44 protein-coding genes, 1 tRNA gene, 1 other RNA gene and 1 pseudogene (1 of these 47 cut by a window edge) are annotated in these 43459 nt (G+C 67.7%); 25 read left to right on the top strand and 22 right to left on the bottom strand.

The window, feature by feature from the left end; all coding sequences use genetic code 11:
- The coding region (locus ACWESM_RS04145) for an ABC transporter substrate-binding protein (protein WP_452490937.1) at positions 1–559 on the bottom strand (559 nt) is incomplete at its 3' end.
- 50 nt (positions 560–609) lie between these two features.
- A complete protein-coding gene (locus ACWESM_RS04140; RefSeq protein ID WP_412805852.1) occupies positions 610–1923 on the bottom strand; it encodes an ABC transporter substrate-binding protein in 1314 nt (437 codons plus the stop codon).
- A 331-nt stretch (positions 1924–2254) separates the two neighbouring features.
- Here ACWESM_RS04140 and ssrA point away from each other — a divergent pair.
- Positions 2255–2625: a transfer-messenger RNA gene (gene ssrA, locus ACWESM_RS04135) on the top strand.
- Positions 2626–2663: 38 nt separating this feature from the next.
- Here ssrA and ACWESM_RS04130 read toward each other — a convergent pair.
- Entirely contained in the window at positions 2664–3212 is a 549-nt protein-coding gene (locus ACWESM_RS04130; protein ID WP_452490936.1) for a tyrosine-type recombinase/integrase, read from the bottom strand.
- A 285-nt stretch (positions 3213–3497) separates the two neighbouring features.
- Here ACWESM_RS04130 and ACWESM_RS04125 point away from each other — a divergent pair, with 285 nt between their 5' ends.
- Complete coding sequence (locus ACWESM_RS04125; protein WP_364431640.1) at positions 3498–4388, top strand: phosphotransferase; 891 nt, start codon at positions 3498–3500, stop codon at positions 4386–4388.
- Positions 4389–4774: 386 nt separating this feature from the next.
- Here ACWESM_RS04125 and ACWESM_RS04120 read toward each other — a convergent pair whose 3' ends face one another.
- Entirely contained in the window at positions 4775–5527 is a 753-nt protein-coding gene (locus ACWESM_RS04120) for an SDR family oxidoreductase (protein WP_364431643.1), read from the bottom strand.
- Positions 5528–5628: 101 nt separating this feature from the next.
- Between ACWESM_RS04120 and ACWESM_RS04115 the strand changes: the two genes are divergently transcribed.
- Entirely contained in the window at positions 5629–6516 is an 888-nt protein-coding gene (locus ACWESM_RS04115) for a helix-turn-helix transcriptional regulator (RefSeq protein WP_452490935.1), read from the top strand.
- 13 nt (positions 6517–6529) lie between these two features.
- On the opposite strand, the gene ACWESM_RS04110 is transcribed toward ACWESM_RS04115, so the two are convergent.
- Positions 6530–7435: an EamA family transporter gene (locus ACWESM_RS04110; protein WP_397276865.1), complete on the bottom strand. Its 906-nt coding sequence runs from the start codon at positions 7433–7435 to the stop codon at positions 6530–6532.
- Positions 7436–7641: 206 nt separating this feature from the next.
- On the opposite strand from ACWESM_RS04110, the gene ACWESM_RS04105 reads away from it, so the two are divergent.
- The gene (locus ACWESM_RS04105) at positions 7642–8040 is read left to right on the top strand and encodes a hypothetical protein (protein ID WP_355077854.1); all 399 of its coding nucleotides are present in this window, start codon (positions 7642–7644) and stop codon (positions 8038–8040) included.
- Between the two features lie 73 nt (positions 8041–8113).
- Positions 8114–9019: a universal stress protein gene (locus ACWESM_RS04100; RefSeq protein ID WP_452490934.1), complete on the top strand. Its 906-nt coding sequence runs from the start codon at positions 8114–8116 to the stop codon at positions 9017–9019.
- A 3-nt stretch (positions 9020–9022) separates the two neighbouring features.
- Here ACWESM_RS04100 and ACWESM_RS04095 read toward each other — a convergent pair whose 3' ends face one another.
- Positions 9023–9478, bottom strand: a complete 456-nt coding sequence (locus tag ACWESM_RS04095; protein WP_356960941.1) for a hypothetical protein — start codon at positions 9476–9478, stop codon at positions 9023–9025.
- Positions 9479–9631: 153 nt separating this feature from the next.
- Between ACWESM_RS04095 and ACWESM_RS04090 the strand changes: the two genes are divergently transcribed.
- The gene (locus ACWESM_RS04090; protein ID WP_379253231.1) at positions 9632–10579 is read left to right on the top strand and encodes a GlxA family transcriptional regulator; all 948 of its coding nucleotides are present in this window, start codon (positions 9632–9634) and stop codon (positions 10577–10579) included.
- A 66-nt stretch (positions 10580–10645) separates the two neighbouring features.
- Complete coding sequence (locus ACWESM_RS04085) at positions 10646–11260, top strand: dihydrofolate reductase family protein (RefSeq protein WP_397276872.1); 615 nt, start codon at positions 10646–10648, stop codon at positions 11258–11260.
- An 86-nt stretch (positions 11261–11346) separates the two neighbouring features.
- On the opposite strand, the gene ACWESM_RS04080 is transcribed toward ACWESM_RS04085, so the two are convergent.
- On the bottom strand, positions 11347–12273 hold the full coding sequence (locus ACWESM_RS04080) for a hypothetical protein (protein ID WP_452490933.1): 927 nt from the start codon (positions 12271–12273) through the stop codon (positions 11347–11349).
- Positions 12274–12343: 70 nt separating this feature from the next.
- Positions 12344–12859 carry an ester cyclase gene (locus tag ACWESM_RS04075; protein ID WP_397276874.1) on the bottom strand — a complete coding sequence of 172 codons (516 nt, stop codon included), beginning with the start codon at positions 12857–12859 and terminating at the stop codon, positions 12344–12346.
- A gap of 300 nt (positions 12860–13159) precedes the next feature.
- On the opposite strand from ACWESM_RS04075, the gene ACWESM_RS04070 reads away from it, so the two are divergent.
- Positions 13160–13387 (top strand): hypothetical protein, encoded by a 228-nt coding sequence (locus ACWESM_RS04070; RefSeq protein ID WP_397276876.1) that lies wholly within the window; start codon positions 13160–13162, stop codon positions 13385–13387.
- Here the strand turns inward: ACWESM_RS04070 and ACWESM_RS04065 are convergent.
- The 3 genes from ACWESM_RS04065 to ACWESM_RS04055 all read right to left on the bottom strand — a co-directional run bounded on the left by ACWESM_RS04065 (position 13368) and on the right by ACWESM_RS04055 (position 16378).
- Complete coding sequence (locus ACWESM_RS04065; RefSeq protein ID WP_355077846.1) at positions 13368–13916, bottom strand: thioredoxin family protein; 549 nt, start codon at positions 13914–13916, stop codon at positions 13368–13370. The two genes, ACWESM_RS04070 and ACWESM_RS04065, sit on opposite strands and share 20 nt — an antisense overlap.
- A gap of 105 nt (positions 13917–14021) precedes the next feature.
- Complete coding sequence (locus ACWESM_RS04060; RefSeq protein WP_452490932.1) at positions 14022–14960, bottom strand: threonine/serine dehydratase; 939 nt, start codon at positions 14958–14960, stop codon at positions 14022–14024.
- A gap of 23 nt (positions 14961–14983) precedes the next feature.
- On the bottom strand, positions 14984–16378 hold the full coding sequence (locus ACWESM_RS04055) for a bifunctional lysylphosphatidylglycerol flippase/synthetase MprF (RefSeq protein WP_452490931.1): 1395 nt from the start codon (positions 16376–16378) through the stop codon (positions 14984–14986).
- Between the two features lie 702 nt (positions 16379–17080).
- Between ACWESM_RS04055 and ACWESM_RS04050 the strand changes: the two genes are divergently transcribed.
- Positions 17081–17575, top strand: coding sequence for a hypothetical protein (locus ACWESM_RS04050; protein WP_355077843.1), 495 nt, complete (start codon positions 17081–17083; stop codon positions 17573–17575).
- Between the two features lie 25 nt (positions 17576–17600).
- Here the strand turns inward: ACWESM_RS04050 and ACWESM_RS04045 are convergent, their stop codons facing one another.
- A complete protein-coding gene (locus tag ACWESM_RS04045) occupies positions 17601–18770 on the bottom strand; it encodes an FAD-dependent monooxygenase (protein WP_397276882.1) in 1170 nt (389 codons plus the stop codon).
- Between the two features lie 85 nt (positions 18771–18855).
- On the opposite strand from ACWESM_RS04045, the gene ACWESM_RS04040 reads away from it, so the two are divergent.
- A complete protein-coding gene (locus tag ACWESM_RS04040) occupies positions 18856–19557 on the top strand; it encodes a TetR family transcriptional regulator (protein WP_452490930.1) in 702 nt (233 codons plus the stop codon).
- 73 nt (positions 19558–19630) lie between these two features.
- Positions 19631–20335, top strand: coding sequence for a helix-turn-helix domain-containing protein (locus ACWESM_RS04035; RefSeq protein ID WP_397276886.1), 705 nt, complete (start codon positions 19631–19633; stop codon positions 20333–20335).
- On the opposite strand, the gene ACWESM_RS04030 is transcribed toward ACWESM_RS04035, so the two are convergent.
- The 3 genes from ACWESM_RS04030 to ACWESM_RS04020 all read right to left on the bottom strand — a co-directional run bounded on the left by ACWESM_RS04030 (position 20332) and on the right by ACWESM_RS04020 (position 22703).
- The gene (locus tag ACWESM_RS04030) at positions 20332–20721 is read right to left on the bottom strand and encodes a VOC family protein (RefSeq protein WP_355077839.1); all 390 of its coding nucleotides are present in this window, start codon (positions 20719–20721) and stop codon (positions 20332–20334) included. The genes ACWESM_RS04035 and ACWESM_RS04030 overlap by 4 nt on opposite strands.
- Before the next feature lie 54 nt (positions 20722–20775).
- Positions 20776–21189: an arsenate reductase ArsC gene (locus ACWESM_RS04025; protein WP_364431674.1), complete on the bottom strand. Its 414-nt coding sequence runs from the start codon at positions 21187–21189 to the stop codon at positions 20776–20778.
- A gap of 602 nt (positions 21190–21791) precedes the next feature.
- The gene (locus ACWESM_RS04020; protein WP_397276889.1) at positions 21792–22703 is read right to left on the bottom strand and encodes an oxygenase MpaB family protein; all 912 of its coding nucleotides are present in this window, start codon (positions 22701–22703) and stop codon (positions 21792–21794) included.
- Positions 22704–22810: 107 nt separating this feature from the next.
- Between ACWESM_RS04020 and ACWESM_RS04015 the strand changes: the two genes are divergently transcribed.
- A complete protein-coding gene (locus tag ACWESM_RS04015) occupies positions 22811–23566 on the top strand; it encodes an SIR2 family NAD-dependent protein deacylase (RefSeq protein ID WP_364431680.1) in 756 nt (251 codons plus the stop codon).
- Positions 23567–23585: 19 nt separating this feature from the next.
- On the opposite strand, the gene ACWESM_RS04010 is transcribed toward ACWESM_RS04015, so the two are convergent.
- Together ACWESM_RS04010 and ACWESM_RS04005 are read right to left on the bottom strand one after the other, a co-directional pair.
- A complete protein-coding gene (locus ACWESM_RS04010; protein WP_452490929.1) occupies positions 23586–24884 on the bottom strand; it encodes a D-arabinono-1,4-lactone oxidase in 1299 nt (432 codons plus the stop codon).
- A gap of 54 nt (positions 24885–24938) precedes the next feature.
- Complete coding sequence (locus ACWESM_RS04005) at positions 24939–25619, bottom strand: TetR/AcrR family transcriptional regulator (RefSeq protein WP_355077834.1); 681 nt, start codon at positions 25617–25619, stop codon at positions 24939–24941.
- Between the two features lie 117 nt (positions 25620–25736).
- Here ACWESM_RS04005 and ACWESM_RS04000 point away from each other — a divergent pair, with 117 nt between their 5' ends.
- The 8 genes and pseudogenes from ACWESM_RS04000 to ACWESM_RS03965 all read left to right on the top strand — a co-directional run bounded on the left by ACWESM_RS04000 (position 25737) and on the right by ACWESM_RS03965 (position 33875).
- A complete protein-coding gene (locus tag ACWESM_RS04000; protein ID WP_364431688.1) occupies positions 25737–27236 on the top strand; it encodes an MFS transporter in 1500 nt (499 codons plus the stop codon).
- A gap of 476 nt (positions 27237–27712) precedes the next feature.
- Positions 27713–27886 (top strand): hypothetical protein, encoded by a 174-nt coding sequence (locus tag ACWESM_RS03995; protein ID WP_356960966.1) that lies wholly within the window; start codon positions 27713–27715, stop codon positions 27884–27886.
- Between the two features lie 92 nt (positions 27887–27978).
- The gene (locus tag ACWESM_RS03990) at positions 27979–28341 is read left to right on the top strand and encodes a DUF190 domain-containing protein (protein ID WP_355077832.1); all 363 of its coding nucleotides are present in this window, start codon (positions 27979–27981) and stop codon (positions 28339–28341) included.
- On the top strand, positions 28338–28637 hold the full coding sequence (locus tag ACWESM_RS03985; RefSeq protein WP_452490928.1) for a hypothetical protein: 300 nt from the start codon (positions 28338–28340) through the stop codon (positions 28635–28637). The genes ACWESM_RS03990 and ACWESM_RS03985 overlap by 4 nt, the downstream gene beginning before the upstream one ends.
- A gap of 47 nt (positions 28638–28684) precedes the next feature.
- Entirely contained in the window at positions 28685–30328 is a 1644-nt protein-coding gene (gene pgm / locus ACWESM_RS03980) for a phosphoglucomutase (alpha-D-glucose-1,6-bisphosphate-dependent) (protein ID WP_355077830.1), read from the top strand.
- Positions 30318–31496: pseudogene (locus ACWESM_RS03975) on the top strand (MFS transporter); the annotation flags it as partial. The gene pgm and the pseudogene ACWESM_RS03975, both read left to right, overlap by 11 nt.
- 922 nt (positions 31497–32418) lie before the next feature.
- A complete protein-coding gene (locus ACWESM_RS03970) occupies positions 32419–33120 on the top strand; it encodes a DsbA family protein (protein WP_364431699.1) in 702 nt (233 codons plus the stop codon).
- 682 nt (positions 33121–33802) lie between these two features.
- Positions 33803–33875: transfer RNA gene (locus tag ACWESM_RS03965), tRNA-Ala, on the top strand.
- Positions 33876–34355: 480 nt separating this feature from the next.
- Here the strand turns inward: ACWESM_RS03965 and ACWESM_RS03960 are convergent.
- From ACWESM_RS03960 to ACWESM_RS03950, 3 genes are all read right to left on the bottom strand, one after another.
- Positions 34356–34619 (bottom strand): hypothetical protein, encoded by a 264-nt coding sequence (locus tag ACWESM_RS03960; RefSeq protein ID WP_364429631.1) that lies wholly within the window; start codon positions 34617–34619, stop codon positions 34356–34358.
- Positions 34620–34680: 61 nt separating this feature from the next.
- Positions 34681–35055 carry a hypothetical protein gene (locus ACWESM_RS03955; protein ID WP_452490927.1) on the bottom strand — a complete coding sequence of 125 codons (375 nt, stop codon included), beginning with the start codon at positions 35053–35055 and terminating at the stop codon, positions 34681–34683.
- A gap of 243 nt (positions 35056–35298) precedes the next feature.
- Positions 35299–36180 (bottom strand): SDR family NAD(P)-dependent oxidoreductase, encoded by an 882-nt coding sequence (locus ACWESM_RS03950; RefSeq protein WP_397276896.1) that lies wholly within the window; start codon positions 36178–36180, stop codon positions 35299–35301.
- Between the two features lie 62 nt (positions 36181–36242).
- Between ACWESM_RS03950 and ACWESM_RS03945 the strand changes: the two genes are divergently transcribed.
- Positions 36243–36860, top strand: a complete 618-nt coding sequence (locus ACWESM_RS03945) for a TetR/AcrR family transcriptional regulator (protein ID WP_397276898.1) — start codon at positions 36243–36245, stop codon at positions 36858–36860.
- Positions 36861–37236: 376 nt separating this feature from the next.
- Positions 37237–38052, top strand: a complete 816-nt coding sequence (locus ACWESM_RS03940) for a hypothetical protein (protein ID WP_452490926.1) — start codon at positions 37237–37239, stop codon at positions 38050–38052.
- A gap of 460 nt (positions 38053–38512) precedes the next feature.
- Here the strand turns inward: ACWESM_RS03940 and ACWESM_RS03935 are convergent, their stop codons facing one another.
- A complete protein-coding gene (locus tag ACWESM_RS03935; RefSeq protein ID WP_452490925.1) occupies positions 38513–39088 on the bottom strand; it encodes a TetR/AcrR family transcriptional regulator in 576 nt (191 codons plus the stop codon).
- Between the two features lie 95 nt (positions 39089–39183).
- Here ACWESM_RS03935 and ACWESM_RS03930 point away from each other — a divergent pair, with 95 nt between their 5' ends.
- The 3 genes from ACWESM_RS03930 (at position 39184) to ACWESM_RS03920 (ending at position 42769) form a co-directional block, all read left to right on the top strand.
- Positions 39184–40431, top strand: coding sequence for an FAD-dependent monooxygenase (locus ACWESM_RS03930; RefSeq protein ID WP_452490924.1), 1248 nt, complete (start codon positions 39184–39186; stop codon positions 40429–40431).
- A 341-nt stretch (positions 40432–40772) separates the two neighbouring features.
- Positions 40773–41357 carry a GNAT family N-acetyltransferase gene (locus ACWESM_RS03925; RefSeq protein WP_397276904.1) on the top strand — a complete coding sequence of 195 codons (585 nt, stop codon included), beginning with the start codon at positions 40773–40775 and terminating at the stop codon, positions 41355–41357.
- A 233-nt stretch (positions 41358–41590) separates the two neighbouring features.
- Positions 41591–42769, top strand: a complete 1179-nt coding sequence (locus ACWESM_RS03920; RefSeq protein WP_452490923.1) for a cytochrome P450 — start codon at positions 41591–41593, stop codon at positions 42767–42769.
- Between the two features lie 175 nt (positions 42770–42944).
- Here ACWESM_RS03920 and ACWESM_RS03915 read toward each other — a convergent pair whose 3' ends face one another.
- On the bottom strand, positions 42945–43459 hold the 3' portion of the coding sequence (locus ACWESM_RS03915) for an epoxide hydrolase family protein (protein ID WP_452490922.1). The gene runs 688 nt beyond the window's last position; only the last 515 of its 1203 coding nucleotides appear in the window; its start codon lies off the right edge, out of view — the gene reads right to left on this strand; its stop codon occupies positions 42945–42947.

Below are 43459 nucleotides of genomic sequence, written 5' to 3'. Positions count from 1 at the left end.
CCACGCCGAGCGTGCGTGGCTGATAGAAGTTCTGCGCGAACCAATCCAGGCCGAGCACGGCTTCCGTGCAGTACGAGAAACCGTCGTCGAGCACCAGATCGCGGTCGGTGCCGCGGTACTGCCAACCCGACCAGAGTGTGCCTGCCCCGGTCACCAGGTCCGCCTCGTCCATCTCGTGCAGCACGGCGAGCGTCTGCGCGGTCCCGAAACTCATCGCGAGCGCCAGCACATGCGGCGCTATGTTCTCGAATTCCGTGACGTGCCTGCGCGGATCGTAGGCCGTGTCGCGCGTGTAGGTGGTGATGTCGACCTCGTAGCCGCCGATGCCGCCCTGCTTGTTCACCTCGTTCCAGAACGCGACTTGACCGTCCTGCAAGGACTTTCCTAGAGGAGCGAAGGGGCCGTTGTTCAGGTCCGACAGAACGCCGAGATAGATACAGCCCTTGTCACGCTGGATCGCGTGGGGGCAGGCTTCGCGGGTGACGCCTGGTGCGGCGGCGGGCGACGAGGCCGAACAGCCGCCGGTCAGGACGAGCCCGAGCGTGAGGGGAGCGGCCACGAGACGAAGTAGCCGACGAAAAGTATGAGGAAAAGGCATTTCTTGCTCGCTTACGGCTGCACGCAGGGCTCGTTGAGGGTGATGCGGTCCTGAGTCGGGCCGTGATAGTCGGTCGCCAGCGTCCTCGCGCCCAGCGGCGCGGTCTGATCAGGCGCTTCGATCACGGCGCGCTGCCGGGTGAGGTCCGGCTTGACCGCGCCGTAGGTGTGTTCCGGAATCGCGCCCTCGTAGTCGACGCGCAGGCCGTGCACGGCTTGACGGACACCCTTGCGGGTCAGCTTGCCTTCGTTGACCGCCCGGGTGAGCAGCGCCTTCATCGGATAGGAGAACATCCAGCCCGCGCTGTAACCCCAGGTGGAGGGTTCTCGGGTCGCCGAGGCCCTGGCCCTCTTGGCGCCCGCGCTGGTTCCGTCCCAGCCGTCCAGCGGTGAGGTCATGTTGTAGCGAGCGGTGATCGCCGAGGCCGCAGGACTTTTCAGCAGGCCGCCGTTCCACGTCGGGCCCGAGCCGAGGAACCTGCCAGGGAAACCGGCCAGTGCCGCCTTGCCCATGATCTCGCCCGCTTCCGCGGGCCCTGTGGCAAGGAGCACGAGATCCGCTCTGGTATTGAGGATCTTCGCGACCGCCGCGTCTTGGTTGCCGATCTGGGTGTTCGGCTCGGTGTCTATCTGCGCCACCAGGTCGACCCGATTGGCCGACGCCCATTTCTTGGCGCCGGTGGCGTAGTCGCCGCCGTAGTCGCCCTGGTAGCTGACGGTGGCGATCGAACTCGGCTTGGCTTCGTGCTCGGCGATCCAGTCCAGGGCGATGATCGCCTCGGAGCAGTAGGAGTAGCCGGACTCCAGCAGCAGACCCTTGTCGCTGTTCTCGAATTGCCAACCCGACCACAGGGTTCCGGCAATGGCGACCATGTTCGCCGCGTCCATCTCGGGAAGTACCTTCTGCGTCTGCACCGTGCCCAAACTCATCGAGAGCGCGAGGACATGCGGCTCGATCCGCCGGTAGGCCTCGGCATGTTTCTGCAGATCGTAGTTCGTATCCTCGGTGTACGTGGCGATGTCCACCTCGTACTTGCCGCCGATCCCGCCCGCTTCGTTCACCGCCTTCCAGAACGCCAACTGGCCGTTGTTGATGTCCTTGCCCAGCGCGGCGAACGGCCCACTCGTCAGATCGGACAGCACGCCGAGATAGATACACCCTTTGTGGGAGTCCACCGCGTTCGGACACGGGTCGGCGGTGACTCCGGGTTCGATGGCTCCGGTCGGCTCGCCACGCAGGACGGAACATCCGGTCAGGACGAGCCCGGCGATGACGGTGAGGGCGGACAGGCGCAGCAACCTGTCCCGAATGGTGCGAACTGCCAAAGTGTTTCCTTAGTCTGAAATCGAGATCCGCTGCTCAGAGCCGATCGTACGGCTCGTGCAGTGTAAGTCGGGTTCGTCGTCGGACCTCGAGAATCGACTACCAGCATCCGGGAAGGGCGAGGCGAGGTGCTCGCCGGAGCGGGTGACTCGAGATCCGGTCGCGGGGCGCTCGGCGCATATGCTCGCGGCGCGCCCTCGTGGGTCGGCGTTCACCTCCGGGCCGCGTCCGTAGATCGCCTTCGGGTGTGGCGACCGCCACCGCCGGATATCGGGATGATCCGCGCTTTCCCCGGTGTTAACATGAACAGCCCGGCAAGGTGCTGGGGCGTACGGGGCTGAACGGTTTCGACTGCGTACGTAGATTTAGGGGAAGCGTGTCGGTGCAGGCAAGAGACCACCGTAAGCGTCGTTGCAACCAATTAAGCGCCGATTCCAATCAGCGCGAGTACGCTCTCGCTGCCTGATCAGCAGAGCGTCTCTGTCGGCCCGGGGCATGCCCTCGGCTCCGGTGCCGGCATCAGCTAGAGGGCTAACCGTCCTACTCGGTCGCGGAGTAGGGCGGGACATCGAACAGCGGCTGGGATCGTCATCCGGGCTTGTTCGCGGGACCCGGAGATCCGAGTAGAGACACAGCGAACTGCACACGGAGAAGCCCTGAAGACGCGGCGGAGGACCCGGGTTCGATTCCCGGCAGCTCCACGATAAGGCCCCTCACTTGCACCGCAGGTGAGGGGCCTTTTTCATACCGCTACGCTGGTGTCTTCCGGGGCCGTGCCCACAATTTGCCCACACTTCTGGGCGGCAGCGCGTAGACCTTCGCTCATCCGATCGGCCACGTCGTCGAGATCGTCCTCGAACAGGTGCCCGTAGTTGTCGAGCGTCATCGTGGCTGTCTTGTGCCCGAGCTGCCGTTGCACCGTCTTCACGTGCGCGCCGCTGGCGATCATCAGCGACGCGGCGGTGTGCCTGAGCTGATGCGCAGTCACTCGGGGGAACGTCGCCGGGCCGGTCGGGTTGCCGTCGTCGTCGTGCGGTATCGACGCCTTGATACAGCGCCGTGTGTACAAGACGTTGTCGGCAGAGTCGATGCCTCGGTGGTGTTGGCCACCTCTCGGGCTGATCGTCACCCCAGTGGCACTCAACCCCTTCGCCACCATTCGCTTGGCCATGTGGTGCTCCGCCTTCAGTCGAGCCATCGACACACCGGCCTCGTACTTGGACTCGATCTCGGCAGCCTCTTTGGGTGTGCGGCGCGTTCTCGCCTTCGCCACTTCGCGGTGCTCGCACATCGCTTCACCTTCTGGCGTAAGTCGCGGCAGTTGGGCGGCGGCATCGTGCTGCGGGGGCACGGGGACCGTTTTCGGTGCATGGGCGGGATGTGGGAGCTGTCGAACGGGGTAATTCGGGCGAATCGGTCGGATTCTGTTTGGTTGCTGAGCGCGGTGGAATCTCTCGGGTAATGTCCATTGACCAGGGAAAATGGGGTGTTTGCCCCCCGGTATCTGGATGGCTGCCATGAGGCTCGAGAGCGAGATGCGGTGCTACTCCCCCCGGGGCGGTTGCGGGGGGTCGACATGACCGCGGATGTCGCGGGCAACGGCATGCGGTCGATTCTGCGTGCCGCCTGTGTGAGCGTCGGTATCGATGCGAGCGATGCCGAGCCCGTGGGCGCGCAGGGGGTCTATCGGTTGCGCGACGGAATCGTCGTGCGGATCGGCGGGCGGGAACAGAAGCTGGCGACTTCGCGGGAAGTCGCCGTGTCTCGATGGCTGGAGACCTGTGGGGTGTCGGCGACGCGGGTCGTCCCGGATATCCCGCAGCCGGTCGTGGTCGACGGCCGACCGGTGACCTTTTGGCAGGAGTTGCCGCCGCATCACTCCGGCACGCCCGGCGAGGTCGGCAAGGCGCTGGGAGAGTTGCATCGGCTGCCGCTGCCCGGTTTCGAGCTGCGCCGGATGGCGCCCCTGGCTCGGGTGGAGGAGGACATCGCCGCCGCCCAGACGGTGACCGAGGACGACCGGCGCTGGTTGGGCAAACATCTGGACGAGTTGCGCGGCCGCTGGAAGGCGCTGCCGCGGGGTCTGCCGTGGTCGGTGGTGCAGGGCGCGGGCTCGGGCGACGGCGTGGTGGTCGGCGACGACGGCGACGCGATCCTGGTCGGATTGGAACGGGCTGTGATCGGCCCACCGGAGTGGGACCTGGTGCACATGGCGATCGAGTGCTGGACCGCCAAAAAGATCACCGCCTCGGAGTACGCCGAGTTCTGTACCGGATACGGCCGGGATGTGATGCGGTGGGACGGCTTCTACCTGCTGCGCGACATCCAAGAGTTCCGGATGGCCTTGCAGTCGTTGCGGGCCGCCGCCGTCGACCCGAGCCATCAGCGGTTGGCGCTGCGCCGCCTCGCATACATCCGCGGTGACGAGGGCATGCGACCGTGGCCCGAGTGGGCGGACACCGACTAGTCTGCCGCGACATCCCGGTGCGCCTGCTGGGTACGACAGTGCGTCGTCCGCAGCAATCGCGAGAGCGGTCAGGGCAGCTTCGTATTGCGGTGGGCGGGAACCAGGACCGGATCAGTGGGGCCAGGAGCCGCGTGGGTGAAGACGCCTTCGCCGGTCCAGCCCTGGTTCGTAGGGAAGGCGGCGGGCGCGGGTGTCGCCGACGCTCGGCCGCGGACTCGAACGAGTCGCGCGGACGCACGGCCGGGATGTCGGGGACGTCGGCCCGATGTGCGTTGCGCCAGCCGAGGTATCCCATCTCGGCGGCCGCCGAGGCGTCCTCGGGCCTGGCGCGGCGCCGGGGCAGTGTCGGTCATCCGCCAGGGTGGTAGCGGCGAACGCGTCGGTGATCAGCCCTGCTGGGTCGGGACGACGACGATCTCGGCGATGTTGACGTGCCGGGGTACGTCGACGGCGTAGGCGATCGCGTCCGCGATATCGCCGGGTTCCAGGATCTCGATCGCCGTGCGCCACTGCGCCAGGCCGGAGCGCTGTTGCTCGTCCTGCATCCCGTCGCCGAGTTCGGTGCCGACGAAGCCCGGTTCGATGTTCTTGATCCGGACGCCGCGCGGCCCGAACTCGGCGCGCAGGTTGCGGGTCAGGTGTGCGACCGCCGCCTTGGTGGCGGTGTAGACGGCGTAGTTGGGGAAGACCGTGTGCCCGCCGATCGAGCCGACCAGCACCAGATCGGCGCGCTTGCCGTCGGTCGCGGCCGCGAGCAGGTCATCGATGAACGCTCGTCCGGTGTAGAGCAGCCCGGTGACGTTGGTGCCGACCATCTGGTCCCACTCGTCGGTGAGGGCGGACTCGAACGGCGCGGCGAGCATGACGCCCGCGTTCGCGACGACGAGGTCCACGGGCCCGAACGCCGCACGCACCGTGGCGGCGGCATCGCGCACGGACTGCTGATCGCCGACGTCGGCGACGACCGGGAGGGCGTCCGCGCCGAGTTCGGCGGCGAGTTCTTCGATGCGATCCTTGCGCCTGCCCAGCAGGGCGACCTTGGCGCCGCTCCGCGCGAGCCGCCGTGCGGTGGCGGCGCCGATTCCACTCGATGCTCCGGTGACGACCGCGACGCGGCCGGTGAGGTTGTCGTTCGTCATGTCCACTACTTTCCGGCCCTTCGCGTGCGCCTGACAGGCTGCGGACTTCCTGGTAGTCGCGGGGCCACCCAGGAGCGGCGCCCCTGACCTACGCTCGGGTCATGGACTCCGACAATCGACTGGGCGCCTTCCTACGCGCGCGCCGCGAATTGGTGCGACCGGAGGATTTCGGGTTGCCGGGCGGCGGCCAGCGGCGGGTCGCCGGTCTGCGCCGGGAGGAGATCGCGCTGCTCGCCGGGGTGAGCGCCGACTATTACGTGCGACTGGAGCAAGGGCGCGACCGGCATCCTTCCGAACAGGTCATCGCGTCGCTCGCGCGGGTGTTCGCGCTGGACGAGGAGGGCACGGCGCACCTGCGGGAACTGGCCAGGCCGACGGCCAGACGGCCGAGAGCGCCGCGGCGGCCCGAACGTGTGGCGCCCGGCTTGCTGCGCCTGATGAACGCGTGGCCGCACACGCCGGCGCTGGTGCTGGGCAGGTACCTGGACGTCCTGGCGGCGAATCCCTTGGCCGCGGCCGTCAACTCGTGTTCGGTTCCGGGAGTGAATCAGGTGCGCATGGTCTTCCTCGATCCGGAGGCGCGCGACGTCTACCTGGATTGGCCGACCATCGCGGCCGACACCGTCGCCAGCCTGCGGGCGACCGCGGGCGCGGACCTGGACGACCCGCGATTGACCGAGCTGGTCGGCGAGTTGTCGCTGAAGAGCGAGGAGTTCCGGCAGCTGTGGGCCCGCCATGACGTCCGGGCGAAGACCGGGGGCGTCAAGAAATTTCGCAACCCCATGGTCGGGGACCTGACCTTGTCCTACGAGACATTCAGCGTGAACGGCGCGCCGGGCCGGATACTCATCGCCTACCACGCGGAGCCGGGATCGCCCTCGGAGCGATCTCTGGCACTGCTCGGCAGTTTGATCGCCGACAACCCGGGGACGGCAGATGATGCGCAGCGTCCCGCCGGTCAGCCGGACGTGACGCGGCAAACGCGCTGAGCGGCCGGAGCCGTCAATCCTTCGCTTCGGTCCGCGTCGCCCCCGCCGACGCAGCTACCACACACGCGACGCCCGCCCACTGTCCGAGATTCATGATCTGACCGAGGACGACCAAACCCGCGATCGCCGCGACAGCTGGCTCCAGACTCATCAGCACACCGAAGACGCGGGGCGGGATCCGCCGCAGCGCTTCCAGCTCCACCGAATACGGAAGCACCGACGACAGCAACGCCACCGCGAATCCGGCGGCGAGCACGCCGGGCTGCAACAGCGCGGCGCCCGCGTCGATGACACCGACCGGCAGCATGACCAGGCCGCCGAACGCCATGGCCAGTGCCAGACCGCCGCCGCCGCTGGTCTGTTCGCCGAGTGCGGCGCTCAGCAGGATGTAGCCTGCCCAGCACGCCGCCGCGGCCAGCGCGAACAGCACTCCGGCCCAGTTCACGTCGCCATCGGACCGGGTCAGCAGCAGCACTCCCGCCCCGGCGAGCATCGCCCACAGCGGGTCGATCCAGCGCCGCGATCCGGCCAGCGCGACGCTCAGCGGTCCGAGGAACTCGATGGTCACCGCCATGCCGAGCGGAATCCTATCGATCGCTTCGTAGAACGAGAGGTTCATCAGCGCGAGCACCGCGCCGTAGCCGAGGACGACCGGCAGCGCGCCGCGTGCCACCCGCAGCGACGAGCGCCAGATCACCAGCAGGACGATCCCGGCGAAGACCAGCCGCAGCGTGACCGCACCGGCCGCTCCGGTCGCCGCGAACAGTTGCTTCGCCACCGCCGCGCCCACTTGCACGCTGACGATGCCCGCCAGCACCAGCGCCGTCGGCGGTACGCCACCGAGCCCCTGAGCGGCGACCGAACGCCGGACCGAGACCGTCCTCGCCCCGCGCGCCCTCCGCTCGAAGTCGATCGCCACCACGCCGCACCTCCGTTGTCTCGGGAAGACCTCCGGACACCCAACCACGCCGGGGCGACACGACCGTCAGGCGGTGCGGGCCCCATCGAGATTCCGCGGTTTGCCCCCGTCGAAGCCGTGGGGGAGTGAGTATCTAGTTATCGCGCCGGTGCGCGGCCGGCGTCCGTTCGACGAAGAGCGACTCACGACCGATAGGACCACTCCGCATGCGAAAAGGAGTTGCCGCGATAGCGGCGGCGATCGGAACCGGCGCGGCAGTCGCGCTGGCTTGCCCACCCCTGGCCGGAGCCACGGTGACCCAGGTGGGGATGTATCCCGGCATCAATTTCGGCTTGGCGACGAACTACGGAACAGGCTGCACCTACACCGCGCGAGCGACGGTGACCGACATCGTCACACCGGTGACGTTCTACGACAACGGCATCCCCTTCGGCGTGGTCCGCCCGTCGGGCGGCGTCGCACTGATCGACTGGGTGCCCGCGACACCGGGGCCGCACACCGTCAGCGCGGTACAAGAGCCGTACGCACCGTATGTGGCGGGAATCGACCTGCGGGTCGGTGAAGGCGTCCACCTGGGGTACGCGTGCGTCGTCCTCGGCGGTTGACGGGTCCGCCGCGCCGGTAGTGTCGAAATCGGCGGTGCTGAGCTCGATCTTTTCGTCGGGAAAGGAAGTGAGCATGCGAAGCAACGGGCCGATCGTGGTCGGTGTGGACGGGTCCGCCGGATCGGCGGCGGCGGTCGCGTGGGGAGCGCAGGCGGCCGCGCAGCATCGGGCGCCGCTGTGTCTGGTGCACGTGCTGGATCCGGTCGCCGACTACGGGCCCGGCGTCACCGAACCGCTCACCAGCACCGACTACGCCCGATTGGAGGGGCACGGTCGCTGGGTGCTGGACACCGCGACCGAGGAGGCGCTCATCGCGGTCCGGGCGTTGCACGACATCGAGATCACCACCGAGTTGGTGTACGAGCCGGTCGGTCCGGCGCTGCTGGACCGTACCCGCGGAGCGCGGATGATGGTGGTCGGAACCCGGGAACGCGGGACCGTCCGGCGCGCTCTGCTCGGGTCGGTGAGCGCGGCGCTGGCCCGCCGGGCGCGCTGCCCGCTGGTCGTGGTCCGGGAGGGCGCGCCGCTCAGCCCGGAGGCCAGGAAGCAGCTGATCGTGGTCGGGGTGGACGGTACGGAGGTCAGTGAACCCGCCATCGAAGCGGCACTGCACGAGGCCTCGGCGCGGGATGTGCCGCTGCTGGCACTGCACGTGTGGACCGGCGTCGAATTGCCGTCGGCGAGGGCGGAACTCGCGGGTGACACCGAAAAGCAGATCGTGCTCGCGGAGAGCCTCGCCGGATGGCAGGAGCGCTTTCCGGACGTCGAGATCCGGCGCGAGATCGTGACCGATCGGCCCGAGCGCTGTCTGCTCGAACGCTCCGAGCGAGCCCAGTTGCTCGTGGTCGGTAGCCGGGGCCGAGGTGGGTTCGCAGGCATGCTGCTCGGCTCGACCAGTCAGGCGCTGCTGCTGTCGGTGGCGTGCCCGATCATGATCGCCCGCGACCTGTCGATGGTGGTCCGCCACCTGCCCGACTGAGCGTTACGCTCCGGTCGTCGAACCCGGCCGGACGATCATCAGAACGGTGACCGCCGCCCACAGCAGGTTGAACACCCCGGTGTCCATGGCGAGACGGCGGATCAGCGTCGGTGTCGTCCCGGTGAGGTCTGCCAGGATCTTCTGCTGTCCCGGCAGCACGAGCAGTGCGAGCACACCCGCCGCGGCGGCCGTCAACCCGATCGACACCATCAGCCATGCGTCGCTGAGCACGCCGAGACTCAGCGCGGTGAGCAGACCGAAGGCCGGGACGAGCACGCCGAGCAGAGCGTAGACCCGGCAGATGCGATGCAACGTGCCGAGGACGGCGGGGCTGTGCTCGGCTCCGGATGGGGCGAGGGCGCGGCGGGTGGTGGCGGGAAACATGCTGGCAGCCACCGTCACGGGTCCGACGGCGATGATCACGGCGAGCACGTGGACCGAGAGCAGGAACTTCGTCACGGCGGTCGACACTAGTAAGCGCGGCGCGTACGAGAAATTGGCGAAAGTGCCATATAGCGATTGATTCTCGCCATTAGCCTTGAACTGCCCACTCCTCCCAGGGCGCACTAGATCGGCATTGGCTGAAATCGACCGGATAACTACGCTATTGCCATGCACACCGTGGTCGTACTCGCGCTGGACGGAGTGATCTCGTTCGATCTGGCCACGCCGGTGGAGGTGTTCGGGCGAACCTGCCTGCCCGACGGACGCCCCGCCTATCGCGTGCTGGTCTGCGCGCCCGCGCCGACGGTCGACGCGGGCGTGTTCACGCTGTGTGCGTCCCGGGGGCTCGACGCGCTGGCCGAGGCCGACACGATCGTGCTGCCCGGCTGCGCCGATCCGGGCCTGCCGGTGCCGGACGAGGTGATCGACGCGCTACGCCGGGCCGCCGCCGCGGGCACCCGTATCGCGTCGATCTGTTCCGGCGCCTTCATCTTGGCGGCGACCGGATTGCTGAACGGCCATCGCGCGACCACGCACTGGCTCGCCACCGCGGAACTAGCGGCCCGCTACCCGGAGATAGAGGTGGACCCCGGCGTGCTGTACGTGGACAACGGTTCGTTGCTCACCTCGGCGGGCGCCGCGGCCGGGATCGATCTGTGCCTGCACATGGTCCGCCGCGACTACGGCTCGGCGGTGGCGGCGGACGCGGCCAGGAAATCCGTCGTGCCGCTGGAGCGGGAAGGGGGACAGGCGCAGTTCATCGTGCACGACCAGCCACCGACGCCGCGCGGCTCGGTGCTGGAGCCGGTGCTGCGGTGGATCCAGGACAACTCCGCGCGCGACCTCTCCCTCGACGAGATCGCCGTACAAGCCGGAATGAGCACCCGCACGCTCAACCGGCGGTTTCGCGAGCACACCGGAACGACGCCCCTGCAATGGCTGTTGCGTGCGCGCATCCGGCAGGCGCAGCATCTGCTCGAAGTCACCAGTCACCCGGTGGACCGGATCGCGGGCCAGGTCGGTTTCGGGTCGCCGACCGCGTTCCGCGACCGCTTCAAGCGAGTGGTCGGGACGAGCCCGCACAACTACCGGGCAGCCTTTCACGCCGACCGATGAGTTCTCGCGCGTCACCCCGTCGGATCAAGCGACCGAGTTCGCAACACCGATCCAGGAGCAACGCGCATGAGGAAAATCACCGCAGGCCTGTTCATCGCCCTCGACGGCGTCATCGAAGATCCGCAGAACTGGCACTTCCCGTATTTCGACGACGCCATGGGGGCGGCTGTCGACGCCCAACTCGGCGCCGCCGACACCCTGTTGCTCGGCCGCAGGACCTACGAGAGCTTCGCGGGCGCATGGCCGGAGCGCGAAGCGGCGGGCGGCCCGGACGCGGCGTTCGCGAAGAAACTGGGCGATGCGCGCAAACTCGTGGTGACGCGGCAGAACCTCGAATTCACCTGGCGCAACTCCGAAGTGATCGACGGCGACCTGATCGAGGTGGTGACGGCATTGAAGGGCGAGCCGGGCGGGGACATCGGCATGAGCGGCTCGGTCTCGGTCGTCCGTCAGTTGCTGTCCGCCGGGCTGCTGGACGAACTGCACCTGCTGGTGCATCCGATCGCGGTCGGCAAAGGCGAGCGCCTGTTCCAGGACGGCGCAACCACTGTTCCGCTGCGCCTGCTGTCCTCGGAGACCTTCGACACCGGGGTGCTGCACCTGGTCTACACCCGCGACGAGGCCGCGCTCGCCGGAACGTACGAAGACGCGAAAGTGCATCTGTCCCAGAGCGTTCGGTAAGCGTCGGCTCCGGATCGCGCAGGGGGTTGCCGCTGAGTTTCGGTCCAGCGCTCGCCATTTCGAAACTCGGACAGTGCCAGTGCGAACTATATGGAGTGTCCGAGCGCTTTCGTGACGATGCCGCCGGTGACCGATTTGACGAGGTAGCTCGTGGAGTCGTGCGGCGACGCGCCGTTGTCGAAGTGCGGCTCGGTGACCGGAGCGACGGTGCCGCCGGGATACGGCGGGAAGAACACGGTGAGATCGAGGTGCGCCGCGATGAGATCGTCCTCGTCCACCAGGTTGTGCCAGTTCGTCACCGCCTTCGGCACGGTGCTCGGCTGCGGGCGCAGCCGGTCGTACACGACCGTGCGCAGGCCCAGTGGCGAGCCCATGGTCAGCAGGGACACCGGATGGTCGGTGCGGTGCAGCGCCTCGTAGGCCACCACGCTGCCGAGCGAGTGCGCGATCACCAGGCGCGTTTCGGGGCCGATCTGGTCGAGCACCTGCCGCTGGGCGTACTCCCGCACCTCGTCGTCGGTGAAGTACCGGGTGACCTGGGACAGTGCCGCTATGACGAACTTCTGGGCCAGCCCGAACCCGAACGGCGCGAACCAGCGCAAGCGCATCAGCGCGTTCAAAGCGGGCCGCAGCCTCGCGTTCGCTCCCTGCGCCACCGCGTCCGGCGGCGGGGGAGTGCCGAGTCGGCGGGCCGTCGCCCGATCGCGCTGGTCACCGGCGTGCTCCACGGCTGTCGCGAGCCACGTGGCCGCGAGTTGCTCCATCAGGTCGAGTTGCTCGTCGTCGAGTTCGGTCCCCGCGCCCTGGGCGCCCTCGACCAGGAACCGATTGCCGTAGAACGCCATGCGGGTCGACAAGTCGCCGGGAGTACCGTTGCGCCACAATCGGTCCGCCAATTCAGGTGCGCCGTAGTTGCGTACGCCTCCGGCGAGTCCGGGCAACCAGCGCGCCTCCAGCGTGTCGGCCGATTCCTGTTCCTGCGCGATGCCGTGCACAAGGACGATCGTCGCCAACGTCCCACCCCTTTCGATCCCCGGTGTCGGGAACAGTGTCCCTCATCGGAGGCGGGATCGGCAGCGTGGCTCATCGTCCGGAACGGTTCCGTGCGCGAATCGCTTTGCCCAGTGGGGCAATCGAATTGGCGAGTCCGAACAGCACCCGCTCGGCGATCGAGTGCTGCGGGGGCAGCACGGCGAGTTGGCGGGCGAGTTCCAGCCCGTTGACGATCGCCGTGTTCGACTCGATCAGCCCCTCGCGCACGACGAACACGTCGGTGCCCAGCAGATCGAGGTGTCTTCCGTTGGGGGCCAACCCGATCAGCGGCGCGGTGCCGTCGAACCGGCCGTGCATGCGCCAGTGCACCACGGCACGCTCGTCTTGCGCCGTGACCGAGAGGATCTCCACCGTCAGGTCGGGGACCGCGGCGTGCACGTCACGGAAGAAGGCCACGACCTCGCCCGGAGCGCGCAGATCGGCGACGCCGACGAACACGTCGATCGCACCCGGCCGCCAGCAGTCGGAGACGGTTTGCCAGTTCTGCTCGCCGATGGCCTCGACGTAACGACGCGCCACCGAGCCCGGGTCGCCTGAGTTCGTCAACGGTAATCCTTTCGTCATCGCGATAGTGACCTATTCGGGGATGACCGCGCTCCACGCCCACGCCCGACATCCTGCTCGTCGCGACGGGCCCGGCCCGGCGGCGGCCGCGGTCGACGACGCGCTGCCGGCCTGGCTGCGGCGAGCGCACCGGAGCCCCACCCGGTGGACGAGCTCGGTGTGCACGGGTTCGCTGGTACTGGCCGCGGCCGGACTGCTGGACGGACGCCTGCCACGACGCATCGGCCGGCGCAGTCGGCATTGCGCGCACTCGGCGCGGACGTTCGCCCGGAGGAACGAGTGGTGCGTAACGGGAGAACAGCCACGGCCGCAGGAGTCTCCGCAGGCATCGATCTGGCGCTGTGGCTGGTCGGGGACGTCTTCGGCGCGGAGCAGGCACAGATCGCTCAGTTGATCATCGAGTACGACCCGCAGCCGCCGTACGACGCCGGTCACGTCGGCAAGGCCTCGCGCGCCGTGCGGCGGGCCGCCACCGCCCAGTGGAAAATCTTCAGGCGTCCCGCCATTTGATCGAGCAACCCATGCTCGGCCGGTGTGGTTCGGGCGCGGGCTCGCCCGCGAGCACGGCCTCGACGGCCGTGCGCAAGTCGTCCCCGGTCAGCGGCTTGCCGTTCCCGGGCGTCGATTCGTCGAATGCGCCGCGGTAGGCGAGTCGGAGGTCGGCGTCGTAGAGGAAGAAATCGGGAGTGCATGCGGCGCGGAAGGCCCGCCCCACGTGCTGCTCCTCGTCGACGAGATAGGGAAACGTCCAGCCCGCGCGGATCGCTTGGTCGCGCAGCCGCAGCGGTGCGTCGTCCGGGTAGGCGGTCGCGTCGTTGGTGCAGATGGCCACGGTCGGCATGGACGGCAGCGAGTCGACCAGTTCGCCGAGCGCGGCCTCGATGTGCTTGACGTAGGGGCAGTGATTGCACGCGAAGACGACCAGCAGACCGGGTCCGTCCGCGAAGTCGTCGCGGGAGTAGATCCGCTGGTCGAGATCGGGTAGAGCGAAGTCGGGTAGCGGTGTGCCGATGGGAACCATGTGTGAGGTATGCGCCATGGTGTGCCTTCCGTCGGGATCGCAGAGGACAGCGGGAGCCTAACCCCGTGTCGTCCGATTCGTCGGAAATACGCCGATGAACGGTCAGTCGGCGTGGCGGGCTTCTCAGCAGGTCAGATCGGCCGGATCAGTGTTCGCTCCGCACAGCACCACGCACACCCGCTCGCCGGGCCTAAGTCGGAACGCCGGCTCCGCGCCGCGTATCGCCGCCAAGGCGGTCGCCGCGGCGTGCTCGACGGCGAGGCGGCGCTGCGCCCACAGCTCGCGGCGCGCCGCCACGATCGCGTCGTCGTCGACCAGCACCGAGGCCACGTCGTAGCGCTGTGCGGCCGTCAGCGCCAGCTGCGAGGCGCGCCGGGCGCCGAGCGAGTCGGCGGCGATCGAGTCGACCTCCACGTCCACGACCTGCTCGGCCTCGATCGCGGCGTGCAGCGCGCGGCAACGAACCGGTTCGACGGCGACGGTCCGGACACCGTAGTGATCGGCGGCGGTGGCCACACCCGCGAACAGCCCGCCGCCGCCGACGGCGACCACGACGGCGCCGAGATCGGGGATGCGCTCGTGGATCTCGGTCATGAGCGTGCCCGCACCGGCGGCGATCAGCGGGTTGTCGTAGGCGTGGGAGAGCAGGGCGCCGGTGGCGTCGGCGAATTCGCGACTGGCCGCGAGCGCGTCGGCGTATTGCGTCCCCACCAGGCGGACGTCGGCGCCATAGGAGGTCAACCGGTCCACTTTGACCCGCGGCGCGGTGGTCGGCAGGAACACCGTGGCGGGAATTCCCTGGCTGCGCGCTGCCCACGCGCACGCGAGTCCGGCGTTGCCGCCCGAGGCGATCGTCACGCCTACCCGAGGTAGCGTCTCGTTCTCGCGATGCGTGAGCAAGAAGTTCAGCGCACCCCGGGCTTTGAAGCTGCCGGTGTGCTGCAGGAACTCCAATGCGAACCACAGCTCGCCCGTGCGGTCGGCCTGCGCCACGGCCACCGGTCTGACCAGCCCGGCCACCCGTTCGGCAGCGGCCTTCACGTCGCTGTGCGTCAGTTCCATCGAACTCCTCGGTACCGTGCCGCTCAGTACTCGCGGCGGTGCGGGGCGAACTCCAGGGTGAGCAGGGCGGCGGCGGCGATGACCACTTCGCGCCAGCGGATCAAGGCGTAGCGCTGATCCGACAGCGCGTGGAATTTCCGCAGGAAGCGGTAGAGCGATTCCAGCCGGATCAGTGGATCGGCGAGGTGCACCAGCACGTAGAGCAGCGTGGCCGTGCGCGATTTGTCCTTCTCGGCGAACAGTTCCGGGAAGGGGGCGAAAGCCAGCGAGATCCGGTGGATATCGTGCGCGGCGGCGTAGTCGACCAGATCGACGATCATGCGTTCGTCCAGGCCGTTGGGTGCGTCCTTGCGCCGCCACGGCACGTCGAGGCTCAGTTCCCGGCCCCGGTCCGAGATGCCGTAGCGCTGGAAGCCGACGGGATTGCCGTCGGCGTCGCTGGCGATGACCACCAGCATGTTGGGATTCCGTCCGTCGAGCAGGTGGTCCAGGATCATCGAGAAGCCACGGGTCTGCCTGCCGCGCCGCCATTCGTCGACGATGGCCAGCAGTTCCTCGCGTCGTTGTTCGGTGAGGGCCGACTCGTACACCACCTCGGTGGTGACGCCGAAATTCTTGGTCCGGCTCACGGCTTGGCGCAGGTTGCGGAACCTGCGGCCGACGAGGTCGAACTCGTCCACATCGAGCACCACGTCGCGGCCGATCGGTACCGCGTGCAGCCCGCGATGCTCCAGCGCCCACACCTGCCACAGATCCGCTAGTTCCGGGCTCGCGCCCAGCACGGCGACGCGCCAGCCCTGGTTGACCGCGAAGTCGGAGAAGGCGGCGACCAGTTCGGGGAAGGCCGCGCGATCACCGATCGGGTCGCCCGCCACGGCGGCGATGCCGAAGCGAGCGCGATAGCCGATCGCGGCGGTCGACGACGCGTTGAAGAAGTAGGTCTTCGACGAGTGCAAGGCGAACGGCGCCAGCGCATCGCCCTCGGTGCGGCCGACCAGTTCTGCCACTCGGTACAGCTGGTCGGGCTGCGGTTTGCTGGCTATCGGCAGCACCAGAACGAAGCCGGTGGCGGCCAGCAGCACGAATCCGGCGCCGGGATGCTCGGCGCGGTAGGCCAGATGCGCGACGGCCAGCACCAGCACCGCGGCGGTGAGGTGCGGAAGCGTGATCGGCCTGCGCAGGTGCAGCCCTCGCGCGACGAAGACGCCGGACAGCGCGAGTGCGACGAACCAGCCGTGGTCGACGGTCTCGTTCGAGGTGGCGTTGGCCTCGTAGGCCAGGATCACCGCGATCAGCAGCGCCAGGGTGATCAGCGTGGCGCGCGCGGCGGGCGTGGTGGTGAAAGCGGCTTCCCGGTAGCCGCTGAGAGTGGTGGCGCGCAGCGTGCGCGAGCTGGAGGTTCCCTGACCGTCAGGCACGAGCGGGCTCCGCTCTGCCCGCGCGCTTCGCTACCCACGACAGTTTCGCCATGGTGGCCCTCCAGATGATCGCCTACCGAACACACTATGCGCACCCGACGGTCCAGGGGAAATGCCTTTCCGAACCGTCGGGTAGCCCGGGGGCACGAACCGAGCCGGACGCAGGGCACGTGCCGCCCCCAGGGGCAAACATCGGATGAATCCCGTTTTATTCCTTCGCCAGGGCCGCTTCCAGTCGTGCGATCTGATCGGGTGGCGTGGACCGTCCTGATCGGCGTGGGCGACCAGCAGTTCCGCCGTGATGCCCGCCGCGTGGTGGCGCGGGCTGTCCGGGCGGGCCGCGATCCGATCGCCGAAGGTCGCCGCCGACGTCACGAGCGAAATCATCGGGGCTCCGAGGTCGGATTTCGGCGGTCAACCGGTGCGATGCCGGCCGCGCGATGTGCGCCCGCGCGACGACATAGGAGAATCCTCGGCTGCAGACCGATTGCCCGAATGTACGCGGAGCATGATCGAAGCAAATCGACAACCCTATTTCTTTCTCTTGGGGGCTGATTCGGTCGATTGCAGCCCGATTGCTGATTCCTCGGCGTGTATCCGCGATTTTCCGCTGTCCCGTTGTCATGCTCAGTGCCTGGCTGATCCGAACCAACCGCCTGAGGAGTGGGCGCGACGAGAGGTCCGACTGTGAAACTGAGCTGGATGGCGATTGCCGCGCTGGTAGTCGCTGCTGTGTCCGGGTGTTCCGACGATCCTTCGGAGGGGTCGGCGGCGACCTCGACGACCGTCGGTGCCGCCTCGAGCGCTCCGGCCACGACGGCCGGAGCGCGCGACGACGAGGCGGCGGACGGCGGGCTCCGGATATTGCTGGGTGAAGTAAAGAAAGTTCCGGTGCCGGCCGATGCGGTGCTCGATATCCGGGCTCCCGCCGCTTGGGGGCAAGCCGTCGGCGGTATTCGCTGCACAGTCACCGATAGTTCCGGCCGGAATGAAGATCTGCGCTCGTCGGACGCGAAGAAGACCGAGACGTTCGGCGGGACGGAATGGGTGACGGTGTGGACGTTCTCCTCCGCCCCGAACAGCGACGTCACCGTGGGTTGCCGGGACGCGGAGTCGAAGATCGCTGCCGCTCATCGTGATCCGTATCTGCGCGTCGTGCCGCGCGAGATCGTCCCGATCGCGCCGCCGCAGCGCTGATCGCACCGGCGCGGTGCCCGGCTGTTCAGGCGGCGGCGCGCACCTCGACCGGCCGGTAGACGCGAGACGCGAGGGACTGCAACACCATCAGGCGAGTCAGTTGGTTGCGCAACCAGATGCGGCCGCCGGTGGCCGGAATCAGCATGGAACTGCTCGCCCGCACCGAACGCTGTGCCCGCAGCACGGTCGGACGCAGGGCTTGCTCATAGCGGCGGAAGGCGATCCGATGGTCACCGCCCGCTGCGGCCAGCTCGGTCGCGAGCAGATGTGCGCCCTCGATGGCCAGCGCCGCGCCCGCGCCCGACAGCAGCGTCGCGCAGTAACCGGCGTCGCCGACCAGCGCGACCCGCCCCTTCGACCACGCCGGTATGCGGACCTGGCTCACCGCGTCGAAATAGAAGCCGTCGTCGGCGGTGGCCTGGTCGAGGAGGGTGGGCACCTGCCAGGCCTGGTCGTCGAAATACTCGCGCAGCAGGGCTTTCTGGGCATCCTGGTCGCGGTGGTCGACCTCGAGCACGCGGTCCTCGCGGAAGGCGAAGAAGGCCGTCGCGGTGTCGTGGCTCCCCGAGCGGTAGACGCCCGCCACCTTCCCCGGCGTGTTGTAGAGCGTCACCGAGTGCGGACGTCCGAGCTCGGTGTCGATACGCGCGGTGGCGAAGTACACACCGAGGTGGTGCAGCGCGTCCGCCTCGGGTGTCACGGCGAGATTCCTTGTCCGCGAATGCAATCCGTCGGCGCCGAGAACCAAGTCGAATTCGGCCTGCTTGCCGCTGTCGAAGGTCACCTCGACGCCGCCCTCGTGCTGATCGATCGCGGCGATCGAATCTCCGAAGCTGAACTCGACGTCGTCGGCGGTCGCCTCGTACAGCACCTGGGCCAGGTCGCCGCGCATGATCTCGAGGTCGCCGTCCCCGTTGAAGGTGCTGGTGCTCATGCCCGCGACGCGGCGGTCGGCGGCGTCGACGAAGGTCAACTCGCGGATGTCGGTGGCTCGTTCGCGCAGCCGCGGCAGCACGCCCATGCGCTCCGCGATCCGCACCGAATTGGCGCGGATGTCGACGCCGTTGCCGCCCGGGCGCAGTGCGGGGCTGCGCTCGACCACCGTGGGCCGGAAGCCGTTGCGCACCAGCCAGTACGCGAGCGTCGGTCCGGCGATGCTCGCGCCGGAGATGAGAATGCGGGGTTCGTGGGCCATGAGTGCCTCCTTCGTCGACTGACCGTTGGTCAGTCATGAATGTAAGACACTGACCATCGGTCAGTCAACAGGTAGGATCTGTACCGTGAGCGACGAGACGACCACCCGCGCGCGCATCCTCGAGGTGGCCATGGACCTGTTCGGGACGCATGGTTACCACCGCACCTCGGTACGCGCGATCGCCGAGCAGCTGGGCATCTCCAAGGCGGGCGTGCTGTACCACTACCCGAGCAAGTACGACATCCTGGCCGGTTTGGCCGAACCGTTGCTCCTCACCATGGAACGTGTCGTCGCCGAGGCGGCCGATCCCGATCCGTGCGAGGCGCAACGTCGCGTGATCGAAGGGTTGCTCGACGTGTTCCTCACGCATCGCTACCTGCTCCGGCTCAATGTCCGAGACCTGGCATTGGCCGCTCCGGGAACCATTTTCGAGCGGTTCAGCAAGACCATGATGCAGGCGAACATCCTGGTGGCGGGCCCGGACGCCACGTTCGCGCAGCGCGTTCGGGCCACCCAGGCGGTGGCGGGGCTCAGTGACCCGGTGGTGCTGTACGCCGAGGCTCCGGTCGAACAGTTGCGTGCTGAGGTGCTGGAAGGAGTGCGCCTGCTGTTGGCGCCCGCGGACCGGACGCCGCCCGCGTCGGCGTCCAGGGGAAGGCCCGCGGCGATGACCGAGGAGCGGATCGAACTCGCCCGGCGGATGCGTGACACGGAGCGCCGCAGCGTCCCGGACATCGCCCGGGAGTTGGGTGTCTCCCGGGCGACGCTGTACCGCTATCTCAAATAGATCGTCTTATTGAGACTATATTTTTGAGACAAGCCGCTCGTGTTCGTCGGAGGCCCGGGGTAGCGTCGGCGGCATGGACGATGCCGCCTACCGCGAGCGGCCGTCGAGGTACGCGGGCGCCGTGTTGTGGACCAAGACCGTCGACGCCAGTGGCTCCGCGCTGCCGGTGCTGCCCGACGGCTGCATGGATCTGATCTGGATGAACGACCGGTTGGTCGTCGCGGGACCGGACACCCGTGCCCACTATCCCGGTGGAACGTCCGGCGACCGGTATCTCGGCGTCCGGTTCTTCCCGGGAACCGCGCCCGCGTTGCTCGGCGTCCCGGCGTGCGAGTTGCGTGACCGGCGAGTCGATCTGGCTCAGCTGTGGCCGTCGGCGATGGTCCGGCCGCTGGTCGACCGGATCGCGGGTGCCGGAGATCAGGCGGCAGCGCTGGAACACCTCGTGCGCCGGCGCGCGGCCGAGACCGAACCGGCAGATCCGCTCCTGCGGAAGCTGGTCGGCGCGCTCGACGCCGGGTGGCCGGTGGCGGCGGTCGCCGACACGGCCGGGCTCGGCGAGCGGACCCTGCGCCGCCGCTGCCTGGATGCCTTCGGCTACGGCCCGAAAACCCTTGCGCGGGTGCTGCGCTTGCAACGCGCGCTGGGGACGGCACGCCAGGGCGTACCGCTCGCCGAAACCGCGACGCGAGCCGGTTTCGCCGACCAGGCGCACCTGTCGCGCGAGGTGCGCGCGCTGGCCGGGATCCCGCTGGGAAAGCTCCTCGCCCAGTCCTAGAGAGCGGCGTACAGGTCGACGCCGTTGCCGTCCGGGTCCTGCACCACCGCGTAGCGCTGCCCCCAGAAGGCGTCCCACGGCTTCAGTTCGCCGTGGTATCCAGCGTCCACGAGTTCGGCGTAGACGGCGTCGACTTCAGCGGGATCCGAGCAGCGAAAGGCGATTCCGAGTCGGCCCGCTCCGGTCGACGGCGTCCAGTCGGCATGGAAGGAGCGGATGACGGTCTCGGTGTCCAGCGTGAGCCGCAGGCCGTTGGGCAGAGCCGCCTCGGCATGCCCCTCGTGTTCCGAGCCGTCCGGGAAGTCGAGACCGAGGCGGCGGTAGAAGGTCACCGCGGCGGCCATATCGCGGACGACGATGCCGATCACATCCAGTTGTGGTGTCATGCCGGCAGCGTAGGCAGTGCCGCGCGGGCGCGTCTTGAACGAATCGGACAGCGCCTACCGCGCGGGTGCGGGGACCAGTTCGGCGATGAGATTCTCCACCAGGATGCGAATGTGGTCGCGGATCGTGCGCACCACATCGATGGTCTGGTCGGCGGGATCCGGCAGCATCCAGTCGCGGTAGCTGATGCCGGGGAAGAACGGGCAGGCGTCGCCCGCGCCCATGGTGACCACCACGTCGGAGATGCCGATCGCGTCCATCGTGAGCGGCTTGGGGGTGTGTCCTGAGATATCGATGCCGATCTCGGCCATGGCGTCCACCACCGTGGCGTTCAGGGCGTCGGCCGGTGCGCTGCCCGCCGACCGCACATCGAACCGGTCGCCCGCGAGGGCGGTGAGGAACCCGGCGGCCATTTGCGAACGGCCCGCGTTGTGTTCGCAGACGAACAGCACACTGGGCTTGTGGGACATGGGAACGCCTTTCGATGTGCAAGGTGGAGCATAAGTGTGCTGGCTGGCGGACCGGCCGCCCGGCTGGGTGAGCCGAAACGCTTTCGGAGCGTATGAGATACGTATACCAGCGAGCCGTGAATCGTTACGGCGCGCCGTGCCTTCGTGTGCGCGCGCGTACGGTGATCGCAGGTCAGAGCCCGAATCCGAGATCGCGCCGCCGCCGCGTACTCGCATGCCGGAGGGGACTGGACGGTAGCGCAGGAGTGTTCGCCCGAAGGGGCGCACCGGAAGGCACGAGGAAGGCCGCGGCATCCAGAGACGTTGCGGTTCGCGAGCTTTCGGCAGCGCGGGACGATACGCGATTCGATCCGGCGAGCGCACAGGCTCAGGACGTGCGGGCATCACCCCGGTAGCCGCTGTTATGCGGATCACTACGCAACGCGCGATATCACATCGCCGAACGCGCTTCGGTCTCTTGCACCGCCGACACGTGTACCCCGGTCGATGCGAGGTCGACCGGGGTACACGCGCGAATCAGCGGAATGTCATGGCCGCGGGGATCGAATCGTCTCGCCCGCCGCGCATGTCCACCGGAGAAGGGATTATTTCCCGGAGGCGGATCAGATCGGACGCAGGTCGATCATCTTGCGCAGCCGCTGACGATCGCGTTCGAGGCGGCGGGCTTCATAGGCGATCGGGAAGTAACGCAACCGCTCCGGCAGCAGCGGCACCAGTCGCGCGATCAGCCGGCCGAGCATCCGGAGCTTGCGCTCGTCGGCCGCGGTCCAGGTCAGGCCGAGCTTCTGGCGCGCAACCTCGGGCGTGGTGCCGACCGTCACGAAGTACTGCAGCCAGCCGATCGGCGCGGCCGCCGCTTTCCAGGCCGGACGCAGCACGCGCGGCAGTTGCTTCGGCGGCGCGACGGAGCGGATCACCCGCAGGTAATCACGCGCGGTGTCGGTGGCGACCAGATGGTTCGCGACGGTGTCGTCGAAGAACTTCTCGAATTCGGTGTAGTTCGCCGGGATCTCCTTGGGCGCCACCGAGAAATTGCGCAACAGCTGCAGCGTCTCCTGGAAGTACGCTTCCTTGTCCGCCGCGGTGAGCGGGCGCTTGGCGAAGTACTTGGCGCTTTCGGTGAAGGCGAACGTCCCGGTGTGCAGCACCCAGGCCCACGGGGCGCTGGACAGCGCGGTGTGGCGCACGCCGTTGGCGTCGGTGGTGTTCAGTGACGCGTGCAGCTCCCGCAGGCGGTCGGCCTCGGCGAGCGCCTCGTCGCCGCCGTAGACCCACATCATCACCGAAGCCAGGCTGCGCGTGGCACGTCCCATCGGATCGGTGCGGAAGGTGGAGTACTCGTCCACCACCGCGGAGATGGTCGGTTCCATCGTTTGCAACAGGAAGGCCGAGCCCGCGGTGAGGGAGAACGTGATCAGACCGGTCTGTTCCCACATGCGGGTTCCCGGTTCGATCGGGCGGCGGGGCGGCAGCGTACGCGCGCCGGTGGATTCGCGTGCGACGGACGCGGTCATCGTGATCTCCCTTGATCGGCCGAACTCATACAATGAGATAATAACCCTAATAATCTCTCATCGTCTATCCGTGTCCGATCTCGTCGCTGCCCCTAGGCTGTGCAGATATGACGACCGAGTGGCGCAGTCGTACCGGCCGGATCGGAGTACTCACGGGCGCGGGCATCTCCACCGATTCCGGCATCCCGGATTTCCGCGGCCCGCGCGGGGTGTGGACGAAGGATCCGATCGCCGAATTGCTGTCGACCTATCAGAACTACGTGGCCGACGGAGGCTTGCGGGAACGCGCCTGGCTCGCGCGGCGGGACAATCCGGCTTGGCAGGCCGTCCCGAACGCCGCGCACAACGCGCTCGCCGACTTGGAGCGGGCCGGGCGAGCGGTCACCATCATCACCCAGAACATCGATCGCCTCCATCAGCGGGCGGGGTCATCGCCGGATCGGGTGATCGAGATCCACGGCAACATGTTCGAGGTGGTCTGCATCGAATGCGATTACCAGACCTCGATGTCCGCCACCTTGGATCGAGTGGCCGCGGGAGAACCCGACCCGCCGTGTCCGGACTGCGGTGGCATCCTCAAGTCCGCCACCGTGATGTTCGGCCAGCAGATGGACCGCCGCACCATGACCAAGGCCGCGCTCACCGCGGAGACGAGCGACATCTTCCTGGCCATCGGAACGTCGTTGCAGGTCGAGCCCGCCGCGTCGATGTGCTCCATCGCCGTGCGCAGCGGCGCGGATCTGGTGATCGTGAACGCCGAGCCGACGCCGTACGACGCCATGGCCACCGAGATCATCCGCGAACCCATCGGCACGGCCGTGCCCCGTCTGGTCGCGGAGCTCCTCGCCGATCCACCGGAGTGAAGCCTGCGGTGCGCCGGGTTCAGCCGACGGGGCCGAGTACCCGGTCGAGATAGGGATTGGCGAAACGCCCTTTCGGGTCGAAGCGGCGGCGCACCTCGGCGAACCGATCCCAGTCGGGATAGCGGCCGCGCAGCGTCGCGGCGGTCTGGAAGTGGCGTTTACCCCAGTGCGGGCGGCCCTGGAAGCGGTCGAAAACCGCTTCGCAGGCGCGGAAGTATGGCTCGAAGTCCATGCCCCGGTACTGGTGCACCGCGATGTAGCAGGTGTCGCGGCCGGCCGCCGGGGACAGGAACGCGTCGTCGGGCGCGACCCACCGCACCTCGATGGGCATCGGGGTGTCGAATCGAGTGGACAGTTCCTTGATCTCGCGGATCGCGTCGACGGAGTGCTCGCGCGGGATCGCGTACTCCATCTCGGTGAAGCGGATCAGGCGCGGCGACGCGAACACCCGGTAGGAGCGGTCCACCTGACGCCGGTAGCTGCCCGCGTAGGCGGCGCTGCGCTGGATCAACGGGAGCAGGCGCGGCTGCCTGCGGCTCAGGCCGCACAGCGCGTCGAACAGGTAGTTGGACAACAAGATGTCGGTGAACCAGTCCACCGCTCTGGGGCGCGGCTGTTCGGGCAGGAGCACGCGGTTGTTGCGCTTGGTCATGGCCAGCGGGCTGTGCGCGAACATGTAGAACTCGAAATGCTCGTTGCCGTCGACGAACGAATCCAGGTCGGCGAGCACGTCCTCCACCGGGATCGGTCGCTCGATGCCCTCCAGCACGAAGGACGGCGCCATCCGCAGCGTCAGGGCGGTGACGACGCCCAGTGCGCCGATGCCGACGCGCGCCGCGCGCCAACCGTCGGGATCGGTCTGCTCGTTCAGTTCCGCCAGGGTTCCGTCGGCCTGCATCAGTTCCACCGAATGCACCGCGGCGGAGAGGTTCTGCAAAGTCGCGCCGGTGCCGTGGGTAGCGGTGGCGATGGCGCCCGCGACGGTCTGCACGTCGACGTCGCCCAGATTCGGGAAGGCGAGGCCGTGCTCGTGCAGGGCGGTGCTGGCGGCGTTCAGGCTGATGCCCGCCTCCACCCGGACCAGGCCGTTCGCCCGGTCGACGTCGAGCACGCGGTTCAGGTTCGCCAGGCTCAGCAAGGTGCCGTCGGTCAGGACGGCGTCGGTGAACGAATGCCCGCTGCCCGCGACGCGCACGGTCCGGTCGTCGGCTTCGGCGTCGGCGAGCAGGCCGGCCAGTTCGTCGACGGAGCGCGGCGTGGCGAGGAGTGCGGGTGCGCAGCGTTGATCGCCGGCCCAGTTCACCCACGAATTGGTCATGTGTCCAACTCTACGGGAGTGTGTGTGACCCGCGCTACTTACGGTTCGTTTTCGCTACCTCTTGCGCCAGCTGCAGGTCAGCTGTTGCTTGGCGTGCTCGACCTCGTCGTCGCTCAGCGGGGGGACGACGAGATGCTGACGCGGCGTCTTGTCGCCGCGCACGCCGTTCAACATGATGGCCATATACCGCTGCCAGACATCGGGATTGACCGGCCTGGCGAACTCGGCGAGACCGTCGACCATGTGCACCAGCGCGAAGAAATCCGAGGGCTCGATGCCGTCGGCGAGCACGCCCGCGTCGCGGGCGCGTGCGCAGATGGCGTGCACCTTCGGCTTGATGCGATCGCGCACGACCGCGAAGCGGTCGGTCTCGTCGTCTTCGAGTTCCAGCATGACTTCGCTGAATCCGCGATTCGTGGCCATGTGCCGACACGCGTATTCGAAGAACTCGACGAGTCCGAACCAGGGATCGGGATGCCGGTAGGCGGCGTCGGCCGCGTCGGCGAAATCGTTCAGGTTCTGGTCGAAGACTTCGACGATCAGTTCCTTCTTGTTCGCGAAGCGGCGGTACACCGTGCCGACGCCCACACCGGCGCGCTCGGCCACGTCGTCGAGAGTGATCTCGAGTCCGTGATCGGCGAACAGTTCCCGCGCCGCGGCGATGATCCGCTGCTGATTGCGCGCGGCATCGGCCCGCAGGCGCCGGGGTGGAGAGGCGACCGTGGCGTGATTCACACCGCCATTCTATCAACATCGGGGATTAACCGGAGGTGTTGTCTCCGTTATCGTGATAGCTTCTTCGAGTAAGCGGAGGAGCATTCTCCGGATCAATGCTCGAGACAAAGGGTACACATGACTACCGCGATCGACCGCGGGGCCCCGGCCCCGGAGCGAACGGGAAGTGGGCGGCGCGGCTCGCACGCCCTGCGCTGGTGGGTGCTGGCCGTCCTCGGCGTCGCTCAGCTCATGGTGGTGCTGGACGCGACCGTGGTGAACATCGCCCTGCCCGCTGCCCAGCAGGACCTCGGCTTCAGTGACGGCGACCGCTCCTGGGTGGTCACCGGCTACGCCCTGGCGTTCGGCAGCCTACTGCTGCTCGGCGGACGCCTCAGCGACCTGTTCGGCAGGCGCACCACCTTCATCATCGGTCTGGTCGGCTTCGCGGTCGCCTCCGCCGTCGGTGGCGCGGCCACCAGTTTCGAGATGCTCGTCGCGGCTCGTGTCGGACAGGGTGTCTTCGGCGCGCTGCTGGCGCCCGCCGCGCTCTCGCTGCTCACCGTGACCTTCACCGAACCGTCCGAGCGGGCGAAGGCGTTCGGCATCTTCGGCGCCGTCGCCGGCACCGGCGGCGCGATCGGGCTGCTGCTCGGCGGCGCACTGACCGAATGGGCCTCGTGGCGCTGGGTGATGTTCGTGAACCTCGCCTTCGCCGCCGTCGCCCTGGTGGGGGCCGTGCTGTTGCTGGCCAAGCACACGAGCACCGAGCGGCCCAAGCTCGACATCCCCGGCACGGTGGTGGTCACCGCGGGCCTGTTCGGTATCGTCTACGGGTTCTCGCACGCGGAATCGGACGGGTGGACCAACGGCGTCACCCTGGCGTTCCTGCTCGGCGGTGCGGCGCTGATCGCGGTGTTCGCCTGGTTGGAGACCCGGGTCGCGCACCCGCTGCTTCCGGTGCGGATCGTGCTCGACCGGATGCGCGGCACCTCCTACCTGACGGTCTTCGTCATGGGCATCGGGATGTTCGCGATCTTCCTCTTCCTCACCTACTACATGCAGCTGACCCTGGGCTACTCGCCGATCATGACCGGCGTGGCGTTCCTGCCGATGGTCGCCGCCATGGTGGCCTCCTCGACTACCGGCCCGTCGCTGCTGCTGCCGAAACTCGGCCCGAAGGTCGTGGTCAGCGGTGGCTTCCTGATCGCGGCGGCGGGCATGGCGTGGCTGACCCGGATCGGATTGGACACCGGCTACGTCACCCACATCCTGCCCGCGCTGATCCTGCTCGGGTTCGGCCTCGGCGGTTCGATGTCGACCGCCTTCCAGGGCGCCACCTCGGGCGTCCAGCACGAGGACGCCGGCGTGGCTTCGGCCATGATCAACACCAGCCAGCAGGTCGGTGGATCGATCGGCACCGCGCTGCTGAGCACCATCGCGGCGTCCGCGGCCACGGACTACCTGTCCGCCCGCACCCCGGACCCGCTCACCATCGCCCAGTCCGCGATCGAGAGCTACACCACCAGTTTCTGGTGGGCCACGGCGATCTTCGTGGTGGGCGGCATCCTCACCGCGGTGCTCATGCCGAGCACGGCGCCGGTGCCCGCCGAGGGAGAGCCGGTGCTCGCCCACTGAACCGAGTGCGGTACCGCCGATCCGGTTTCCGGCACAGCGGCCGCCGTCCCCGCGATTCCGTCGCGGGGGCGGCGGCCGTCGTCGCTGTCCGAGCCGGGCGACCGCGGGTTCGTCGGCGAGCGCGGCGGTGCCATCGCGAGGAGGGGTGGCGGGACTGTGCTCTGCGGTTGCCCGATCGGCCACTCTTGGCGCTCTACTCCGGTGTGGGGACGAGTCTTCCGCCATGGGCTGCGGCAATGATCCGGATCGCGGAGCCCTTCGCCGATTATCGCGCACGACACGCGGTGCTCGTCCGCCGCACACGGCAAAGCGCTCCCGAATCACCATTATTGGTGCAAAATACGAGGTAAGTAGATGTGGCGCGCTTTGCTGAACGCCATCGGCATTGTGCTCGATCCGGTCTCGTGCAGAGGTGGGCGGTCCTTTACCCGGCGTACGCGGTAAATGTCATGGGATGCTTTGCAATCGGAAACCCGATGATTCCGACCGCTTCGGTGTGGGTAGCCAAGGGGCTGCTGTGCACCCTTCTCGGTATCGGCGCACCCGGCGGTCGCACCACCTTCTCCACCCCACCCGCGAGGTTCGTAGACTCCTCGGACCGGGCGCGGCACTTCCCGCGCTCGTCCGCCTCGGGGGTGGCGGTGGCGTAGCCGGGGCGTCGGAGCCCGGCGCGGGCATGGCACGGTGAGTACCTGGTTCGGCTCGGCGATCGACGGGAACGGCACGACGGAAGGGGGCAGGCATGAGTGGTTCGCAAGCGGATGCCGCCGCGGCGGGACGGTGGCGGCCCGCGGCACGGCTCACCGTGCTGCTCGACGAGGACGACAAATGGCGGCACACGCCCCTGTATCACGAGATCGTGCGCCGGGCCAGAGACAGCGGCCTGGCGGGCGCCAGCGTGTGGCGCGGCATCGAGGGATACGGCGCGTCCTCGCATGTGCACACCACCCGGATCCTGGATATCGCCGACCACCTTCCGCTGATGCTGGTGCTGGTCGACGATTTCGAACGCCTGCGCGCCTTCGTCGAGCGGAACGCCGAACTGTTCACCTCGGTCAACGTCACATTGGCACCGGTGGACCAGTGGCAGGAAGGTGAGCGATGACCAGACCCCGCGGCAAGCCCGATGCCCCGGCCGGTTCTCCCGTAGCCCTCGCGGCACCAGCGGATTTCGCCTCGCCGATGCCGCCGGGCACGTCGGCCGTTACCATTGTCGGTTCGGCGCGGCTCGGCGATCTGAGCGGCGCGCCGGCGGGTGACCGACCGCTCGCCGCCGCGGAAGCGGGCTTCCGCACCGTGCCGACCACGTTCAGCATGGAGGGCTGCGAGTCGTTCCGGCCGGCGGCCGACACGAAGGACGTGGCCGTGGGGTCGGCGGTGACCGGGCGGTCGTGGACATGATCCTGATGACGAGCCGGGCGCAGCCGATACGGAAGGGAGACCCGAGCATGGCCCACGATCGAGCCGGGCGTGCCGCACGTCCCACCGATCTGGAAGACATCGCACACCTGGTGACGGCGTACTACAGCCGTGTTCCGGATACGGACGATCCGGCCCAGCGGGTGACGTTCGGCACATCGGGACATCGCGGCTCCAGCCTGGACGGCGCCTTCAACGAGGCGCACATCCTCGCGATCACCCAGTCGATCGTGGAGTATCGCGCCACCCGCGGCATCACCGGGCCGGTCTACCTGGCCAGGGACACACACGCGCTGTCCGAGCCCGCCTGGACCACAGCGCTGGAGGTGCTCGCCGCCAACGACGTCACCGCGGTGATCGACGCGCGCGACCGCTACACCCCCACGCCGGCGCTGAGTCACGCTGTGCTGCGCCACAATCGGGGCGGCGCCAAGCATCAGGCCGACGGCATCGTGGTCACCCCGTCGCATAACCCGCCCCGCGACGGCGGCTTCAAATACAACCCGCCGCACGGGGGCCCGGCCGACAACACGGCCACCGACGCCATCGCCGCACGCGCGAACGAACTGCTGCGCGACGGGCTCACCGGGGTCAAGCGCACCACGCTGGAGCGCGCGCTGGCCACCGGCGTGGAACGCTACGACTACCTCGACCACTACATCGACGACCTGCCCAACGTGCTGAACCTGGACGCGATCCGCGGCGCGGGCATCCGCCTCGGCGCCGACCCGATGGGTGGCGCCAGCGTCGACTATTGGGAGGAGATCGGCCAGCGCTACGACCTCGAGCTCGAAGTGGTCAATCCCTTCGTGGACCCCACCTGGCGGTTCATGACGCTCGACAGCGACGGCAAGATCCGGATGGACCCGTCCTCCCGTTACGCGATGGCCTCGCTGATCGCGATCAAGGACGACTACGACATCTCCACCGGCAACGACGCCGACGCCGACCGCCACGGCATCGTCACGCCCGACGGCGGGTTGATGAATCCGAACCACTTCCTCGCGGTGGCCATCGAATACCTGGTCGCCAACCGGATGGGGTGGGACGCCCTGACCAAGATCGGCAAGACCGCGGTGACGTCGTCGATGATCGACCGGGTGGTCTCCGTGCTCGGGCGCGACGTGCACGAGGTGCCCGTGGGGTTCAAGTTCTTCGTTCCCGGATTGTTCAGCGGCAGCCTGGCCTTCGGCGGCGAGGAGAGCGCGGGCGCGTCGTTCCTGCGGATGGACGGCACGGTCTGGACCACCGACAAGGACGGCATCCTGCTCGCCCTGCTCGCGGGCGAGATCGCCGCGGTCACCGGGCAGAGCCCGTCGGCGCGCTACGTCGAACTCGAACGCCGCTACGGCAGCCCCGCCTACGCGCGGATCGACGCACCGGCCACCGCGGAACAGAAAGAGCTGCTCGCGAAGTTGACTCCGGACATGATCACCACGAAGGAGGTCGCCGGGGAGCCGGTCACCGCCGTGCTCACCAGGGCGCGGGGCAACGGAGCGCCGCTGGGCGGTCTCAAGGTGACCACCGAGAACGCGTGGTTCGCCGCTCGCCCGTCCGGCACCGAGGACAAGTACAAGATCTACGCGGAATCGTTCCACGGCCCGGAGCACCTCGCCGAGGTGCAGACGGCCGCGGAGGAATTGGTTGGGCAGGCGCTGTCCGGTGACCGGTAGATCCAAGCCCCTGCCCACCGAGATCTGGGTGCTGGTCGGGGGCGCGTTCGTCATCGCCATCGGGTTCGGTCTGGTCGCCCCGGTGCTGCCGCAGTTCGCGCGCGGCTTCGGCGTCGGCGTGGCGGCCGCCTCGGCGATCGTGTCCGCGTTCGCGCTGATGCGGTTGCTGTTCGCGCCGCTCAGCGGACGGCTGGTGCAGCGGCTGGGGGAGCGCTCGGTCTATCTCGGCGGGCTGCTGATCGTCGCGGTGTCCACCGGCGCCAGCGCGTTGGCGCAGAGCTATTGGCAGCTCATGCTGTTGCGGTCGCTCGGCGGCATCGGATCGACCATGTTCACCGTGTCGTCGCTGGCGCTCGTCATCCGCATCTCCCCGCCCGAGCAGCGCGGCCGGGTCTCCGGGTTGTGGTCCACCAGCTTCCTGGTCGGCTCGGTGAGCGGGCCGCTGGTCGGTGGCGGGTTGTCCGGACTCGGGCTGCGCTGGCCGTTCGTCATCTACGCCGTCGCGTTGCTCGCCGTGAGCGTGGTGGTGTACCTGAGCTTGCGGCATTCGGAACTGGCCGCGCCGGAGCCCGTCGGCGGTGTTCGCATGATGTCCTTCCGCGAGGGGTTGGCGCGGCCGGAGTACCGGGCGGTGTTGCTGTCGAATTTCGCCAATGGGGCCGCCGTGTTCGGTGTCCGGATGGCGTTGGTGCCGCTGCTCGTCGTCGAGGTGCTGCACCAGGCGCCGGGTATGGCCGGTGTCGCGTTGACGGTGTTCGCCGCGGGGAACGTCACGGTGCTGTTCGCCTCGGGGCGACTGTCCGACCGGTGGGGGCGCAAACCGTTCGTGATCGTCGGCTCGCTGGTGTGTGCGGCGGGAACGGCGGGGCTCGGCCTGGCGACCGACCTCCCGTGGCTGCTCGCCACCTCGTTCCTGGCCGGGCTCGGGTCCGGCATGTTCACGCCGACCCAGCAGGCGGCCGTCGCCGACATCATCGGGCCCAAGGCGCGCGGCGGCCCGGTGCTCGCCGGTTTCCAGATGGCCGCCGACCTCGGCACCGTCATCGGCCCGGTCGCCGTGGGCGCCCTGGCGCAGCAGGTGTCCTACGAACTCGCGCTCGGTGTGACCGGTGCTTTGCTCGCTGTCGCCGCGCTCGTCTGGGCTGTGGTGCCCGAGCCGTTGCGGCGGGGAAGTTCGGTTCCCTCGGAGATCCCGTTCGAACGTTCCGGCGGAGCGGACGACACCGAGCGGCGCGCTGCTCGTATCGAGCGTGCGCTGAACGAGGTGTCCGGCGCGCCGGTCGCCGACAGCCCGGTGCCGGCGGTGGCCGAGTCTGCCGAGCTTCCGGGTGATCGCGCAGCGGGCGTCAAAGACGCCCGTGCGGTGGCTGGTCGTCGCCGATCGACGGCGAATGGCGTCGGGACGGCTGCTGAATCCGATGGAACGGGGAGCCCTCCGTCGGTTGTGAGCGGTGATCGTCGTGGTACGGCGGCCGATACCGGACCGTCGCGGACCGCGCCGGGTACGGCGGTCGCGGACGGAGCCCCGTACCCGAGCACCCCGGGGCGACCGATGTCCCGTGGCAAACGTCCGCGGCCGGTGCGGCGAACCCGCCGCAGGCGCTGAAGCCGTCACCTGCGGCACAGCGCCTGTCGAGGCGGGACCGCTTGGCGTCGCCAGGCGCTGGGAGGCGAGCGTCCGGTCGTGACATGCGGTCACCAGCGCAGTCGCGCGCAGGTCGCCCAGGTCTCACCCGCGCAGCGGCCGATGCCATCGGCGAACCCGCCACGGTCGGACGTAGACGAAGCTCGCAGGGCCGCGACGAGTGCCGCGCCGCTGAGCACCGAAGCCCGGCCGCCGGAACCATCGCTGCCGAGCCGGTACGAGGTCGGCGACGACGGTCGCATTCCATCCGCTGTCGAGCGATCGAAGTGCGAAGCCCATGCGAGGACAGAACCGAACGCGTGGCCGTGCCGTTTGCCGCTGGCCAGGTCCGGCGCGCACGGGTGGTCAGCGGAGATCGGATCGGTGGCCCGGCGGCGGGGATGACGGTTCGTTGCGGCAAAGTGTCAATGTGAGCGAATCGCGTTCGAAGTACACACCCCGGCCGATGTCCAGTGCGACCACCTATGCGCTCGGTGCGGTCGCTCTCGTATTGATCGTGGTGATCGTCATCGCGGCGATCCGCTGGGGGCGGGACGACGCGGCCGTCCGCAACGACGGCTACGGTTCGGTGCGGAACGAGGCGGTGCACTCGGTGCTCGAGCAGAACGGTTCGATCCTGCTCGGCCGCCCGGACGCGAAGAAGACCATCGACATTTTCGAGGACCCGCTGTGCCCCGGCTGCGGCAGCTTGGAGCGCATCTACGGTCAAGAGATCGCGCAGAAGATCGATGAGGGCGCGCTGGCGGTCCGCTATCGCCTGGTGAACTTCCTCGACGCCCGCTCGCGGAGCAAGGACTACTCCACCCGCGCCATCGCGGCGAACCAGTGTGTGGCCGAGGCGGGTTCGGGCCCGGTCTACTCCAAGTTCCACACCGAACTGTTCACCACCAAGCGCCCCAGCGAAGGCGGCGCCGACCTGAGCAACGAGGAACTCGCCGCTATTGCGGGCGACGCCGGGGCCGCCGAGTCCGTGCGGCAATGCATCGCCACCGGCGCCAAGGTCGAGTCCGCCCGCAGCAGCGCCATGGCGCAGACGGCGGCGCTCGGCGCGGCACTGGGCGGCTCCGCGGCCACACCCGCGGTCTTCGACGGCACGACCAAGGTCGACACCAACGACGAGAACTGGGTGGCCTCGCTCACCCGTTGAGCAGCGGACGCCTGCGCTGTTCCCGGTAGAGCGGGCTCCGGTGATTTCCCCACGAAGCGCCGATCCGCCACGGACTCGGCAAGGCGATGCGGTCTCGCGGCGAACGGAAGGGCCGGAACGCCGACTCCACCAAATCGACGCCCCGGCCCACTCGACGGCGCGACCCGACATCCCCAGCCCCCGAGATCGCCATCGCCGAGCTTTCAGTTGGCCTGGGGCCGGGCAACGGCTCCACCTGCCGCCACCCGGCCCGCGCACTCGACAGCGCGATCCGGCCCCCTGTCCTGGACCGCGCCTCGAGATGTCTCCATGTCCAGTGACGAGACCGGCTGTACCGCTGGCTGTTTCGGCATTCGTCCCGATCCGCGAACGTGCCGACCGATCGGCACATCCCTGTCCGGCACTGCAACGCCCACACCCTCACGTACATCCGACTCGCACCAGACGACCGCTGGACACTCGGGAACGAACAAACCAGCAACCCCATCTGCACTGCCCAACCCGAGCGTCCAACCGCCTACCTCCCCACACCCCACACGATCCAAATCACTTCGAACACATGTTCGATACTAACCTCAACCGCCGCCTCCTGTCACCCCCGAATCGAGGCGATTTGGTTGCCGACACACCGTTGGTGTAACTTCATTCAAGCGCGGCGGGGACACCCGGAGCGCGACAATCAGGGGCTATGGCGCAGCTGGTAGCGCACCACACTGGCAGTGTGGGGGTCAGGGGTTCGAGTCCCCTTAGCTCCACTTAAATAGCAGGTCAGGCCCGGTCTACGACCGGGCCTGACCTGTTTTATTTGTCTAGCCCCGCGTTTACCCCCCGTTTCGTTTTAGGTCCCGTTCGCCGGTGCTGCCTATCGCGGTCCTGCTCTGCCGCTGTATCCGCCGCAACCAGGTGTCCCGATCGGTAGCTGATTGCCGTCACCAGCCGCACGGATGCCGCGCGGTTGTGATGAAACAATGTCACTGGCAGACGAGCGGGTATGGATGTTGTTGGTGCGTTCCCCATAGGGCTCCGCACCACACCCGTTGTGCTGTTGGACGGGCTACCCGCGCTGAGCGTGGGGTCCGGTCCAGCAGTCCCGACAGGGATTGGTACGCGCGTTGGCGCGAAACCCGCTGCCGCTGGCTGGTCCCGACACTGCGGCTGATCTACCAGCCCAGATGAATTGCCTCCTCTGGGACTCGCACCCAGACTCGACGCGTGTGCAGTCATTTCCGTCGCCGTTACTCGCTGGCGCGTTCTCGCGTCCCCTCGATCACCGCGTCCACGCAGTGCTGCAGCACCATCATGTCGAGCGTGAAAACCTCATCTGGATCGACCTCCGCCGGATTGTCGATCGTCGTGTACGGCATCCCCCGTCGGCGGATGACCGCACGGCCGCTGTTCGCGGGCAGGTCGATCGGCTCGTCGGCGAGGAACTGCTCGGCGTTGCGGGCGTAGGAGCGGTAGATCTCGGCGGAGAAGTCGACAATCCGCGGTGCCGTCATGACGAAATATACTGCGCCGCAACGATAATCACCGCCACTCAAACGAACCTGTCAGGCGCTCTCAGGTGGCCTTGTTGCCACGGCGGTGCTCGATCCAGGCATCCAGCGCGTTCCGGAAGAACTCGACCTCCTTGGGGGTCAAGTCGAAGTCGACTACCCAGTCCTCGGCCATGATGAGTGCGCTCACGATGTCGCTATCCTCCGATTCGCCGACGATCTCGAAGTGGTGTCCATCCTTGGTGTCCATGGACAGACAGAAGCCGTCGCCCTCGGGTACTTTCACCTCCTGGTCCTCGGGTACTTTCACCTCCTGGTTCAGAATTTCGGCCATGGCCAGCCCCGCCTCGATGTCGAGTACTTCGCCGATCCCCCTGGCGAAGTCCGCGTGATGCTCCTCCGCCTTTCGCGCGGAGCCATACTCGAGAAAGGCGTCCACTACCTCGCGGTTCTTTTTTGCTAGCTGGGCGTTGGCGAAGCTGACCAGGCATGTCGTGCAGAAGCGGACTAGCCCCAGGTCGGCGCCGGGCTCCTGGACCGAAAAGACGGCTGGCTCGCTGCATCTTTCGCATGGTGGTATCACTTCTTCTTCTCACTTCCGAATGGGATTCTTTCGATGTCCCCGGGCCTGAGTATCCGGAGAAGCGCGCGGTAGACCTGGCCGGTCTTTTGGGGAGTACTGTTAGCCGCCCAGGAAGCGCTGGGTGGCGTCGTAGACGTCGCGTTGGTAGGCATGATCGCGGGAGCGGGCCGAGGACAGCTTCGCACGTCCGGTGTCCACGGCGCGGACCGCACGGATATAGCTGCCGCTCGGGTGGGCGGGTCGGGTGGCCGTCGCGACCACCGTGCGCGCCGGCTGCTCCGGTGAGGTCATCAACGGTGCGCCGACGAGGCCGATCAGGTGCAGCGGACCGCCCGCGCTGCGCTGGAATCCGGTGCGCACGGCCCCCGGGTCCACCGCGTATACCTCGATCCGGTCACGCCACCGCTCGGCCAGTGCGTAGGTATAGGCGAGATTGGCGAGTTTGCTCGACGCGTACGCGCGCATCTGTGTCCACTCCCCCGGCAATGCCCAGTCCTCGATCGGGCGGGCCCGCGCTTCCAGATACGAGGTCATCATGATCACCTTCGGCAATGAATTAGGCTGTCCGCCAATCGGTTTCATGATCGACTCCAGGCTGTGGGCAAGTCCGGCGGCCGCCAGGTGGTTGACGGCGACGGTCCGTTCCACGCCGTCCGCGGTGAGGCCGTGCCGATCGAACGCGGCGCCCGCGTTGTTGACCAGGACGCCGAGACCGTCCGGTGCGGCGCGGTGCACTTGATCGACCAGTCGCCGCACTCCCGACCGTGTTTCGAGGTCGGCATCGACGGGGATCAGACCGCCGGGCACGTCGCCCATGCGCGCTGCCGCCTCCCGCGCACGCTCCCCGCTGCGCCCGTGCACCAGTACGGTCCAGCCGAGCCGCGCCAGCGCGCGACCGGCCGAGAATCCGATACCGCTCGTCGCTCCGGTCACCAGCGCGGTCGAAGCCGACGGGACCGCCAATGGATTCGTTGTGTCCATTGCTCTCATTCTCGGAGCGCAGAATGGAATGGCAATACCAAAATCGAGTCCGGAGATTCCCAATGCCTGCGTCTACCGAAACCCTGACCGCCAAAGGACTGCGTAGCCGCGCCAGGATCGTCGACGCCGCCGCGCGCCTGATGCTCGCGAACGGTGCGCACGGCACCACGATGGAGGCGATCCAGTACGAGGCGGGCGTCAGCGCCTCGCAGCTCTATCACTACTTCGACAACAAACGGGATCTGCTGGCGGCGGTCATTCAATCGAGCACGGAGGTCGTGGTCGCCAACAAGTGGCTGCTCGAGATGCGCTCGCTGCATGATCTGCGCGCGTGGCGGGATGCGGTGGTCGCCGCCGCGCGCGCGACCGGCTGTCGCACGGGGTGTCCGCTGGCCTCGTTCGCCGAGGACATCCCCGATACCGATCCGGAACTCCTCGAACTGGTGGCCGCCGGATTACGCCGCCTCACCGCCGCCGTGGCCGATGGCCTCACCGCCATGCGCGATGCGGGAGAACTGCGCGAGGACACCGATATCGACCGCCTGGCGCTCGTCGTCGTCACCGCCTACGAGGGCGGCATGCTCGTCTCCCGGGCCCAGCGCGAGCCCGCACCGCTGGAGGCGGCCCTCGACGCCGCCGTCGCCTGTGTCGAGACACAGGCTGCTCGCACGGATCGATGACGTCGAACGGATCGCGGCCGACAGCCCGCACCGACCCCACGACCACCTACTTCGCAACACGACCTACGTGTGAATTTGCGCGGCGACGGCTTCGTTGGAATATTGTCGTGTTCCACATAGAGCGGAACATGGCCTGCCAGCATAGCTTGCGTTGTTTCCGTCAGTCGGCGAGCTGGTCTAAGAGCGGCGGGGCCGTGCGAGTAAAATGGCTCAGAACACACTGAATTCGCCATTTGTGCGTGCGAGGAAATGGTGGAGGCCCGCCGGGGTGGTTCCCTGGTGGCCGGGAATGATCCAGAGCGCGGTTCGAGCGTCACGATGCACCGATGTAGCCACAGTCGCCGATATGTCAGCCCTTGGTCCTACGGTGGCGCCTATGTTTGGTGGGCGATATCGCGGGCCGTTGAGTGGGGGACCGAAGCCTGGAGCGTCGGTCTCGGAGATCGATGTCTTCGCCGCGCTGAACGTGATCCTCGGAAAAGGTGTCCTCGGACCACCGGGTTGGGTGCGGCCAGACATGGTGTTCTCGATCGAGGGCGAGCGCCTGCGACGCATCGGTGAGGGCTGGCGAAGCCTCGTCGGCAACAACCGCCGGTACGACCTGATTGTCGAGTACGACGGAGAGTATTGGCACCGCCACCACGAGCGCCGTGACATCACCAAGTACCCCGACGTCGGGAGGGGCTACGAGGTGATGCGGCTGCGCATGCAGCCATTGCGCAGGCTGCGGCCGGCCGACATCAGCGTTCCGAGCCGTGCTGATGCGACGACGTGTGCGAGGCTCGCGCTGCTGCACCTCGCTCACCGTCCACGCCCCTTCCTCATCTCCGAGCCGCTCTTGGAGAGGATCGGTTTCTACCTGCAATTCTGCGCCACGCCGCTCGCGGAGGGCGATATCGCGTGCGGGCTGTGCGCTGAGCTCGACCACATCCTGCAAGGCGGCCTTGAGTTCTATCCCACGGGCAGTTCAACTTTCCAGGCGAATCGTTCATCGCTGGGGGACTTCGTTCAGCGTGCTCGAGAGTTGTCGGAGAGGAGCGAGTTCATAGAAGGTCTATGGGTGCCAGACCCGCACGAGCGTGGTTGGGAACAGAACGAGGTGGAAGCGGTGTCTCCGGAATTCAGACCGCGTCACCAGATCGCGCCCGGACATCACGAAGCCCAGGACAGGCAGAGTGCATTGACTGAGTAGTCCAGTCCCCGAGCTTGTGCCGAGACAGCCGGTGGGCCGAGCATCTGCTCGACGCCACCGGCTGTTCGCTGTTCGTCTATTGCGGGGCCTATTTGGTGCGATCGATGGCCTGTTCGATCCAGCCGGTCTGCACGGGGGCGGCGGTGTCGGGTTCATAGCCGGTGGCCGGGAACGTGGCCGTGTCGCCGTTCTGGGGGGCCGTATCGCGGGATCGAGCAGGTCGTGATCGACCCCGAGGACGAATACCGTCGCCTCTGCGAGTCCGTGGGCGGCACCAACCGAAAACGCGCTCATCACCACCGATCCCAGCGAATTAGACCGAGTTTGTGTCAGTGCGCCGGGCCCGCACGAAGGTGAGTTCTTCGCCGGACAGTGGCCCGGTAGCCCATCGGCTGCCGACCCGTAGTCGGGGAGGCTTTCGGTGGTTTTGGGACATGATGAGACATTCGTGAGGCAGGGTTCAGGGGTGCGTCGCACTCCTGATGCCGTCCAGTAGCAGATCGACGACGCGCCCCACTGCGACGGTGCGGTCTTCGGTGGGCCGTGTGTAGATCTGCACGGTCATCAGCCGGGCGATATCGGCGGCGTCGACGTCGGAGCGGAGTGTGCCGTCGTCGTGGGCTCGCGTCACGAGTCGAGCGATGGAGTCGGTGACCGTCGCGCGCACCTGAGTCGATACCGGATCGGCCTGCATGCGCGTGTGCAGGGCGGGTTCCACCGAGGAGGCGAACGCGCCGACGTCGGCGAGGGCGCATTCGCGCAGGAAACGGCCCAGCGCCGACCAGGCGTCGCGCTCCTCGCGGGCCGCTGCGGCGCAACGGTCGGCGAGATCGGTCAGGTAGGCGTGCGCGGCGGCGGAGATGAGTGCGTCGCGGTCGGGGAAGCGGCGGTAGAGCGTGCCGACGCCGACACCGGCATGGTCGGCGACCTCTTTCATCGACACGTCAATACCCTTGTCGCGGAACAGGATCAACGCCGCCGCGACGATCTGGTCGCGGTTGCTGCGGGCATCGGCCCGCAAGGTCTCGGCCGCCATGCGCGCCTCCCGGTAATAACTGGACGAATATCTTCCACTTATGCTACCTTCTGGAAGTGGACGAAAATCGTCCAGTTATTTGAAGGGTGTGCGACATGGACAAGAAGGTGCTGATCTCCGGCGCGGGCGTCGGCGGCGCGACGGCTGCATACTGGCTGGCCCACAAGGGATTCGACGTGACGGTTGTCGAGCGGGCCGCAACGGAGCGCTCCAGTGGCAATCCCGTCGACGTGAAGGGGCCGGCGGTCGAGGTGGTCGAGAAGATGGGCGTGATGCCACGGCTGCGGGAGGTCGCCTCCGCGGTGGACCGGATGACGTTCGTCGATGCGGCAGGCCGGCGGGTGGCCGGTGTTCCGCTGCGCATGTTCCAGGGCGGCGCCGGCGAGCGGGAGGTCGAGGTGCCGCGCGCCGACCTCGCCTCGATCCTGCTCGACGCCGCCCGTGACCGCGTCGAATTCCTCTGGGGCGACACGATCACCGACCTGTCCCAGGACGCGGCGGGCGTCGATGTCGGTTTCGCTGCCGCTCCACCCGCACGGTTCGATGCGGTGATCGGCGCCGACGGTCTGCACTCGGCCGTGCGGCGGCTGGCCTTCGGGCCGGAACAGCAGTTCGTGCGCCATGCCGGAATGTATGTGGCGACGCTGCCGATCGGCGTACCGTTCGGTGACGACACCGAAGTCATCATCTACAACACACCCGGCCGGGCGGTCTCGATACACCCGACCAAGGGACATGCGATCGCGACGTTCATGTTCCGCGGTGACGCGGTGCCCGGCTACGACCACCGCGACCTGGCTCAGCACAAGAACCTCGTCGCCGAAGCATTCCCCGACGCCTCATGGCGACTGCCGGAACTGCTGGACCAGGTACACACCGCCGAAGATCTGTACTTCGACTCCGTGAGCCGGGTCCGGGCGCCGCACTGGTCCACCGGGCGCATCGGACTGGTCGGGGACGCGGCCGCCGCGGTGTCGTTGTTCGGCGACGGCTCAACCCTGGCCATCGCCGGCGCCTACCGGCTCGCCGAGGAATTGAGCCAATCACCGACCGACATAGCCGACGCGCTGCGCCGCTACGAAACCGGCCACCGACCCCTGGTCGATTCCAAACAACAGGGATTCCGCGCCGCACGCGCCATGCTGCTACCCCGGCACCCGGACCGGCATCGCGTTGCGCAACACCGCCGCCCGGCTCGCACCCGCACTCGCCGGGATCAGGCGAACGCGTACCGCGTAATTCCAGGCCCGCCGCGAGAAACCAGCGAGAATACTAGTGCCGTGTCCAGGAAGGTTGACGCTGTAACCGCGGCCTGGGGTGGCGGGTTGATCATCGGCGGGTGACCGGTGATGCTGCCGGTGGAGGCGATGACCTGTTTTGTTCGGCCCGACCCCACGGAAACGCACGGTTCGCATTCTGGTTTGTATCGGATGGGCCGGTGGGTGTGGTGATCCTGGGCCGATACCATTGGCGACTTGCCGCCGGGCGAGGTGACGTTCGCCCCGATAGAAGAAGCGCCTTTCAGCCCGAGGAGTTCGGTACTACCTATCGCGCGGTGAACCGGCCGATGCCTGCCGGAGGCCATCGAATTGCGGGGGTGGGCGTGTGCATGCGGTACTCGGGAATGGAAGTGGTAAGGGTGACACCGGGCCGATATCCTGTGCATATTGTGGGGAGGTCGACCATGGACGATGCTCTGCAAATACCGCATCTGAGAGCCACCGCAGACTTGGAACTCCGCCCGTGGTCGTTGTCCGCGGCAGACCTCGAGCTTGTGAGGGAAGCTTCTGCCGACGACCTGATTCCTATAACCACGGTGCCTGCGACCTTCTCGCTCGAGGCCGCAACGAGGTTTGTCGAACGCCAGCGGCAACCAGCGACCGATCGAACCGGATACCCGATGGTGATCGTCCGGCGACGGGATAACACACCACTGGGAAGCATCGGCCTGTGGTTGAAGGACATCGACGAAGGCCGCGCATCGCTCAGCTACTGGGTGGTCCGCTCTGCCCGCGGCCATGGCGTCGCCGCGCATGCTCTGGCGGCAATGGCTACCTGGGCGCTGGAAGAGCTGCATATCCCACGGCTACAGCTCTATGTGGAACCTTGGAACCGCGCTTCGATCCGCACTGCGGAGAGAGCCGGTTTCGAATGCGAAGGGCTCCTCAGATCGTGGCAGAAGGTTGGCGATCGACGCCGCGACATGTTCATGTACGCGCGCGTGGCAGCGGGAACCTTCGCCGAGGCGGATGGAGTTCACATCGGTTAGACCTCGATGGCCGGTTGCCCGGCCGTCTCGGGTGATCGTGAACCGATATCACTGCTGTCCCAGTGTTCGATAGGCCCGGTGGTGCCGGGTACTCACCTCATGGTCGACCCCCACGGCCTCGCTTGCAGAATTACTCGAGACTATGCTTGATCTGCGTTTGTACGCACCGCCAGTGGATAAATCCGCTCGAAAATCTGATGAATCGCTCACCCTCTCTATGAGAGGACCGTCCGATGGGTTTTGCAGAGATGCGCCGGTTCCGGCGTGATCCGTTGGGTTTCCTCGAGAATCTGCGCCGGACCAGCCCGGTAGAGGTGTTCGGGCTGCCGTGGGGCGGGTGGTGTGTCGGCGATACGGGTCTGGCACTGACGGTGCTGAGTGACCGCGCGTTCAATGCGGAGAAGTCCGGTTTCTTCGGTTCTATGCTGCCTTCGCGGTCTGCTCAGGTCGATTTCGGCCGTGCGGTGCGCGCGATTCTGCGGACGCATACGCCCAAGTATCGCGAGTCCCTGGCGGCGGCGGTGATGGAAATGCCCTCCATCACCCGCTGGCCCGCAGCGGGGGTCGAGCTGGTGTATCGGTGCACCGCGGACCTGTTGCTGCACCCCGATGGTTCTCCCGAGTTGCGGCATTTACTGGAGCGAAACGCACGCGTGGGCGCGCTTCGCCCAGCCCGAATGGCGCAGCGGGCGCGGGCGCAGCTGTTGCGCGTCAAGCTGTCCACCGCGCTGAACGAGCAGATCCGGGACCGGCGCAGCGCCACCGGCCGCAGTGCGGAAGCCGAACCACGGGATCTGCTCGATGCCGTGATCGGTGCCTGTCCCGACGGCGTCGCCGATACAACGGTGGCGCGGCTGTATGTGCTGATGTTCCGGTCCATTGTGGGACCACTGGGCTACTCGCTCGCGTGGTCGGTGCTGCTGGGCAGTCTCCACTCTCCCGGCGCACCATGGCCATGGCCCGTCGACTGGGTGGTACGTGAGGCCCTGCGGCACCGGCCGGTGTCCTGGATGGTCAGCCGTCCCGTCCCCTATCCCGCCGAGTTCGGGGGGATCGCCTTCCAGACCGGCGACCTCCTATCCGTCAGCCCCTATCTGCTCCATCACGACGACAACCACTGGACCAGGCCAGGAGCATTTCAACCCGACCGCTGGATTCGACCGAGCGAGCACGGCCCATTTGTACCCTTCAGTTCCGGCCCCTTCACCTGCGCCGGCGCCGCGGTCGCCCACGATCTGGTCACCGATGCGGCCACCGCCCTCATCGAGAACACCGCTATGCGCGTCATCAGCGGAGGTGATACCCGCCCGATCGTGACCAATGCCGCGACCCCCAGGCCGTTCACCCTGCTGCGTACCCCCACAAGCCCTGGCCACGCCCGACCGAGCCCCAGGAAGGAGGTGACATCATGATCAAGGCATTGCTGTTCATCATCACCAACAAGCCGACCCGTACCTGGGACCCCGCTCAATACGGATGATTCTGCTACCGGCTGGATGGCTCGACCAACGCTACGAGGTCTCCGCCGGCCTGGACGCGCTCGGCCGGCGGATCGGTGTGGGCGCGCGCTCGGCACCCCAGTCGCGTTCACCGATTGGCGTCCAGCACTGCTGCGAGGCCTTCTTGTAGGTCCTTGACGAAATACTCGGGAACCTCGAGTGAGGGGAAATGTCCCCCGGCTTCGGGCGAGTTCCATCGGACGATCTGTCGGTACCGCTCCTGTGCCCAGGGGCGCGGGCACTTCTCGATGTCGCGGGGATACACGGTGATCGCCGACGGGACGTCGACCCGAAGTTCGGGGTCGAGCGAGTCGTGGCTCTCGTAGTAGATGCGGGCCGACGATGCGCCGGTCCGCGTCAGCCAATACAGGGTGACGTCGTCGAGAACGCGGTCTCTGGAGATCGTCTCGAACGGGCTGTCTTCGGTATCTGTCCACTCGGCGAACTTGTCGAGGATCCAGGCGAGAAGCCCGACCGGTGAGTCGACGAGCGAGTAGCCGATGGTCTGCGGTCGGGTCGCCTGCTGCTTCGCGTACGCCGCGTGGTGGCGCCAGAAATCGCGGGTTTGCTCCGTCCATTCGCGTTCGGTCGCCGTCAGTCCTT

It is taken from the genome of Nocardia sp. NPDC003999 (genome assembly GCF_053604885.1).
Note: the sequence above shows the minus strand (reverse complement) of the source record. Positions and strands in the feature narration are given on the sequence as shown.

Excerpts from the sequence above, each read along its gene's own strand:
- ACWESM_RS04130 (WP_452490936.1), bottom strand. The coding sequence starts at position 3,212 with ATGTGCGAGCACCGCGAAGTGGCGAAGGCGAGAACGCGCCGCACACCC.
- ACWESM_RS04125 (WP_364431640.1), top strand. The coding sequence starts at position 3,498 with ATGACCGCGGATGTCGCGGGCAACGGCATGCGGTCGATTCTGCGTGCC.
- ACWESM_RS04120 (WP_364431643.1), bottom strand. The coding sequence starts at position 5,527 with ATGACGAACGACAACCTCACCGGCCGCGTCGCGGTCGTCACCGGAGCA.
- ACWESM_RS04115 (WP_452490935.1), top strand. The coding sequence starts at position 5,629 with ATGGACTCCGACAATCGACTGGGCGCCTTCCTACGCGCGCGCCGCGAA.
- ACWESM_RS04105 (WP_355077854.1), top strand. The coding sequence starts at position 7,642 with ATGCGAAAAGGAGTTGCCGCGATAGCGGCGGCGATCGGAACCGGCGCG.
- ACWESM_RS04100 (WP_452490934.1), top strand. The coding sequence starts at position 8,114 with ATGCGAAGCAACGGGCCGATCGTGGTCGGTGTGGACGGGTCCGCCGGA.
- ACWESM_RS04090 (WP_379253231.1), top strand. The coding sequence starts at position 9,632 with ATGCACACCGTGGTCGTACTCGCGCTGGACGGAGTGATCTCGTTCGAT.
- ACWESM_RS04085 (WP_397276872.1), top strand. The coding sequence starts at position 10,646 with ATGAGGAAAATCACCGCAGGCCTGTTCATCGCCCTCGACGGCGTCATC.
- ACWESM_RS04065 (WP_355077846.1), bottom strand. The coding sequence starts at position 13,916 with ATGGCGCATACCTCACACATGGTTCCCATCGGCACACCGCTACCCGAC.
- ACWESM_RS04060 (WP_452490932.1), bottom strand. The coding sequence starts at position 14,960 with ATGGAACTGACGCACAGCGACGTGAAGGCCGCTGCCGAACGGGTGGCC.
- ACWESM_RS04050 (WP_355077843.1), top strand. The coding sequence starts at position 17,081 with ATGGCGATTGCCGCGCTGGTAGTCGCTGCTGTGTCCGGGTGTTCCGAC.
- ACWESM_RS04045 (WP_397276882.1), bottom strand. The coding sequence starts at position 18,770 with ATGGCCCACGAACCCCGCATTCTCATCTCCGGCGCGAGCATCGCCGGA.
- ACWESM_RS04035 (WP_397276886.1), top strand. The coding sequence starts at position 19,631 with ATGGACGATGCCGCCTACCGCGAGCGGCCGTCGAGGTACGCGGGCGCC.
- ACWESM_RS04030 (WP_355077839.1), bottom strand. The coding sequence starts at position 20,721 with ATGACACCACAACTGGATGTGATCGGCATCGTCGTCCGCGATATGGCC.
- ACWESM_RS04025 (WP_364431674.1), bottom strand. The coding sequence starts at position 21,189 with ATGTCCCACAAGCCCAGTGTGCTGTTCGTCTGCGAACACAACGCGGGC.
- ACWESM_RS04020 (WP_397276889.1), bottom strand. The coding sequence starts at position 22,703 with ATGACCGCGTCCGTCGCACGCGAATCCACCGGCGCGCGTACGCTGCCG.
- ACWESM_RS04015 (WP_364431680.1), top strand. The coding sequence starts at position 22,811 with ATGACGACCGAGTGGCGCAGTCGTACCGGCCGGATCGGAGTACTCACG.
- ACWESM_RS04010 (WP_452490929.1), bottom strand. The coding sequence starts at position 24,884 with ATGACCAATTCGTGGGTGAACTGGGCCGGCGATCAACGCTGCGCACCC.
- ACWESM_RS04000 (WP_364431688.1), top strand. The coding sequence starts at position 25,737 with ATGACTACCGCGATCGACCGCGGGGCCCCGGCCCCGGAGCGAACGGGA.
- ACWESM_RS03995 (WP_356960966.1), top strand. The coding sequence starts at position 27,713 with ATGATTCCGACCGCTTCGGTGTGGGTAGCCAAGGGGCTGCTGTGCACC.
- ACWESM_RS03990 (WP_355077832.1), top strand. The coding sequence starts at position 27,979 with ATGAGTGGTTCGCAAGCGGATGCCGCCGCGGCGGGACGGTGGCGGCCC.
- ACWESM_RS03985 (WP_452490928.1), top strand. The coding sequence starts at position 28,338 with ATGACCAGACCCCGCGGCAAGCCCGATGCCCCGGCCGGTTCTCCCGTA.
- pgm (WP_355077830.1), top strand. The coding sequence starts at position 28,685 with ATGGCCCACGATCGAGCCGGGCGTGCCGCACGTCCCACCGATCTGGAA.
- ACWESM_RS03970 (WP_364431699.1), top strand. The coding sequence starts at position 32,419 with ATGTCCAGTGCGACCACCTATGCGCTCGGTGCGGTCGCTCTCGTATTG.
- ACWESM_RS03960 (WP_364429631.1), bottom strand. The coding sequence starts at position 34,619 with ATGACGGCACCGCGGATTGTCGACTTCTCCGCCGAGATCTACCGCTCC.
- ACWESM_RS03950 (WP_397276896.1), bottom strand. The coding sequence starts at position 36,180 with ATGGACACAACGAATCCATTGGCGGTCCCGTCGGCTTCGACCGCGCTG.
- ACWESM_RS03945 (WP_397276898.1), top strand. The coding sequence starts at position 36,243 with ATGCCTGCGTCTACCGAAACCCTGACCGCCAAAGGACTGCGTAGCCGC.
- ACWESM_RS03940 (WP_452490926.1), top strand. The coding sequence starts at position 37,237 with ATGTTTGGTGGGCGATATCGCGGGCCGTTGAGTGGGGGACCGAAGCCT.
- ACWESM_RS03935 (WP_452490925.1), bottom strand. The coding sequence starts at position 39,088 with ATGGCGGCCGAGACCTTGCGGGCCGATGCCCGCAGCAACCGCGACCAG.
- ACWESM_RS03930 (WP_452490924.1), top strand. The coding sequence starts at position 39,184 with ATGGACAAGAAGGTGCTGATCTCCGGCGCGGGCGTCGGCGGCGCGACG.
- ACWESM_RS03925 (WP_397276904.1), top strand. The coding sequence starts at position 40,773 with ATGGACGATGCTCTGCAAATACCGCATCTGAGAGCCACCGCAGACTTG.
- ACWESM_RS03920 (WP_452490923.1), top strand. The coding sequence starts at position 41,591 with ATGGGTTTTGCAGAGATGCGCCGGTTCCGGCGTGATCCGTTGGGTTTC.